The organism is Mesorhizobium bavaricum, assembly GCF_056781655.1.
In genome coordinates this window covers 2065536-2122656 of sequence record NZ_CM165566.1, presented here as the reverse complement: position 1 = coordinate 2122656, position 57121 = coordinate 2065536, and the positions used below count along the sequence as shown (strand labels likewise).

Below are 57121 nucleotides of genomic sequence, written 5' to 3'. Positions count from 1 at the left end.
TCGACGTGGTTCTGATGGATCTGCACATGCCGGTCATGGACGGGCTGGACGCGATCGCCGCCATCCGCCGCCACGAGGAGGAAACCGCCGTGCCGCCGGTGCCGATCATGGTGCTGTCGGCCGACAGCCAGGAAAAGACCCGCCATGCGGTGCTGGCTCATGGCGCCAGCGGCTTCGTCACCAAGCCACTCGACCCTGACGCGCTGGTCAATGCCGTCGAGGGACAGGTCGCGGCCTGAGCCGCTTTTCTTCCTCTGCGCCGGTCCGTTTCCTCCTGCAAGGTAGCCGGTTGACCGTATTCGCCAGCCGACGAAGTATTGCCCACGACGTCGTATCACGGTACTGTCACAATCCTGTTGCACCTACACCGTATCCCCGTGCCAAGAGGGATGGCTCGAAGGAGAATCACTCGTGCATACAGTTATGCCGGAATGTGACACTCGGCCGAACGCCAGCAGCGCCTTGCTTGCCGGGCGTAACGTCGATTCCGTCATAAAGGGCGCAGCACTCGCCCGAATCGGTAATCTCGAAGTGCGGCTCGCCCGCAACGAGGCCGAGATCGCGGCCGCACAGGAAGTCCGCTACCGGGTGTTTTACGATGAACTTGGCGCCAGGAAAGATTTGTTCCAGGCGCAGGATCGCCGCGACGCCGACCGGTTCGATCCGCTCTGCGACCATCTGCTTGTCTTCGATACCTCGCTCTCCGGTCCCGAACATCGCCGCATCGTCGGCACCTATCGCCTGCTGCGGCAAGAAATCGCGGCCGCCGCTGGCGGGTTCTACTCGGAAGGCGAATTCGAGCTGACCAAGCTCATCGCCCGTCACCCCGGCCAGCGTTTTCTGGAACTCGGCCGCTCTTGCGTTTTGCCGGAATACCGCTCGAAGCGCACCATCGAGGCGCTGTGGCAAGGTATCTGGGCCTACATCAACCACTATGAAATCGGTGTGATGACCGGCTGCGCTTCCTTCCACGGCACCGTGCCGGCAGCGCATGCCGAGGCGCTCACCTATCTCGCCCACCACTGCCGGACGAATTCCGCCTGGGACGTGCGCGCGGTGTCCGGACGCTACTGTTCGATGGATCTGATGCCGATCGAGGCGGTCAACGCCAAGGCTGCGATCGCGGCGATGCCGCCGCTGGTCAAGGGCTACCTGCGCGTCGGCGCCCGCATCGGCGATGGCTGCGTCATCGACCGCGAATTCTCGACTGTCGACGTGTTCGTCGTGATGCCGGTCAAGGAAATCGGCGCCCGCTACGTCAACTACTATGGCGGGGAAGCCCAGCGTTTCGCGGCGTGAATAGCGAATAGCGAATAGCGAATAGGAAGTAGTGGCGGGAGTTGCGCGGCAACAGCCACTATCCGCTACTCCCTATTCGCTATTCCCTTCTTTTCACGGGATGTCTTCCGGCCGCCGGCCGGGCCGGCTCTTGTAGGGGGGAAACGCCCAGCCGAAACGAAGCGCGCCGCCGCGCACGGCGAATGCCGCGGCGAAGCCGGCCCATCCTGAAACAATCTGTGGCAAGCCGGCGACATCGCCTGCTGTGAAGATGGCGGCACCCGCGAGGGCGGCCGTGACATAGATTTCCGGCTTCAGCAGCACCGAAGGCTCCCCGGCCAGAAGATCACGCAGGATACCGCCGAATGTGGCGGTCAGCATGCCGGTGATCACCGACACCGCCGGCGAGCCGGTGATGGCAAGTCCCTTGGCCGCGCCCATCACGGAAAACGCGGCAAGCCCGATGGCGTCGAGCCAGAGCAGCAGCTTGTAGCGAGATTCGACGCGGTGCGCGGTGAAGAACACCACAACGGCCACCACCGCGCAGATCAGCACATAGTCGCGGTTTCCCACCCAGAACACCGGCACGTTGAGGATCAGGTCGCGAAATGTGCCGCCACCGATGCCGGTGACGCTGGCCAGGAACAGGAAACCGATAATGTCGAGCTGCTTGCGTGAAGCGGCAAGCGCCCCGGTCGCGGCAAAGACGGCGACACCGGCATAGTCGAGAAGCGCGATCGGGTTCATGAAGCGAACGATGAAAAGAGTGAGTAGCGAGTAGGCAATAGCACGAAGCCGCTATTGCGTATTTCCTTATTGCTACTCGCTATTCGCTATTCGCTTGTCCGTTCAGGCATCCTTCTCGGCCTGCTCATTGACAGGCCCCGGCTCGACCGGCTTTTCGCCGGCGGCAAGCTTGGGACCGCCCTTGGCGACGCCGACCATGGCCGGGCGCAGCACCCGCTCACCGATCGAATAGCCCGGTTGCACGACCTGGACCACGGTGTTTGCCGGGACATCCGGATTGGGCACCTCAAACATCGCCTGGTGGAAATTGGGATCGAACTTCTCGCCTTCCGGCGTGAGCTTCTTGACCCCGTGCCGCTCAAGCGCCGACAGCATGGCGCGCTCGGTGAGGTCGACGCCTTCGATCAGCGCCTTGAAGCCGGCATCGCCCGATGCCTTGGCCTCGGCCGGGATGGCGTCAAGCGCGCGGCGCAGATTGTCCGACACCGACAGCATGTCGCGCGCGAAATTCGCCACCGCGTAAGTGCGCGCGTCGTGCACGTCGCGCGCGGTGCGGCGGCGCAGGTTTTCCATCTCGGCCGCAACGCGCAGCGCGCGGTCCTTCAGTTCTTCATTTTCCTTCAGCAGCCGCACAAGGGCTTCATAGTCGCCATCGATGCTGCCTTCCGTGCGCTCGGCATTGGCCTCGGTTGCCTCGACTTCATCGGGCGCGCGTTCGTCTTTTGCCTGGTCGCTCATCGCCGTTTCCCGTCAATCTCGAATGATGTGGATTTTGAGCCCGATATCGAGGTTTGGCGGCCAAAAATCAAGGGGTAAGCGATAGTGGAGGCTCTCGGCCGGGGCAGGACTAGGAATGGCAAGGTCCTTCGATTTTAATTCAAATTTTACCCTAACCGCCGGCTTTGCTTGCCACGTGATGCGGGAACCATTCCCTTGCTGGAGGAGTTTCGAAGCCGACACAGGATTTAAGATGATGACCCGCAACAAAGGCGAAAAGGGAGAAGGGCTGGCCGCCGAGGTCAGGAGGCAGTTCGGCGCCGAGACGGTGACGCGCTTTCTGCGCACCTTGCCGGCCTTCCGCACCGAGGCCGACATTCCCGACCGGTTCAGGGAGCTGCTCGACCGCCTCGACGGCGCGGAGGACGGTGACGCCGGCTGGCGCCGACAGTAACCCAACGACCAATCTTGTCAGCAAACCTCTATCGGCAATAGCCTGACAGAACCGAACCATCTAATGACAGATGCGGTGTGGTTCACATGGAGGACTTAATGCGCAAGGTTTCGATCACCTCATTGCTGTCGGCGCTTGTCGGCCTCGGTGCCGTCACATTGGTGGCCTTTCCGTCACAGGCGGACAGTCTGCAGCTGGAACTGGGCAAACACGGCCCGCGGCTGAAACTCCTGGAAGATTGCGATCCCAACTACAACGATTGCGAAGACATCCGCCGTGACGATCGCCGAGAGCGCCACGACCGCCGTCAGTGGCGAGGCTGCACGGAAGACCGGGCTCTCGACAAAGCGGAGCGAATGGGCATCCGTCGGGCAAGGATAGAGTCCGTCGGCCGCCGTGAGATCACGGTCCGCGGCAGACAGGACGGCGACCGCGTGCGCGTCACTTTTGGAACCGAGCGTGGCTGTCCCATCCTCGACCGCGAGTAGAGACCGGCCGCCAATTGAAAACCCGATGCTCAAGCGACAGAGAGAGCAGCGGGCCTCAGCGACGCTTCAAAGCTCACCGCTCGGGGGTGAACCAACACGCTGATCAAGCTCCGATTGGCTGGCTCGACCGCTGAGCCACGCGACAATTACGCACAGTAATTTTGCGTGAGCTTGCCTTGCGGTGGCGGGGCGCCCCGCCTATGCTTCCTGATGAACATGATTTCCCCTGAGGCGGCCGCAAACAGCAAGCGCGCCTGGCTTAAGATTCTGGCGCGCTACAAGAAGCCTGACAGGCGCCGCAGCGCCGTCGAACTCGCCATCACCCTCATTCCGTTCGCCGTGCTCTGGGGACTGTCCTCGGCTGCCTATGCCTATGGCCATTGGTGGGGCCTGGTCCTGATCCTGCCCGCCGCCGGGTTTTTGGTGCGCATTTTCATGATCCAGCACGATTGCGGCCATGGGTCCTTCTTCGCCAACCGCTATGCCGACGACTGGATTGGCCGCGCGCTCGGCATCCTGACGCTGACGCCCTACGACTGCTGGCGGCGCGCGCACGCGACGCATCATGCCAGCGCCGGCAATCTTGACGAGCGCGGCATGGGCGACATCAGGACGCTGACCGTTGCCGAATACCGGCAAATGTCATGGCGAGGCCGCCTTGCATACCGTCTCTATCGCCACCCGCTGGTGATGTTCGGGTTGGGGCCGATCTGGCTGTTCATCTTCGAGCAAAGGCTGCCCATCGGCATGATGCGGGGCGGCCTGACGCCCTGGGTATCGTCAATGACCACAAATCTGGGCATTGCGGTTGCTGCAGCTATCCTCATCTGGTTCGTCGGCCCCGGCGCATTCCTGGTTGTCCATCTGCCGATCGTCATCCTCGCCGGTTCGGCCGGTATCTGGCTGTTTTACGTCCAACACCAGTTCGAGGAGACGGAATGGGCAAACGATGCCGACTGGGAGTTCCAGCATGCCGCCCTGCACGGATCGTCCTACTACGACCTGCCGCCGGTCCTGAACTGGTTCACCGGCAACATCGGCGTTCATCATGTCCACCACCTCTCCGCCAAGGTGCCGGGCTATCGGTTGCAGGAAGTGCTGCGGGATTATCCCGAACTGCGCGGCATCGGCCGCGTGACGCTGCTCGACAGCCTGCGTTGCGTCAAACTGGCGTTGTGGGACGAAAACCGCCGCAAGCTGGTGTCGTTCCGCGAGGCCCGGGCAGCGGCATAAAGAGCCGCCGCACCATGGGCGCGGCGGCATTGGCAACTCCTGGATGTCTTTTCGACGCAATTCCGGGCGGAAAACCGTACACTTTTCCGGGAATTGGATCAGGCCGCCTGGCGCTCGTCGCGCATCAGGATCTCGCCGTGGCGGATTTCCGTGCCCAGCACCTTCAGGCATTCGCGGATGAAATTGGACAGGCCCGGCCATCCCTTGGCTGAGACGAGATTGCCATCGACATGGGCGCCGGTCGGCGCCACGTCGATATAGATGCCGCCGGCGAGCGTCACCTCCGGCTCGCAATAGTGCAGCGCCGCCACTTCCCGGCCCCGCACCACGCCGTCGACGGCGATCAGGATCTGCACGCCATGGCAGATGGTGAAGATCGGCTTGCCGGCTTCGTGGAAATGCCGCACCAGCGCCTGCACCCGCTTGTCGATGCGGATATATTCCGGCCCGCGCCCCCCCGCCGCATAGACGGCATCATACTCGTCCGGCTTCACCTCGGCGAAGGTCTTGTTGAGGATGTAGTCGTGGCCCGGCTTTTCCGTATAGGTCTGGTGGCCTTCGAAGTCGTGCAGCGACGTCTTCAGGATGTCGCCGGCCTTCTTGTCCGGGCAGACGACATGCACCGTGTGGCCAACCGCATGCATGGCCTGTTCAAAGACGAAAATCTCGTACTCCTCGCTGAACTCGCCAACGAGCATCAATATCTTCTTGCCAGCCATCCCGGTTCCTCCCTTGTGGCCATATTTATTTCGGATCGCGAAATAATAGACTTATCCTAAGGGCAGGACGGCAAAAGAGAAAGCACAAATCGCACCATTGGTAAGACCAGTTCATCCGCATTGCGACTTGAATCGTCGCCGGACGTTTCACAGCAGGCGAAAACTGCACTACTGGTTCGACCACACTTCCGATCAGATAGCCTCCCTGATCATGTCCGCCGCCTTTTCGGCGATCATGATCGTCGGCGCATTGGTGTTGCCGCCGATCAGAGTCGGCATCACCGAGGCGTCGACGACGCGCAAGGCCTGCATGCCGCGCACCTTGAGTTGTGGATCGACCACCGCCAGATCATCGATACCCATCTTGCAGGTGCCCGCCGGGTGATAGATCGTATCGGCGCGGGCTCGGATATGGGTCATCAGCTCTGCATCGCTCGAAATGCCGGCGGTGTAGATTTCCCTGGCGCGGTATTTGGCCAGCGCCGGCGCCTCCAGTATGCCGCGCATCATTCTGACACCCTTGAGCAACAGCTTGGCGTCGCGTTCGTCGGACAGAAAGCGCGGATCGATGCGCGGTGGCGCCAGCGGATCCGGCGTCGACAGCCCGACCTCGCCGCGCGAATGTGGCCGCAGCACGCAAACGTGGCAGGAAAAGCCATAACCCATATGCAGCTTGCGGCCATGATCATCGACGATGGCGATGCAGAAGTGCAGTTGCAGGTCGGGCCGGCCGATCGCCGGGTCGGATTTGAGGAAGGCGCCGCCTTCCGCGTAGGGCGTGGCGATCATACCGCCGCCATCCTTGCGCCAGCGCCGCAGATGCCGCAACAGGCCAGGCAGACCGCGCAGGCCGATGCCCATCATGTCGGCATCCCTCGATGTCCAGCCCATGATGAAATCGAGATGATCCTGCAGGTTCTTGCCGACACCTGGCAGTTCATGGACGACCGGAATTCCGTGCGCTGCAAGCTCGACAGCTGGGCCGATCCCGGACAGCAACAAGAGCTGCGGCGAGCCGAACGCACCGCCGCAGACGATGACCTCGCGCCTGGCTTTCGCGACGGCTTCACCCTTGCCCGCGCGGTAACGCACGCCGGTGGCCCGCTTGCCGTCCAGGACGATGCCCGTGGCATGCGCTCCGGTGACAACGGTAAGGTTTGGCCTGCTCATCGCCGGATGCAGATAGGCGGCGGCCGCCGAGCAGCGCTCGCCATTGCGGCGTTCGCCCCAGAATTGCGTCACCTGATACAGTCCGGCGCCTTCCTGTTCGACCCCGTTGAAATCATCGTTGCGCCTGATCTGGCTTTCGCCACAGGCCTCGATGAAGGCACGGGAGAGCGCACGCGGCTCCTGCTGCTCGGCGACCCGCAACGGTCCGTCACCGCCATGCAGGGCATCGCTGCCACGCTGATTGCCTTCCGCACGCCGGAAATAGGGCAGCACCTCGTCCCATGACCAGCCGTCGCAGCCGAGATCGGCCCATTCGTCATAGTCGCCGCGGTGTCCGCGTGTGTAGAGCATGGCATTAATGGCGCTCGAGCCACCCAGCGCCTTGCCGCGCGGTTGGTACCCCTTGCGGCCGCCAAGCCCCGGCTGCGGCACCGTCTCGAAGGCCCAGTTGTTGAGCTTCGGCCGGCCCGGCAACAGCGCGATGACGCCTGCCGGCGCGCGGATGAGCAGATTTCTGCCCTCGCCGCCGGCTTCGATCAGGCAAACCTTTTTCGATGGATCTTCGGAGAGTCGCGCGGCAAGCGTGCAGCCGGCGGAGCCGCCACCGGCAATGACATAGTCGAAAACCATGGTCTCCTCCAGCATCCGGCGGATGTTTCCGTCCGGATGGCCGAGAGAAGGCCCGATCAGGGGCGTTGTAAAGGCGCGCGGAATTACCGCTGCGTCAACCTGGCACTAACTGGCCCGCACCCGCCGCCATGAATAGCCGGGCCCCTTTGGCTCCGGCACGGCGGTTGGCTGGTAGTAGAGCCCCAACCCGCCGGTGCGGCCCTGTTCGAGGCGCTTCAACAGCACCGGATTCGAGATCTCGAACTCGTCGAAGCCGAGCCGCAGCATATGCGGCAGCTGGTCGACCAGCACCTGGCCGGTGGCGCGCACCGCACCCACGAAATGATAGCGGCTGCGCAGCAGTTCGCCCTTGGAGAAAGATCGGCCGTCGCTGAAGGCCGGAAAGGCCAGCGCCACCAGCGACAATTGCTCGAGCAGGTCAGCTATCTTCTCGAGCTGATCGCCCGGCTGCAGCACGACACCGAGCCGTTCGCTGGCGGACCGGCGAACCTCCGGATCGAGATCGAGGAACGCCTGCAGCGGCAGGATGAAGCGGCCATTGCCGGATAGTGCATCCGCGCTTTCGGCATGAGCCCACTCATCCTCGCGAAACCCCGTCGGGGTCCAGAGGCGGGTCTCCGGTGTCGTCGGTTCGGTCATCAAAATTCCTAAGTCCAAAAGAATCCCAAGATGTTGAAACTTGGCTCGGGCCAAGCCGGAGATGGTGGCTTCCGGGAACCGAAGCGGCGTGTACTTTTAGGCACGCCAGCACTGGAAGCCCAGGAAACCGCTATTTGCAGGCCGGCATCACCTGATCAACATAGCTTAAAGCGATGCGTCGGTCAGCGACTTCTCCAACCCCGACAGGTGAATGCCGCACTCGGTCTTGGCATGACCGGCCCAGCGGCCGCTGCGCGCGTCCTCCCCCGGTTGCACCGGCTGCGTGCACGGAAAGCAGCCGATCGACAGATAGCCGTAGGCGACCAGCGGATTTTCGCGCAGCGCATGCGCGCGCATGTAGTCCGCCTGGTCCGACGTCGTCCAGTGCGCCAGCGGATTGATGCGGATGCGCGGGCCGACCGCTTCGAACACCGGTAGCCCTGCCCGGGTCGAGGCCTGGAAGCGCTTGCGGCCTGTGAACCAGGCGCGGAAGGGCGCGACGCCGCGCGCCAGCGGCTCGACCTTGCGCACGTCGCAGCAGGCGTCGGTATTACTCTGGTGCAGATTGCCCGTCGGATCGATCCGTTCGAGCGCCGCTGCCTCCGGCTTGATTACCCGGATATTGGTCAGCCCGAAATCGGCGACGAGCGCATCGCGATAGCCGAGCGTCTCCTCGAAATGCTTGCCGGTGTCGAGGAAGATGACCGGCAGCGTCCGATCGATCTTGGAGATCATGTGCAGCAGCACAGCCGAATCCGCGCCGAACGACGACACGGCGGCGATCTCGTCATGGAACAGTTCGCGGGCCGAGCGTTCGATGATCTCGAGCGGGTTCAGATGACCGTAAAGCGCATCGAGCCCCGCCGCTTCGGCGGCGATGCCGTCATCGACATCGACGATACGGTCAAGCGGCCTTGGCTTCGCCAGCATAGAGCGCCTCCTTGAACGGCGCGGGACCGACACGGCGGTAGGCGTCGATGAATTTCTCTTGTGGGTTGAGCCGAAGGCCGAGATAGGTCTCGACGATCTGCTCGATGGCGTCGGTGATCTCTTCCGAGCTGAAGCCGCGGCCGATGATCTCGCCGACCGAGGTATTCTCGTCGGCCGAGCCGCCCAGCGTCACCTGATAAAGCTCGGAGCCCTTCTTCTCGACGCCGAGGATACCGATATGGCCGACATGGTGGTGGCCGCAGGCATTGATGCAGCCGGAGATCTTCAGCTTCAGTTCGCCGATCTCGCGCTGCCGCTCCAGCGATGCGAAGCGAAGCGAGATTTCCTGCGCGATCGGAATCGAGCGCGCCGTCGCCAGCGCGCAATAATCGAGGCCGGGGCAAGCGATGATGTCGGATATCAAATTGGAATTGGCCGTCGCCAGCCCGATGTCGACCAGCGCGTCATAGACCGCCTTCAGGTCGGCGCGCGCCACATGCGGCAGGATCAGGTTCTGCTCATGGCTGACACGCAGCTCGTCGAAGGCGTATTTTTCGGCGATGTCGGCGACCGCTTCCATCTGGCTGTCAGAGGCGTCGCCCGGCACCTCGCCAATGCCTTTCAGCGAAATGGTCACCGCCGCATAGTCGGGGTGGCGGTGTGTCACCACGTTCTGGTCGAGCCAATCCGAAAAGCTCTTCGAATCGAGGCGCGAAAGCTTCACCGCCGCGTCGCCTTCCGGCCGGTCGGCTAGCGCCGGCGGCGCGAAATATGCCTGGATGGCGCGGATATCGGCATCCGGCAGCTTCAGCTCGGCATCCTTCAATTCCTGCCATTCGGCCTCGACCTGGCGGGTGATTTCCTCGACGCCGGTCTCGTGGACGAGGATCTTGATGCGCGCCTTGTACTTGTTGTCGCGGCGGCCATAGAGGTTGTAAACGCGCAGGATCGCGGTGCAGTACGAGAGAAGATCGGCTTCCGGCAGGAAGTCGCGGATCTTCCGGGCGACCATCGGCGTGCGGCCCTGGCCGCCGCCGATATAGACGGCGAAGCCGAGCTCGCCGGCGGCGTTCTTCTTCAGGTGCAGGCCGATGTCATGCGTCTGGATGGCGGCGCGGTCGCGCTCGGCACCCGTCACCGCGATCTTGAACTTGCGCGGCAGGAACGAGAATTCCGGATGCACCGACGACCACTGGCGCAGGATTTCCGCATAGGGGCGCGGGTCGGCGACCTCGTCGGCGGCGGCACCGGCAAAATGGTCGGCGGTGACATTGCGGATGCAATTGCCGCTGGTCTGGATGGCGTGCATCTCGACGCTTGCCAGATCGGCCAGGATCGCTGGGATGTCCGACAGCGCCGGCCAGTTGAACTGGATGTTCTGGCGCGTGGTGAAATGGCCGTAGCCCTTGTCGTATTTGCGGGCGATGTGGCCGAGCATGCGCAACTGCTTGCCGTTCAGCGTGCCATAGGGCACCGCGATGCGCAGCATGTAGGCATGCAACTGAAGATAGACGCCGTTCATCAGCCTCAGCGGCCGGAACTGGTCCTCGGTGATCTCGCCGGCAAGACGGCGCTGGACCTGGTCGCTGAACTCGGCGACGCGGGCCTGGACAAAATCGTGGTCGAACTCATCGTAACGGTACATGCTTCGTCTTTCAGGGCGCCTCCGCCCATGCCTGGTGTCCTGTTAAGCTGCCCGGGCAGCCTGCTTGCCGAGGTCGTTGCGGATGGTCGGGCCGGCGGCGCGGATCTTCTCGCGCAACCGCACCGGCTCGACGATGCCGTTGACGACATCCGCGTCGATCAAATTAACGTCGACCACTTCATTGGCGGCATAGGCCCTGGTGCCGATCGCTTCCAGGCGATCCTCGGCAGCCTTGTCATGGGCGAGATCGGCATGGTCCACCGTCTCGGCCCAGCCGCCATCGGCATACCAGACGGCGATGCCGTCGGTCAGGCGGTTGGCGGTCAGTATCTTCATTGCTGGACTCCTTCGGCGGCAGTTGCGGACACGCCTTCATGCCTGTGTGCCGCGAGCGGCTCAGACCGTTCAAAGTTGGCGCCGGCAACCGCATCGCCGATGATGGTCATCACCGGGCCGGAAAGATCGGCGCGCGCTTCCAGCGACGGCAGGTCGGCAAGCGTGCCATGGAAGCGGCGGCGGTTGGCAAGGCTGGCATTCTCGACCACGGCCACCGCCGTGTCCGGCGACAGACCGGCCTCGATCAGCCGGCCGGCAACCTCGGCCGCCACCGAGCGGCCCATATAGACAGCGACCGTGGCGCCCGAAATGGCAAGCTTGGCCCAATCGGGCAGCGAATTGCCCTTGAGGTCGTGGCCTGTGGTGAACACCATCGACGACGACACGCCGCGCAAGGTCAGCGGCAATTCGAAATCGGCGGCGGCGGCGAAGGCCGCGGTGACGCCCGGAACCACCTCATAGGCGATGCCGGCGTCGCGCAATGCGGCCATCTCCTCGCCGGCCCGGCCGAACACCAGCGGATCGCCCGACTTCAGCCGCACGACGCGCTTGCCTTGGCGGCCGAGTTCGACCAGCAGCGCATTGATCTCGGCCTGGCTCTTGGTGTGGCAGCCCTTGCGCTTGCCGACCGGCAGGCGCTCGGCATCACGGCGGCCCATGGCAACCACCGACTCCGGCACCAACGCGTCATGGACGATGACATCGGCCTCCATCAGCAGGCGGTGCGCGCGCAAGGTCAAAAGATCCTCGGCGCCAGGACCTGCGCCGACGAGCGCGATGTGACCCGAGGCCGCCGTGTTCGAAAGCAGAAGATCGACGGCGGCGTCATGCGCCTGCGAAAGCTGGCCAGCTTCCACGGCATGGGCAGGCGCACCGCCGAAAAAGTCGCTCCAGAAGCGGCGGCGGGCATTGCCCTTCGGCAGCAGCTTCTCGGCAGCACCGCGAAACGACGCGGCAAGCGTTGCCAGCGGCCCGAGCGACGGCGACAGCATGCGGTCGATGCGGCTGCGCAGCATCTGGGCAAGCACCGGGCCTGCGCCTTCGGTGCCGATGGCGATGGCGACCGGCGCGCGGTTGACCAGCGCCGGGGTGAAGAAATCGCAGAGTTCCGGCCGGTCGACGGCATTGACCGGGATACCCATCCGGCGCGCATCCGTGGCCACGCGGCGGTCGAGTTCCTCGTCGCCGCTGGCGGCAAACACCATGACCGCGCCTTCGAGCTGAGACGCGTCGTAGGCCGTGGCAAAATGGCTCGCGCCGGCCTGAGCGATGAAGGCCAACAGGTCGGGCTCGGCGTGTTCCGCAACAATGCGCAAGACCGCGCTCGACTGTCCGATCAGCCGCGCCTTGGCCAGCGCCTCTTCGCCACCGCCAACGATGGCCACAGCTTCGCCCTCGACCCGCATGAAGACGGGAAAGGCGTTGAGCTTGGGAGCAGTGTGCGGCATGACGCGGAGCGGAATCCTGAACAGGCTTGCAGTTCTACGCGTGGGCGCGGAAAACCTGAAGGAACGCACTCGCGCATCGTTTGTCGGGATGCAATCGCTTTTCTGAAAGCTTCCCGGCCAAGAGAAAAATATTCCTCATTGGCGCATGGCGCGGATTCAAGCTGCTGCCGCAGGCCTTGATTTGCGCCTCTTTTGGCGCCCAGCGCGAAATGTCGCAAAACAGTTTTTTCTAAATTCTACCAATTTAGTAGATTAAAGTCATATGCATCGGATGACGCCGTTCCGCGTGTGATGACGAACGTCGGCTCGGCCCTTTGGCGGAACATTACCGGTTCCGGACGCGTTGCCCATACGTCCATCACGTCACATCGAAACCCGGCTGCGCAGGGCTCACGAAATGCCGCGGCAGTCGAACAAGGAACAAGTCATCCATGAACACGATCAACATGAAGCACGGCATCTGGGTCATGGTAGCCGATGGCGAGAAGGCGCTTTTCCTGAGAAATGCGGGCGACAACAAATTTCCGAACCTGGAGGTGGTGCATGAGATGAAACAGGACAACCCGCCCACACGTGAGCAAGGCACCGACAGCCCCGGTCGATACAATGATGGTCCATCAGTGCATCGCAGCGCGGTCGAGGACACGGACTGGCACAAGGTCGGCAAGGAGCGCTTCGCCGATGAGATTGCCGCCCGGCTCTACAAGCTCGCGCACAGCGGTGAGTTCAACGAGATCGTGCTTGTCGCACCGCCCATGGTGCTCGGAACCATGCGCAAGAAACTGCACAAGGAAGTTGAGGACAAAGTGACCGCCGAAATTCCCAAGACACTGACCAACCACGCCATATTCGAGATCGAGGCCCTGCTCCAGGCAGCCTGATCGTTGGCCATTTCGGAACTCCGGGCTGACTGGCGGCTTCCTCGGCCGCCGGTGGAGTATTTGCGGAATCGTCGTCGATTTCGCGCCCCTGCGGGTTGCATCGCCGACACCCCTTCCACCATATTGCAAACAGGCGGCGGCTTCGGGCGGCGCACATCCGACATCCCTGGTTTGAAAGGCGCTCCATAGACAATGCCGCATGACACGCCCCTTATCGCCACCATCGTCGCCGGTCTGGGGCTGGCTTTCGTCTTCGGGGCTCTCGCCAATCGCTTCCGAATTCCGCCGCTGGTCGGCTATCTCGTAGCCGGCGTCCTGGTCGGGCCGAACACGCCGGGCTTTGTCGCCGACGCCGGCCTCGCCAATGAACTGGCCGAAATCGGCGTCATTCTCCTGATGTTCGGCGTCGGCCTGCACTTCTCGCTGAAGGATCTTCTGTCGGTCCGCGCCATCGCCGTGCCCGGCGCCATCGTCCAGATCGGCTTTGCCACCGCACTCGGTGCCGGCCTGTCCTGGATGCTCGGCTGGTCGATGGGCGCGGGCCTGGTCTTCGGCCTGGCGCTCTCGGTCGCCTCGACCGTCGTGCTGCTGCGCGCCTTGCAGGAGCGGCGGATGATCGAGACGGAACGCGGCCGCATCGCCGTCGGCTGGCTGATCGTCGAGGATCTGGCCATGGTGCTGGCGCTGGTGCTGCTGCCGGCTCTTGCCGGCGTGCTCGGCGGCCAGGAGCAGGCGGATGCCCACGCGAGCAGCTTGCTGTCTCTGCCGGCCAGCTACGGCATCTGGGGCGTCGTCGGTATCACGCTGGCCAAGGTCGCCGCGTTCGTCGTCGTCATGCTTGTGGTCGGCCGCCGGGTCATTCCCTGGATCCTGCACTACGTCGCCCACACCGGCTCGCGCGAGCTGTTCCGGCTGGCCGTGCTGGCCATAGCGCTCGGCGTCGCCTTCGGCGCGGCGAAACTGTTCGGTGTCTCGCTGGCGCTGGGCGCCTTCTTCGCCGGCATGATCATGAGCGAGTCCGAGCTCAGCCATCGCGCCGCCGAGGAATCGCTGCCGCTGCGCGATGCCTTCTCCGTCTTGTTCTTCGTCTCGGTCGGCATGCTGTTCGACCCGTTCAGCCTGATCAGCAATGGCTGGCCGATCCTGGCGACGCTGGCCATCATCGTCATCGGCAAATCGTTGGCGGCATTCGTCATCGTCATTGCCTTCGGCTATCCCCTGGCCACTGCGCTGATGATTTCGGCAAGCCTGGCCCAGATTGGCGAATTCTCCTTCATCCTGGCCGAGCTCGGTGTTGGGCTGAAGCTGTTGCCCGAACAGGGCCGCGACCTGATCCTGGCTGGCGCCATCCTGTCGATCGTCCTCAACCCGCTGATGTTCCTGGCCATCGACTGGATGAAGCCGTGGCTGGAGCGGCGTGCCGCCAGGACGGCGCCGCCGGTCGAGGCAAAGCCGGTCGGCCCGGCGACGGAACCTGGCCAGGTGGCCTCAGTTGCGGCGACCAACAAGCAGGACGGGCCACCGCCGAGGACAACCCTCGCCAACCACGCCATCCTGATCGGCTATGGCCGTGTCGGCAGCCTCGTCGGCGCGGCGCTGAAAGAGGCCGCCCTGCCCTTCCTCGTCATCGAGGACGCCGACAAGACACTGGCCAGACTGAAGGCTGACGGCATCGAGACCGTATCCGGCAATGCGGCGAATGCCGAAGTGTTCGCCGCCGCCAATCCTGAAGGTGCCGTGCGGCTGATCCTGGCCATCCCCAACGCCTTCGAGGCCGGTCAGATCGTCCTGCGGGCGCGGGCCGCCAATCCCGGCATCAACGTCATCGCCCGCGCCCATTCCGACGCCGAGGTCGATCACCTCAAAGGGCTCGGCGCCGACACGGTGATCATGGGCGAGCGCGAGATCGCCCGCGGCATTGTCGAAGAGGTCCTCGGTCACAAGCCGCAGGCCGCGGCCTGAGCTTCCGCATGCCAAGGGATGGGTCGGTGACCGGCGACATTTTGGCCTGTCGAACTCGACAACCTACCCTCAATCGAATTGATCACGCAACGAATGCAGAGCCGCCATTCTGCGCGACGCTGCTGAGATACTGCGCAGGCGGCTTGCCCAGCGCCTTCTTGAACATGGTGATGAAGGCCGTGACGGACTCGTAGCCGAGATCTGCCGAAACCTGCTGCACGCTCGCGCCCGAGGCCAACTCCCGTATCGCGACGATCAGATGCAATTGCTGGCGCCAGCGTCCGAAACTCAGGCCTGTCTCTCTCACCACCAGGCGTGCCAGGCTGCTCTCGCTGAGAGCGACACGCTGGGCCCATTCTGCCAGATTGCTGCGGTCGGCAGGATTTTCAGCCAAGGCATCGACGATCCGCCTCAAGCGCGGCTCTGACGATATCGGCATATGCAGTTGCTGGACAGGCATGCGCGGCAGTTCGCTGAGCAGAACCCTGGCCAGCACAGCCATGCGCGAATCGTCGTCCTGGCCATGGTCGGCCAGTTCGACGATCAGTTCGCGCAGCAGAGGCGAGATCGACAGCGTGCAGCACCGGTCCGGCAGATCGGCGGATCCCGGCTCGATGTACACGAAGAAAATCCGGGCATTGGCGGTGGCGATATTGCTGTGCTCCATACCGCCGGGAACCCACACGCCGCAATGCGGCGGAACCATCCATAGACCGCTGGGGACGCGGCAGGTGACGCCACCACCGAGCGCGAACACAAGTTGGCCTTTGCGGTGCCAATGGGAGGGAACCTCAGCCCTGGTCTCGGTGACGTCGACGCGCACGGCAATCACCGGCTCGGAAAGCTCATCCACATCGAAATCGGGCCAGGGGAAGCGGAGGGGTTGTCTCATGATTGACGATTTTTAGCGATCGATTGCTTTGATATCTAAATTATTCAGGAGGGAAAGTCGATAGGTTCCGGCTCTTCGATCACCGGCCGCCTGCGAACCGGAAAGACCCGCCGCCGCGACGCGTCCACCACGCAGCAATGAGGTATGAACCATGCTCGCCCTAGTCATCTCTCCCGATAGCCCCACCGGGCTACAGCTAGCGGAGTTCGACGAGCCTCAGCCGGCATCGAACGAAGCGCTGATCTCGGTCCACGCGACCTCTTTGAACCGTGGCGAATTGCGCTTGCTCGCCATACGTCCGAATGGCTGGATACCCGGCCAGGACATTGTTGGGATTGTCGAACGCGCAGCAACCGATGGCTCTGGACCAGTTGCAGGCGCCCGGGTCGTGGCTTTGGTCGACCAGGCCGGCTGGGCCGAACGTGTGGCCGTTCCAACCGACCGTCTCGCCGTCCTCCCGGATGACGTCAGCTTCGTCTCCGCCGCCACGCTTCCGGTCGCGGGAACGACCGCGCTGCGCACCCTGCGCCTCGGCGGTGACCTTGCCGGCCAGCGGGTCCTGATCACCGGTGCAAGTGGCGCGGTCGGTCGCTTCCAGGTCCAGATCGCCCGCGAGCAGGGCGCGTCGGTGACTGCGATCGCCGCAGCCCGGCATGCCGAGGATCTCCGCGGCCTGGGCGCTGAGCGGGTTGTCGAAGCGATCGAAATGGCCGGGGGGCCGTTTGCGCTGATCACCGAGTCGGTCGGCGGCGCAAGCCTCGCACGCGCGATCGAACGGGTGGCGCCGGGCGGCACCATTGTCATGTTCGGCTCGAGCAGCGGCGAACTCACGCCCATTGGATTTCGCCAGTTCGTTCCGGGTCACGAGGGGGCGAGGCTTCACACCTTTGCCTGCTACACTTCCGGCTCAGGCATTGGCGCGGACATCGCCTCGCTGCTCGCCCTGGTCGCGGTCGGCAGGCTTGAAACACGCGTGGCCTTGACCGTGCCGTGGACAGACATCGCCCAAGCCCTGGAAGCCCTCCGGCAGCGCAGCTTCAGCGGCAAGGCCGTTCTCACCATGGTCGCACCTACTCAGATCAGGAGCGCGCGATGACGATAAGAGAGATCGTTCGGACTTCCAGCGGCCATGGCCTTCTCGTGGTCGGCATCATGTTGATCGCCGCGACGCTCCGCGCGCCCTTCACTGGCGTGGCACCCATGCTGGGAATGATCCGCGAGACCAACGGGATCAGCGCGGCCGAGGCCGGGCTCCTGACGACCCTGCCATTGCTCGCATTCGCCGCGATTTCACCGTTCGCGCCCATCCTGGCGCGCCGACACGGTATGGAACGATCGCTGTTCGGCGCTTTGCTTGTGATCACGACCGGGATCGTCGTGCGTTCGACCGGTTCGATCTGGGCGTTATTCCTCGGCACGGCCATCCTCGGAGGCGGAATTGCCGTCGCCAACGTTCTGCTTCCGAGCCTGCTCAAACGGGATTTTCCGGACCGGATCACCAGCTTGACGGGGGCTTACGCCATCACCTCCGGACTGGCCCAGGCGCTCGCATCGACAGCAGCGATCCCCCTTGCCGCGCTGCCGGGGTCGAACTGGCATCTTGCCCTCGCCGGCACGTTGATCTTTCCGGCAATGGCGCTGATGGCCTGGCTTCCTCAACTGCGGCTCAGCTCGGTTTCAACCGCGGAGAATACTTCTGCGTCCAGTGCCGGCCACATCTGGCAGTCATCGCTCGCCTGGCAGGTGACTGCCTATCTCGGCCTGACCTCGCTGGTGTTCTACGTCGTCGTTGGATGGCTGCCGGCCATTCTTATGGAGGCGGGCTATTCCGCGGCTGGTGCTGGCTCTATGCATGGGCTGCTGCAATTGGCGACCGCGGTTCCCGGTTTGATCCTCGGTCCGGCCGTCCGCCGCATGAAGAACCAGCAGGCCCTCGCCATCGGCGTATCGGTTCTCACATGCCTTTCGCTGCTCGGTCTATGGCAGCTTCCAGACCTGGCACCGCTATGGGTCGCGCTGTTCGGATTCGGCGCGGCTGCCGCCTTCGTCCTCGGCCTGGCATTTGTGAGCCTGCGAGCCTCGAACAGCCATCAAGCGGCCGCGCTTTCTGGAATGGCACAAAGTCTGGGCTATTCGCTGGCGGCAGCGGGTCCGCCGCTTGTCGGCCTTGCGCGTGATGCGACCGGGGGTTGGAGCGCGGCCCTGGCATTTTGCGCCGTCGCATCCTTGCTGATGGCGGCTTTCGGTGCTCTTGCCGGACGGGCAAGAACGATCTGACCGCCAACCGGCTCAGACGTGCTGGCCGCCATTGATGTGGATTTCGGAACCGGTCACGTAGGATGCCTGCTGCGAGCACAGGAAGAAGATGATGTCGGCGACCTCCGCCGTGGTGCCGAGGCGCCGCAGCGGTATCGTCTCGACGATCTTGTCCGTGCCCGGCGACAGGATCGCGGTGTCGATCTCGCCCGGCGCAATGGCGTTGACGCGAATGCCGTGCGGGCCGAAATCATGCGCCATCTCGCGCGTCAGCGAGCCGAGTGCCGCCTTCGAAGTCGCATAGGCGGTGCCGGCGAAGGGATGTACGCGGGTGCCGGCGATCGAGGTAACGTTGACGATCGAGCCCTTGGCCGCCGCCAATTCCTTGAACAGCCCGCGCGCCAGCATGATCGGCGCGAAGAAATTGACCTGGAACACGTCGCGCCAGACATGCATCGGCGTTTCGATCGAGTCCATCCGGCTGTTGCCGTCCTTGAGCTTCGGCGAGATGCCGGCATTGTTAACCAGCGCGTGCAGCTGGCCGCCATGCGCTTCCAGCCTGTGGCGGATTTCCGACACGGCGATGCCGACATCCTCCTGATCAGCGAGATCGACCTTGATGTGGTCTTCCGGCCCGGCAGGCCATGGGCAATCCTCGGCAAAGGCCTGGCGCGAACAGGTGATGACGCGCCAGCCTTCGCGCGAAAACCGCTTGACCGTGGCGTGGCCGATGCCGCGGCTGGCGCCGGTCAGCACGATGGTTTTTCTGGTGTCGAGTTCAGCCATGTCGGATCTCCGGGCCGGAGATGTAGCTGAACCACGTCGAGGTGGCGAGAGGCGAGTTGCCGCTCAGCCCCCACCGAGTATGTCGAGGATCGAGGTCTGCTTCTTCTTCAGCGGGCCGCCGACATTGCCGGGCGGCACCGGGTGCTTGATCGACGCGGTGGCGCCCTCGTCCTCCGGCATGGCAAGGCCATCGGCATCGACCGTCTGGGCGGGACGGACCGTGCGGACCGGTGCTGGCGCCTGGGCAACCGGGGCCGCTGCCTGCGCATCAGGCGCCTGCCGGCCAACGGACGCGGACGGAACCGGCGCCGGCTGGCTGTTGTTTGCCGAGGGTATCTCGTCGGGCACGATGGTGTCGGCCGGTGTCGATTTCCAGGTGCCGGGCAGCGGCCGCACCGGCACGCCCTCATGCGCGGCGACCATGAACTCGTGCCAGGCCTGCGCCGGCAGCGCGCCGCCGGTGACCTTCTTCATCGGGCTGCCATCATCATTGCCGAACCAGACGCCGGTGGTGAGATTGGCGGTGTAGCCGACGAACCAGGCATCGCGCGAATTCTGGCTGGTGCCGGTCTTGCCGGCGGATGGCCAGGCGAAAGCCGCTTTCCTGGCGGTGCCGATCTCGACCGTACCCGTCATCATCGAGTTCATCATGCCAACGATCTCAGGCTTGACGACACGCGGCGCATTGCCGCCACCGCTGTCGTAAAGCACCTTGCCGTCGGTGGTCGTCACGCGGCGGATGAAATGGATGTCCGGCTTGTAGCCGCCATTGGCAAACGGCACATAGGCCGATGTCAGCTCCAGCGGCGTCACCTCCGAGGTACCGAGCGCGATCGAGGTGTTGGACTGCAGGTCGGACTGGATGCCCATGCGGTGCGCCGCCTCGACAACCGCGTTCGGCCCAACCTCCATGGTCAACTGGGCGGCGACCGAATTCAGCGATTTCGCCAGCGCCGTGGCCAGCGTCACCTTGCCGAAATACTTGCCGCCGTAATTGTCGGGCGTCCAGTTGCCGATCTTGATCGGCGCATCGTTGCGCACGCTGTCGGGCGTGCGGCCGGCCTCAAGTGCCGCCATGTAGACGAACGGCTTGAACGCCGAACCCGGCTGGCGGCGTGCCTCCGAGGCACGATCGAACTGGCTGGTCGAATAGTCGTAGCCGCCGACCATGGCGCGAACCGCGCCGGAATCGTCGATCGACACCAGGGCGCCCTGGGTGACGTTGAGCTTCTTGCCGCTGTCGTCGATCAGCTTGCGGATCGACTGTTCGGCGAGTTTCTGCAGCGTCAGATCGACGGTGCTGTCGACGATGATGTCGCCGCGCACGTCGCCGATCAGGTCAGGCAGTTCTTCCATGATGGTGTCGGCGACGTAGTTCTCCGAGCCGGTCCAGTAGGACGGCGCGCGCGTTGCCGGCGCGCTCATCGCCGAAGCCAGCTCCTTGCCGCTGATTTTGCCCTCGTCGCGCATGGCGGCAAGCACCAGCTGCGAGCGTTCCTCGGCGGCCTTCGGATCGCGCGCCGGCGACAGCCGCGACGGCGCCTTCAGAAGGCCGGCGAGCAGTGCCGCTTCAGACAAGGTGACGTCGCGCGCACTCTTGCCGAAATAGCGGCGCGAAGCCGCCTCGACGCCATAGGCGCCGGAGCCGAAATAGACCCGGTTGAGGTACATTTCGAGGATCTGGTCCTTGGTGTGCTTGTGCTCCAGCCACAACGCCAGCAGCACCTCCTGCACCTTGCGTTCCAGCGTGCGGTCGGGCGTCAGGAACAGGTTCTTGGCCAATTGCTGGGTCAGCGTCGAGCCACCCTGCGAGAAATGCCCGCCAAGCAAGTTGGTCACCATCGCACGCGACAGGCCGATCGGATCGATGCCGAAATGCGAGTAGAAGCGGCGGTCCTCGATGGCGATGACGGCTTCGGGGATATAGGGCGACATTTCGTGCAGGCCAACGGCCTCGCCGCCGCTCATGCCGCGATTGGCGAGCAGTTGGTTATCGGCTGAGACGATCTTGATGTTGGGAGCGCGGTCGGGGATGGACCAGGTCGTCGCCGCCGGCATCTTGGCGCCGTAGTAGACGACGATGCCGGCCACCGCGATGCCGCCCCAGATGGCGAGCACGAAGCACCAGTAGAACAGCCGGCCGAACACCCCGAACAGGCCGCGCCGGCTTCTGCCACGTCCACCGCGTGACGATTTCGCTTTCGATGATTTGCGTTTTGCGGAGGCTTTGCGATTGCTCGGCACGACGCGATCCTCTTCGTTCGCCGAAAGACCCGCCGAGGATCTCGCCTGCGGCGGTGCCTCGAAACTGGGTTCGATGCGGCTGTCTCTGCGGTTCGCCATGCGCTGTGCTTGATATCCCCGATGCCTATGGCGTTCGGGTTGAAGAGTAGATGCGGCGATTTAAGGGCGGGTTAAGTCGGGAAAAATCAAAGCAATGTGGATTCAATTGCTGGCGGATCGGCCCGGACGGCGCATCAGCGCGCCGCCCGCATGCCCGACACGACGATCGGCGGCGCCGGTCCGATGCTATCAATTCTGCTGGATCGAGATGCCCTTGTCGTCGATCTTGAGCTCGACGCCCTTCGGCTTGGTCTGCTCCCGATAGACATAGATACCGAGCGCAATGACCACGACGACGAGCGCGCCAATGACGAGATAGAGCGTATTCTGTTTCATGGCGCGCTCTTTCGGTTATCGAGCTAAGCTCGCTTCAGGACCTTGACCAGCACCAGCAGGATGATGGCGCCGATAGTGGCATGGATGATCGAGGCGAGAACGCCGCCGCCTATGGAGAAGCCGATCCGCGGGAACAGCCAGCCGGCGATGAACGCGCCGACGATGCCGACGATGATGTTGCCGATCAGGCCGAACCCAAAACCCGAGACGATGAGGCCGGCGAGCCAGCCGGCGATGGCACCAATGATGATGAAGACGATCAGGCTTTCGACACCCATAGCGATTTCCTCCGAGCAAGAGGGCGACGGCGGAACGGAAAGCTCCGAATCGGCCTCGATATCAACGAGTTCAGGCTATTCGAAAGCCGCCAGCCTCGCCAGCGGCGCGCTCACTGATCGTCATCGTCGCTTGCGGCAGGCCGCCAGCTGGTCGGTTCGACCTTCTTTTGTGTGTGGCTATCGGTGTAGACCCACCAGCCGTCGTCCCGATATTGCGCGATGGATTCGTTGACGACTCCGTCGCTGTCCTTCCAGGTGACGGAGACCTTTGAGCCGTCCCTCGGCGCAGTCGATATCGGCTTTCTGTCCGCCACGTCATCCCCCCTTGAACCGACAAACTGAGCCGACAGAACGCGTCGGCCTGCATCTGGTTCCAACTGGCCGCCGGAGCCGATCCTCGCGCGGGCTTCAGCTGTGGGCGAAGATATCCTCTTCGCCCCAGCCCATCAGATCGAGTTTGGCACGCGTCGGCAGGAAGCGGAAGCAGGCATCGGCCTCCTTGGTCCGCCCCTCTCGCGCCAGCCGTCCGGCCAAGACATCGCGCAATCGGTGCAAATAGAGCACATCGGAAGCGGCATATTCGAGCTGTTCGGGCGACAGCGTTTCGGCCGCCCAGTCCGACGATTGCTGCGCCTTGGACAGGCCGACGCCGAGAAGCTCGAAGCAGATATCCTTCAGCCCGTGCCGGTCGGTGTAGGTGCGGGTCAGCCGCGAGGCGATCTTGGTGCAGAACACCGGCTCGGGCATCACCCCGAACGCATTGTAGAGCACGGCAAGATCGAAGCGCCCGTAGTGGAACAGCTTGGTCACGCTGCGATTTCTCAGCAGGCTGACGAGGTTCGGCGCCTTCTTCTGGCCGGGCGCAATCTGGATCACGTCGGCGGTGCCGTCGCCCGGCGAAATCTGCACCACGCACAGCCGGTCGCGATGCGGGTTCAGCCCCAGCGTCTCGGTGTCGATGGCCACCGCCCCGACATCGTAGTGCGAAAGATCGGGCAGGTCATTCTTGTGGAAACGGATGTCGGCCATTGTCTTCTCCGGTCGAACCTTGGCGTCCCTTGACCGGCAAGGGACGCCGCGGCGCTTTATCTCGTGGCCCGTCCTCGCCGCGATCCGCTGAAAAATCAACAGGAAAACTTGGGTGCCACTGCTCAGAGCGTCAACGCTTCGAGAATCCGCGCCCAGGAGCGCTGGCCCTTGTGGAAGGAGCTCAGCTCGTATTTCTCGTTGGGCGAGTGGATGCGGTCGTCGTCGAGGCCGAAGCCGACCAGCAGCGATTCCATGCCGAGATAGGTCTGGAAATCGCCGACCACCGGGATCGAGCCGCCGCTGCCCGTCGTCACCGCCGGCTTCGGCCATTCGTCGGACAGCGCGTTCTTGGCCTTGGCCAGGAACGGCGAGTCGTAGGAAAGCTGGATTGCCGGCGAGCCGCCATGCCGGTGGAATTCGACCGAACAGTCGGCCGGAATGCGCTCCTTGACGAATTTCTGGAACGCGGCGCGGATCTTGGCCGGGTCCTGCTTGTGGACGAGGCGGAAAGAGACCTTCGCCGAGGCTTCCGCCGCGATTACCGTCTTGAAACCCTTGCCGGTATAGCCGCCGATAATGCCGTTGAACTCGGCCGTCGGCCGCGCCCAGGTCAATTCCAGCACCGAGCGGCCCTTCTCACCCGACGGGATCGACAGGCCGACGGGACCCAGGAATGTCTCGGCCGTTTCGCCAAGCGTTTCCCATGATTTCAGGATCTGCGACGGCGTTTCCTCGACGCCGTCATAGAAACCGGGGATGGTGATATGGCCATCCTTGTCGTGGATATCGGCCAAAACCTTGGCCAAGATGCGGATCGGGTTGGCGGCGGCACCGCCATAGAGGCCGGAATGCAGGTCGCGATCTGCGGCCTTCACCGTGATCTCTTCACCGACCAATCCACGCAATCCGACGCAGATCGACGGCGTATCGCGGTCCCACATGCCGGTATCGCAGACCAGCGCGAAATCGGCCTTGAGTTCGTCGGCATTGGCCTCGAGGAACGGCTTCAGCGACGGTGAGCCGGATTCCTCCTCGCCCTCGAACAGGATGGTGATGCGGCACGGCAAATTGCCATGCGCCTGCTTCCAGGCGCGGCAAGCCTCGACGAATGTCATCAACTGGCCCTTGTCGTCGGCCGAACCACGCCCGGTGATCACCTTGCGACCGGGCTCGACCTCCTTGACCGCGGGCGCGAACGGGTCGCTTTCCCACAATTCGATCGGATCGACCGGCTGCACGTCGTAGTGGCCGTAGAACAGCACATGCGGCGAACCGGCTGGTCCGTCATGATGCGCAACGACCATCGGGTGTCCGGGCGTGTCGCGAACGCCGGCGTCGAAGCCGATCACCTTGAGCTCGGCCACCAGCCATTCCGCAGCCTTGCGGCAGTCGGTGGCATAGGCCGGATCGGTGGAGATCGACTTGATCCTGAGCAGGCCGAACAGGCGCTCGAGGCTCTGGTCGAGATTCGTGTCGAGACGGTCGAGGACGGGAGAAACTGCGGACATTTTTTGCAAGCCTTTCGATTCAGAACCGCGACCGTAAAGGCAGGACAGGAAAACGAAAAGCCCGCGATCATTGGACCACGGGACTGTGAACGCCTGTCGAACGACAAAAAAAGACCGCCGTGGTGGAGGGGGAACCACGGCGGCCTTCTACTCGAAACGATGCGGCAGCCCGGAGAGGGGGGATAGGCTGCCGCAGGTGTCCGGGATAGGCGGGGGACGGGCCTTACTCCGGACTCGGCGAAAACTGCCGATGACCTTTATTTGTGTCTTTGAACGTGGCGATTCAAGGGCACGAAAATTACACTTTTGTAACATGGCCGTGAGCCGGCCGGCCCGCGGCCGTTCTGTCAGGGTGTTGCCGGAACCAATATTTGAGGCTGCCTTTGGCATGGACCGCAGCATCGAGCCGCGCTATCCCTGCCGACATGAAAAAAGGCGATCATCTCTTCCTTATCGACGGCTCCGGCTACATCTTCCGTGCCTACCACGCACTGCCTCCGCTGACCCGCAAATCCGACGGTCTGCCGGTCGGGGCCGTTTCCGGCTTCTGCAACATGCTGTGGAAGCTGATGCTGGATGCCCGCAACACCGATGTAGGCATTGTGCCCACGCATTTCGCCGTCATCTTCGACTATTCGTCAAAAACCTTCCGCAACGATCTCTACCCCGAATACAAGGCCAACCGCTCGGCGCCGCCGGAAGACCTGATCCCGCAATTCGGCCTGATCCGCCAGGCGACCAGGGCGTTCAACCTGCCTTGCATCGAGATCGAAGGCTATGAGGCCGACGATCTCATCGCCACCTATGCAAGGCTCGCCTGCGAGGCGGGCGGTGACACCACCATCATCTCCTCCGACAAGGACCTGATGCAACTGGTTGGCGCCACGGTCGGCATGTACGACCCGATGAAGGACCGCCAGATCGGCATTCCGGAAGTCATCGAGAAATGGGGCGTGCCGCCGGAAAAGATGGTCGATCTGCAGGCGCTGACCGGCGACTCCGTCGACAATGTGCCTGGCGTGCCCGGCATCGGCCCGAAGACGGCGGCGCAGTTGCTGGAGCAGTTCGGCGACCTCGACGGCCTGCTTGCCCGCGCCAGCGAGATCAAGCAGGACAAAAGGCGCGAATCGATTATCGCCAATGCCGATAAGGCGCGCATTTCACGCCAGCTGGTGACGCTGAAGAACGATGTGCCGGTGTCCGAAGGACTGGACGACTTCGTCCTGCACGCGCCGGACGGGCCGAAGCTGATCGGCTTCCTCAAGACCATGGAGTTCACCTCGCTGACCCGCCGCGTGGCGGAGGCGACCGGCACCGAGGCCGGCGACGTCCAGGCCGTCGCGGTGACCGTCGAGCGTGCCGACGCCGCGCATGGCCCGGATGTCGGATCTGGTGCGCCCGCCGTTGCCCGAAGCGCGGCCGGCACCGAACTGGGGCAGGCCGGCGGAGCTGCTACCACACCGGCGACGGAAACGCCAAAGCAGGGCGACACCCCTTCCCTGCTCGCCGCGCTCCGGTTGGAGAGCGCGGCCACTCGCAAGATCGATACGTCGGCCTATCACCGCATCCGCGATGTCGCGACCTTGAAAGCCTGGGTCGCCGAGGCAACCGAGACCGGCCTTGCTGCTTTCGACGTGAGGGCGACGTCGGCCGATCCGATGCAAGCCGAGTTGATCGGCATGTCCATCGCCACAGCGCCTGGTCGCGCCGCCTACATTCCTTTTGCCCACAAGAGCGGCAACGGTGACCTGCTCGGTGGCGGCGTAGTCGAAAACCAGATCCAGCTTCGGGAGGCGCTGGCCGTGCTGAAACCGCTGCTGGAAGACAAGTCGGTTCTCAAGATCGCGCAGAACCTGAAATACGATCTTGTCGTCATGAGCCGCTATGGCATCGATGTAGCGCCCTTTGACGACACCATGCTGATCTCCTATGTGCTCGATGCCGGCACCCCTCATGGTCACGGCATGGACTCGCTTGCCGAGAAATGGCTTGGCCACACCCCTCTCCAGCTCAAGGACGTGACCGGCTCCGGCAAAAGCTCCGTTGGTTTCGATCAGGTCGACATCAACAGGGCGACCGCTCACGCCGCCGAAGACGCCGATGTGACGCTGCGGCTCTGGCTGGTGCTGAAGCCACGGCTCGCCGCCAAGGGCCTGGTGTCGGTCTACGAGCGGCTGGAGCGGCCGCTGGTGCCTGTCCTGGCGCGCATGGAACAGCGCGGCATTTCGGTCGACCGGCAGATCCTATCGCGGCTCTCGGGTGAGCTGGCGCAGGGCGCCGCCCGGCTGGAAGAGGAAATCTACCAACTCGTCGGCGAGCGCATCAACATCGGCTCGCCCAAGCAGCTCGGCGACATCCTGTTCGGGCGCATGGGCCTGCCCGGCGGTTCGAAAACCAAGACCGGGCAGTGGTCGACCTCGGCGCAGCTTCTCGAAGACCTCGCCGCCGAAGGCCATGAACTGCCGCGCAAGATCGTCGACTGGCGCCAGCTGACCAAGCTGAAATCGACCTACACCGATGCGCTGCCGGGCTTCATCCATCCGGACACCAGGCGCGTCCACACCTCCTATGCGCTGGCGGCGACGACGACGGGCCGGCTGTCATCCTCGGATCCGAACTTGCAGAACATTCCGGTGCGCACCGCCGAAGGCCGCAAGATCAGGACCGCCTTCATAGCCGACAAGGGCAACCGGCTGGTCTCGGCCGACTACAGCCAGATCGAGCTGCGGGTGCTCGCCCATGTCGCCGACATCCCGCAATTGCGGCAAGCCTTCGCCGATGGCGCCGACATCCACGCCATCACCGCGTCGGAAATGTTCAACGTGCCCGTGGAAGGCATGCCCTCGGAAATCCGCCGCCGCGCCAAGGCGATCAATTTTGGCATCATCTACGGCATTTCCGCCTTCGGCCTCGCCAACCAGCTGTCGATCCCACGCGAGGAAGCAGGCAACTACATCAAGAAATACTTCGAGCGCTTCCCCGGCATCCGCGACTACATCGAGGAGACCAAGGCCTATGCCCGCGAGCACGGCTTCGTCGAAACGATCTTCGGCCGCCGCATCCACTATCCTGATATCCGCTCGTCGAACCCTTCACTGCGAGCCTTCAACGAGCGCGCCTCGATCAATGCCCGCCTGCAAGGCACCGCCGCCGACATCATCCGCCGCGCCATGGTGCGCATGGACGAGGCGCTGGAGAATGCGAAGCTCTCCGCCCGCATGCTGCTGCAGGTGCATGACGAGCTGATCTTCGAGACGGTCGAGGCGGAGGTCGAGGCGACGATCCCGGTCGTGCGTCACGTCATGGAAAACGCGGCGATGCCGGCGGTATCGATGTCGGTGCCGCTGCATGTCGACGCCCGAGCCGCCAACAACTGGGACGAAGCGCACTGAAAATCCGATGATTGTCTTTGTCGAGGGGGATTTGCTGGCAGCAAAAGAAAATTATATCGCTCAGGGCGTCGCGGAGGGCAATCAGGAGGGGCTTGGCACCGGCCTCGCACTGAAGATTTCGAGAAAATGGCCCAATGTACAGGCCGCTTTCAAGAAACACGCGCGGGCAGATAAATTTACGGGAGGGCAAGTCTGGGTCCTGAAGCCGGATGGCGAGCAGCCAGGCTTTGTCTATCTGGCGACCCAGCCCGACATGTATCACGCCACACTTCCCTATCTACGCAAAGCGGTTCGTGGGCTTGCCAAGTGGGCTGACAGGAACCTGATAGAATCCGTTGCTTTGCCAAAAATCGGGTCTGGGTTGGGCAAGCTGTCGTGGCAGGACGAGGTTAAGCCCCTGCTTTTGGAGCAACTCACCCCCGGAGCCACGCGATATGTTATTTATGAGACATTCTTGAACGAGTTCGAGACGTAGCTTAGGCGGCCTCAGCCAGGCACTTGGCACACGTCCCGCGAAATTCGATCACCGCCTTCTTGGCGGCAAAGCCTGTCGAGCGCACCCATTCGTCCAGCCGATGGTCGACATCGTGGTCGGACATTTCGGTCACCTGCCCGCATGTGTCGCAGATGGCGAAAGCGGTCATCGAATGGCTGTGGTCATGCGGCTCGGCACAAGCGACGAAGGAGTTGATGCTTTCCAGGCGATGCACGAAGCCGGACTTCACCAGCGTGTCGAGCGCCCGGTAAACCTGCAGCGGCGCGCGAAAACCACGCTCGCGCAGCTGGTCGAGCAAGGTATAGGCGCTGAGCGGCCCGCTGGCGGCCTCGAGTTTCTCGAGCACGCACAGCTGGTTCTTCGTCAGCACATCCCTTGCCGCCATGATCCTGTTCCAACCTGTCTTCCGTCGCTTGCGCATCATTTCCGCGCGCAAACGATCCCTGTCCCAACCAGATAGCGACGAACAGGCATTTTTGCTACTGTTTCCAACATCTCCGCCCGGAAGGCTGTCGACAACCAACCGTCGTCGACCGGAGCGGAGGTAACAGGCGGGTTGCTCTCCGACGCAACATTCAAAATACTGACAAAATCCTCGGCAACAGTTGCCGCGCTTGGAAATTCGATCGGGCTTGGGGAAGCAATCATGATCAAATTGACGCGGCGGACGCTGCTGGTCGGCACGTCCGCGCTCACGATGGCCGGCATGGTGTCGTTCAGGACCATGGCCGCATCGCGCACCTATCATGCGCTGCTGATCGCTTGCACCGAATATCCGAACCTGCCGCAGAGGAACTGGCTGATCGGGCCGAAGAACGATGCCGGCCTCGTCCACGAATATCTGTTGAAGAACGTGCCCGATCCGGTGCGGTTCGCACCGGAGAACGTAACGCTGCTGGCCAAGGATGTCCCGGGCGCCAGCGGCTTGCCGACCCATGCGGCGATCAAGGCTGCATTGGCCGACCTCGCCGCCAAGGTGCAGCACGACGATTTCGTCTATCTGCATTTGTCCGGCCACGGCGCCCAGCAGCCGGAGATGGTCAAGGGCGACGAGACCGACGGGCTCGACGAGATTTTCCTGCCCGTCGACATTGACAAGTGGATCAACCGCGATGCCGGCGTGCCGAATGCGCTGGTCGACAACGAAATTGGTGCTGCGCTCGACGCCATCCGCAACAAAGGCGCCTTCGTCTGGGTGGTGTTCGACTGCTGCCATTCCGGCACCGCGACACGCGCCGTCGAGGTCGACGACGAAATGGAGCGCAAGGTCGAGTTCGCCGAACTGGTCGGCGGCAACGAGGCCGAGCGGGCCGCCGCGATCCAGGCCTACGACGAGGTCACATCGGCCGCCGGCTCGCGCGGCGTCGACGAGAACGGCAAGCGCAAGCCCGCCTTCAACCTGACCCCGACCGGCGGCGAACCGATCACCAAGGGCAAGCTGGTCGCCTTCTATGCCGCGCAGACGGTGGAGACGACGCCGGAGATGCCGCTGCCCAAAGGCGCGACGGATGCACCACGGTTCGGTCTGTTCACCTTCACCATCCTGTCGAAGCTGGCCGAGAACCCCAACATCACCTATCGCCAGCTCGGCCAGGCCGTGCTGCAGCAATATTCGGCCGACAGCCGCACGCGACCGACACCGCTGTTCGAGGGCGAACTCGACGCACGCGTGTTCGGCACCGACAAGACGGACGCGGTCATGCAGTGGCCTGTTGTCATCAAGGACGGTGACGCGACGATCGGCGCCGGCCTGTTGCATCGCCTCACCCCCGGCAGCAAGCTCGCCATCCTGCCTTCGGCGCTGTCGCCGCTTTCCGACGCGGTCGGCTATCTCGAAGTGCAGTCTGCCAAGAACCTGGAAAGCCGCGTCAAGCCGGTCGAGTTCAACAACAAGCCGGTGCTCAAGCTCGCCGACATTCCCGCCGATGCCTATGCGAGGGTGGCCGAGATCGCCGTCGACTACAAGCTCGTCGTCGCGCGGCCGGCCGCGACCAAGGGACTTGAGAAGGAAACTGCTCTCGTCAATTCGGTTCTCGACGAACTGGCCACGGCCAAGGAGACCGGCTTCAACATCGAACTGGTCGACCCCGGCAACAGCGCCGAGCTTCGCTTCGCGGTGATGCGCGAGAATGCCATTGCAGGTGCGGCCAAGGACGCGACCGACAAGCCCGCACTGTGGTTCCTGCCGGCGTCGGGCGACGTGACCCTGAAGGACGGCAGCAAGCCACCGCTGATCATCATCCACATGGATGACCGGCAGAAGCTGGTCGAGGCGACGACCCGAAATCTGCGCACCATCTTCCGCGCCACCGGGCTGTCGCGGCTGGCGGCCGCCTCCGATTACAAGCCCGAGGACGTCGACGTCCAGTTCCAGGTCAAGCGTCGCGACAAGGATGGCCTCGAACCGTTGCAGGCTTCGGTGGTGCCTCGCGTCTCGCCGGGCGACGAAGTGCATGTGCTGGCCAGGAACGGCTCTGATCTTCTGGTCGACATCAACGTGCTCTATGTCGGCAGCGACTATTCGATCACCCACATCGTCGCCGAACGCCTCGCGCCGCAAGCCACGCTCGAGGAGGGACTGCTGGCCTTCACGGACACCAGCTTCGGCATGGAAAGGATGATCGCGGTTTTGACCGAGGCGCCGCCGGAGAGCGAGAAGGAGGATTTGAGCTTCCTGGCGCAGGATGGCGTCGCATCGATGACGCGCGGCTTGGGGCCTGCCAGCTTCTCGGACATGTTGACCGATCTCGGCATGGCGCCGGCAACCCGCTCGGTGATGCGGCTTGCCGACAAGAGCGGCCCGAAGGGCGCGGTGATGATCTTCCCGATGGAGACGGTGCCACGCGCCTGAAGACTCTTGCGCGATCGGCGCGATATGAGAACATTCCGGCCGCGGCCATGGCGCAGGCGGCCGAATGAAGCGGATAGGATCGATTGTGAAGAACTCTGTGTTTTCCTGGCGTGGAACGATTGCCGGCCTTGCCGGCAGCCTGATGCTGATCGCCAATGCTTCGGCCGACGAGGCCTGTGGCCTGTGTGCCAAGCAGATCGTCACCAACTCGGAACTGGCCACCTGTTTTCTCGATCAGTACGACCAGATCGCCAAAAGCAGCAGCGGCGCCGTTGTCGTCGATCTCAGCAACTGCGCCTCGCGCGGCGTGGTCGAGGCGTTGCCGTCACCGAACAAGGGGCCGGCGGAGCCCGATGTTCAGTTCATGATTTCGCGCCTGCAGCTGGAATGCCTGAAAAAGAAGCTGGAGGCGCCCGGTATCGTGCTGGACCCCTCCGCCGTCATCGAACTGGACAGCTGCGGATGAAGAAGCCGACGGGCAACGCCAGAACAGTAGCTGCCGCGCCTGCAAAGGCGCCAGCCACGAAACCGGCGCTGCCGGAAACCACCGAAGGTTTTCCGTGGCCGAGCAGCCACGAGATCAAGAAGGAAGCGAACCCCTTCACCGACCGCGACTGGCGCATGCTGGTCTATGCCTGGTCGGGCCTTCTGGTGCGTCTGGCCATCATCTTCACCTTGATGTTCTCGGTTTACCAGTTCCTGGCCAACCAGGAGCAGAAGCGCGTCGAGCAGACCATGTCGCTGGTTGAGCTCTGGGAAACCAAGGACTACCAGCAGGCGCAGCGCGCCCTGAAAGATCGTCTTGCAGCCCTCAACGCCAAATACGACAATCTGCTCAGCGCCAACCCGTCGCCGACCGAAGAACAGGTGTTCCGGCAGCGGATCGGCATCGAGGCGATGACCGCCACTGGTGGCGACATGCCACTTGCCGATTTCAGCGAAAATTTCGACCGCATTGTCTATTTCCTCAACCGCCTGTCCTTCTGCGTCGACGGCGATCTGTGTTCGCGCAAAGTGACCGATGCTTATTTCCGCGACTATGCCGTCTCGTTCTGGAGTTATTTTGCCGGCTATGTCGACAAGCAGCGCAGGGCGGGTTCGCCCACTTTCGCCTCGGCGATCGAGGCCTATGTGCGCAATGGGCCGCCTGCTGCCGAAGCCAAGTAGCGATGGGAAAATTCGCCATGAGCGTCCGCCTCATGCGCGCCTGCCGCTGGCTGGCAATGGCCGGTGCGCTTGTTGTCTCATCGGCTGCTCGCGCCGAAGAGGCGCCTGACTTCCACCTCGATCTCGACACCGGCGGCCACAGTGCGCAGGTCACCGACCTCGCCTTCACGCCCGACGGCGAGGACATCGTCTCGGCATCGAACGACAAGACCATCCGCATCTGGGACTGGCAGAGCGGGGTGACGCTGCGCACCATTCGCGGCTATCTCGGCAACGGCAGCGACGGCAAGATCTTCGCGGTCGCGGTCTCGCCGGATGGCAAGACGATCGCCGCCGGCGGCTATTTCGGCGCCAGCCTCGGGGACAAGCCGCCTTATGGCGACATCAGGCTTTTCGACTTCGCCACCGGCAAGATGAAGGCGGTGCTCACGGCCGCCGACTACGCGACCTACGACCTCAGCTTCTCTCCCGATGGCAAAACCCTGGCCGCCGGTGGCGCCGATGGCGTGGTCTATCTCTGGCGGCTGGACGACAAGTCCGCGACCGGCTGGGCGCTGGACAAGAAGCTCGATGCCGATTCCTGGCACATCGACAAGCTCGCCTTCGCAGCGGCGGGAACCCGGCTGGTGGCGACCACCACCGACAACGGCATCCGGCTCTGGGACGTCGCGAAGGGCGAGGAGATCGTCTTGCCGGCCGACGCCGAGCCGCTGCGGGACATCAGTGTCATGGCGCTGGCTGTGTCGCAGGACGGCAGCCTGTTTGCCACCGGCAGCAAGGGCGGGCAGGTGCAGCTCTGGCACGCCGCCGACGGCACGCTGATGCGCGCAATGCCGAAGCAGGATTTCCTTATCGGCTCGCTGACCTTTGCCAAGGGGGCGCGGCTGGTCGCCTCCTGCGGCTATCGCTGCGCCGACAAGCACCGCTCCTTCGTCTGGAACACCGACACCGGCGAGAAGGTGCTCGACTACACCGGTCATGACGGCACCGTCTATGCCAGCACTACCAATACCGACGGCTCGCTGGTGGCGACCGCCGGCGGCACCCGCAACGCCATCCAGGTCTGGGACCCCGCGACCGGCGAGCGCAAGGCGCTGCTGCAGGGAGTGGGCGAACCGGTGACCGCCGTCGGCATCGACGTGGCAAACGAAGTCATCGCCTGGAGCAACGCCAACCCATGCCCCGAGCGCGTTTCCTGTCCGGAAGAACAGGGCGCGCTGGACAACAGGCTGGTGCTACCAACCACCGAGCGTTTCTTCGAGGACCCGCAGCCGCTGACGGAGCCGGGCTCATTTGCCCGCGCCGCTCTGGCCGACGGCCAGTGGTCGCTGCGCACAGCGCCAGGCGGCAAGGACGCGCTGGAAAACGCCATGCTGGAGATCGCCAATGGCGGCAAGATGGTGCACAGCATCGAGAACGATGCCACCAACGGCTTTGTCCATTCGGCCTATACGCTGATCGACAATGGCCTTGGGGTGATCACCGGCGGCAGTGATGGCACGCTGATCGAATACCGGACCGCGACCGCGAAAGTGTCTGGCGAGTTCACCGGCCATACCGGCGAGATCAACGCCATGGTTGCTTCCGATAAAGCTGGTCTTCTGATTACCGGCAGTGCCGACCAGACGCTCCGGCTGTGGAACCTGAAGACGCATGAGCTGATCGTCTCGATGTTCTTTGCCGGCTCGCAATGGATCGCCTGGATGCCGCAGGGCTTCTACTATTCCTCCGACGAGGGCGACAAGCTGATCGGCTGGCAGGTCAACCAGGGCCGCGACCATGAGGGCCGCTTCATCCGCGCCGGCCAGTTGAAGAAATATCTCTGGAGCCCGGAAATGGTACGCCGGGCCATCATCCTGCGCAGCGCCAAACAGGCGGTCAGAGAGATGCGTCCGGGCGTCGACAACGAGCTGCAAAAGCTGCTGCAGCGCAAGCCGCCGGAATTCTACATCCGCCTCGCTGACGACCAGAGCAAGGTGCGTGACGGCTATGTCGCCGTCGAGATCACGGGTGCCAGGGAGGGCGGGACCGATGTCGCTGGCTTCTCGATCCTGTCGAACAGCCGCAATGTCGGCGACGTCACCGCCCGCTCGGTGGTGGATGGCAACAGCACCACCGTCGAGATACCGGTCGAGAATGGCGAAAACACCATCCGCATCACCGGCACCAACGAATTCGGTTATCTGACCGAACGCAGCGTAATAGCGCTGGCAAGAAAGACCGAGAAGGCCGAGGCCAGGGGCAAGCTCTATGTCGCGGTCATTGGCGTCGACAAATATCCGTTCCTGACCGACGCCTGTTCGGGCCACGCCTGCGACCTGCGCTATCCCGTCGATGATGCCACCGAGTTTCTCAAGGTGATTTCGCAGAAATCGGCACCGCTGTTCTCATCCATGGAGACGCTGGTTCTGGTCAACCGTGAAGCGCTCGACGAGGCCCCCGACAAGGCCAGGCAGACCTATACAATCGCCAGCGCCGACACCGTCATGGAGCCCGACTCCGACACGATCGACGATCAGCTCGCCGATTTCCTCGACAGACCGGGCGAGCACGACACCACCATCATTTTCGTCGCCGGCCACGGCATCAACATCGACGAGGATTACTATTTCATCCCGACCGACGGCCGCAAACAGGATGCCGAGCGCTGGAAGCGCTCGTCGCTTGTCGACTGGTCGGACATCCAGAAATCGGTTGAGCGGGCCAAGGGCATGCGCTTCATGCTGCTCGACACCTGCCATGCCGCCAACGCCTTCAATCCGCGCCTGGAGAAGGACGCGCAGGACGCACGCATCGTCGTGTTTTCGGCCACCGCCGCCAACAACACCGCCGCCGAACTGCCGGAACTCGGCCACGGCGTCTTCACCTATTCGATCCTCGAAGGGCTGCGCGGCAAGGCGAGGACGTCCGATGGCGGCGTCACGCTGTTCGGCCTTGCCGACTACATTTCGCGCGAAGTGGTGCGGCTGACATCGTCCAAGCAAAAGCCGTTCTATTATGTCGGCGGCGTGGAGAACATCGTCCTGGCCGAACCATGATGGTCCGCCTGCTGACGATCATCGTCTTTTTCTTTATCGCCAGCGGCGCGACACGGGCCGCCCCTGTCGTCTGCCAGCCAGGCACCAAAAACTTCCCGCCCTTCTATGACGACGCCACGCTGTTCAAGGATGCCATCGCCAGCGTCGCCAATGTCGAGCCTTCCAACCAGCGGCTCACCGGCATCACCGTTCCGCATCATCTCTTGGCCGCAGACCTCGTGGCGCTCGGGTTCCGGGCGGCCTCCGGCTTCCGTTACAAGCGCATCATCATCCTGTCGCCGGACCATTTCCACAAGACGCACAAACTGTACGCCACCACGCTGCGCGGCTTCGATACCGTGCTTGGCCCGGTCCCCGCCGACGTACAGGCGGTGCGCCGCCTTGAGACGAACAGCGACATGGTCGAGGAGTCCTGCATGTTCGACAAGGAGCATGGCGTGCGCGCCATGCTGCCTTTCCTGCATCATTATTTTCCCGAGGCGGAAATCGTCCCCGTGGCGATGTCGGTGAAGGCGCGCCGTGGCGACTGGGACAGGCTGGCCGAGGCCCTGAAGCCCATCGTCGACCAGGACACGCTGATTGTCGAATCCACCGACTTCTCGCACTATCTGCCCCAGCACGACGCACGACGCTTCGACCAGCAGACGCTCAACATGCTGGCCGCCGGATCGCTGGACGGCATAGCGGCGCTTCGCCAGCCGGATCACGCCGATTCCGTCGGTGCGCTCTACATCCAGACCAGGCTGCAGCGCGAACTGTTCGGCGCCCAGCCACTGGTTGTCGCCAACGAGAACTCGCAGGAACACACCTCGGACTATGTCGAGCGGACCACCAGCTATGTGGTGGCGCTGTTCGGCGCCTTCGGTCCCGGCTTCAACAACCCGGCACGGCCAAAGGACAGGATCTACTATCTGGCCGGCGACGTGAATTTCGGCCGCGCTATGAAGAAGATTCTGGTTCGCGACGGCGTCGCCGACCGGATCGTCGACAGCGTTCTGGCCCTCACCGGTTCACGGCCGCTGATCGTCAACCTCGAAGGCGTCATCCTGCCCAACGTGCCGGAAGCGATCGACGACATGACCCTGGCGATGCCGCAAGGTCTGGCTTCCGACATGCTGAAAAGGCTGCATGTCGCCGGCGTCGGGCTCGCCAACAATCACGCCTATGATCTCGGCCCGTCAGGCTATGCCGAGACACTGCGCGCCCTGGACGAGGCCGGCATCCCGCATTTCGGGCAGGGTGAGACGCTGGCGCTTGCCGATCTCGACCTTGTCGGCCTGACCGACATCGACACCAACGGCTCGAAGAACACCGACCTGCTGACGCCTGCCCTGCTCGACCGGCTGCTGCACCAGAATGCCGGGCGGCCGGTGGTCGCCTTCGTCCACTGGGGCCGCGAATACAGGACCGAAGCGTCGGTGCGCGAGGACATGCTTGCAGACCAGATGCGGCTGCGTGGCGTCTCGGCCATCGTCGGCGGCCATCCGCATGTCTCGAGCGAGGCGATCGTTCCGCTAGCCGGCGGCGACGTGGCCGAGGTCTATTCGCTCGGCAATTTCCTCTTCGACCAGAGCGCCGAGCGGTCATCGGGATCGATGCTGGAATTGCACGTCTTCGCCCAGGGCACGATCTATACCCGGCTTTTGCCGCTGCCCAACTATTTTGAGATGGGCCGCAAATAGCTAACCGCAACCGACCATGTCGCGTGGCAGATAGCAGGCCGCCGGCTCGGTTTTGGTCTCGAACAGCGATTGCTTCGGCCGGAAATAGAAGAAGGTCACCGGCTTGCTCTCGCGCACGCTGCCATCGGCGAAGTGCGCGGCGATGCTGAAGCTATGGATCGACGACATCGACGACCACATCTTCAGCCGCGCCGTGTAGGCGCTGATCTTTTTGTTGCCACGCACCGGCATGGCGATGGTGTAGTCATGCTTGCCGATCGGGAACTCGATGTTCTGGTAGCGCATCGCTTCCGGTGTGCCACCGCCGCCATCGCCGCATTCGGCCATCGATTCCGGGGTCTCGAAAACCGCCATGGTGATGGAGGTGCGGAACGGCTCGCTCTGCTGGTAGACATGACCTTCATCATCCGCCCAGGAATAATCGAACTTGCCGATCGCATTCAGCGTCATCGCCTGTTGCATGTTGCCGAGATAGTCGGCGACCTCGCCGAACTTGATCTTGTTGGTCAGCTGGCTGCGGCAGACATTGAGACTGTCCACCGAAGGACAGGGAAACCGGCCCGTCTCCAGGCTCGCCGTGTCGACACCGGCTTCCGTGAGCACGCTCTTGATCGACACATCGACGCCCTCGCCGAAACTGCCGACCTCCTTGCTGAACATGCGGCTGGGGTCACCGGTCGGGTTGCCTTCGTCATCGACCGTGGTGAACTGGATCGACATCTTCATGTCCTTGGCGTCACCCCAGCCATTGTTGACGATCGAGAAATCCGGCCGGAAGCCGACGCATCCGAAATGCTCAGAGATCGACAGCATCGGCTTGCGATAGGCGTCGCTGGCGGCGACCTTCATTTCCAGACTGTCGAGCTTGACCCTGGACTGGTCTGACGTCTTCAGGTCGACCTCGGCAAAGGCCGGCGCATCCTCCCACTCCATGCCTTCATAGACATTGCTGGTGGTGACCGGGCCGGTGCCGTTCCAGCTGTCATTGTACTGGTCCGCCTGCGGATAGATCGCGATATCTTCGTCGCGCACCAGATGCTGGTACTGCATGTCGGATTGCTGGGTCATGCGCTGGTCGACCGCCACGCCGATCTCGACCTTGTCGGCATCGCCGCCGCCGGTCTGCGCCTTGAGCAATCCGCCGACCCTGGCATCGGCCAGCACGTCGGGTCGCGAGCCGCCGACCTCCTTGCCCATCGCCCATTGCGACTCGTAGACGGTGCCTCCGGCCAGCCGGGTACGGCCCTTGCCGTTCCTCAACCCGTCGACAAATGAGCCGGCAAACATCTCGCCGGTCTTCGACAGCAATCGGCCTTGACCATTCGGCACGCCGGCGACGAACTGCCCCTCGTAGCGGTTACCGTCGGCATCGACATGGATGCCCTTTCCGTTGAGTTCCCCGGCAAGCCAATGCCCGTCGAAAACCTCGCCCGAGCGCAGCTCGAGCCGGCCTTGCCCGTCGGGCCGGCCATTCCGGACGTCACCGAAATAGCTGGAATAAATGGTCTTGGGATCATAGCTCGCCGAGCCGCGCACCCGCCACACCAGCCTGCCCTTGCCGTTGATGGTACCGTCTTCGGCGATCGTCCGGTCGGGCGACTGACCGGCCGCCGGCTCCCAGACGAAGTCGAGATTTTGTTCCGGATGGAAGTCCCACACACGGACCATCCTGCGCAGCACCGAGCGCGTGTCTGCCTGGTACAGGATCTGCACCCGTTCCGCCCAGGCACCGCTGGCAGCCGCGGCGGCCGGATCGGCGAAAGCCGGTGAGACCATCAATGCGGCCAGCAGCGATGCGGCCGCGATCCCCAACACTGCCCTTGCCCGCGCCATCCCTTGAACCCCCTCGGATGCCAACCCCTTGGCCGGATCGAGCGTAGTCGGCGAGCCGGTCGCGTGCAAGAGAAGCCGCATTTGAACCGCGGCACGAAAAAGGCGGCGGGGTTGCCCCGCCGCCTTTTGTTTCAACGCGAATTCCGCAGCGTTATTTATACAGGCTGTTGATCCACTGGACGTTGGCGGCGTTAAGGCGCACGGCGGTGTTCGCGTCGGGGCTTTCCGCCACGTTGACGCCGGTGATGATGCGCTGCTTGGAGTTGTTGTCGTAGGCATAGACCGAACTGCCGCTCGACCCCGGGAACGTGTCGCAGTCATACTGGAAATATTCCGGGGCGATGTTCTCGGCATGCACTTCGCAGCTTGCCTTCCACATCGTGCCCATCGGCTTGTCGCCGGGATAGCCGACGAGGTTGGCGGTGAAGTCGCCCAGATCGTCATAATTGGCGTAGCCCAGCCAGCCGAGGTTGGTGCCGACATCCTGCTTCAGGGTTACGATGCCGAGATCCCACAGAAGGACCGAACCATAATAGCCCTGGTAGTTGTCGATGAAGCCTTGCAGCACATAGGCGCTTTCAAAGGTGAAGGCGCCGAACGGTGCGTCGTCGGCAGTGCTGCCGTTGAGACCTGGCACGAACAGATAATCGGAGAGCCAGTCCTTGTCTTCATGGCTGTAGAGGCAGTGCGCCGCGGTGAGCACCGTGCGCGGGCCGATCAGCGTCGCCGAGCAGCTGCCAAAGCTGCCCGTCTTCGGCGATTTCGCTTCCAGATAACCAATTGCCGAGAACGGATAGGTCTTGGTGTTCTTGACCTGCTCGCGATCGTCGGGCCCGAAAACCTGACGGCCAGCCTCGCCTTCGCCCAGATCGGGATCTTCGGTCTTCCGCGGACCCGCGTCCTTTCCATTGGCCGGCGCATTCAGTTCCTTGATGATAAGGTCCCGCAGCGCTTCGCTTGGCTCGATCTTGATCTCCTTGCCATCGGCGGAACGTCCGACGATGCCATAGGATTTGACAGCCGTTGCCTCGTCAGCAAGCGGCGCGGCGCGGCTGTCTTCGTCAGTCAGCGTCGGCGGCGCAATTGGTTTGGCCCGCCCGGGCTTGTAGTCGCCTGAAGTCACGTCCCGCATGCTTTCGCCATTGCCGGTACTGGCGGAGCCAGGATCGGCGGCGAAACCCGGGGCCGTCCACATCGCAGTGGAAAGCAATGCGGACGCAATGATAGCGTTTGTCAGTTTTGTCATGGTGAGACTCTCCCAAAAGTCAGCAAGGACTTGATCAAAATACAGAAATATTGTCGAGATCGTGGTGAAGCCGAAAAATGAGTTTGGTTACCGGCGCCTGAACCTGATCATCACCCCATGCGGTCTGTCTAAGGCCCCCGCCAAAGATACCCGCGCAGATATACTGCCTAAATTAATACAACATTGGAATGACAATTCGCTTCCACGTAGCCCGTGGGGGGCTATAGGGTTTTGAACGGGTTCCGCACGGGAACGCACTCCGCGAAGCAACGCCTGACTTGCCGGGACTGTTTCGTTGATCATGCGCCGGGGGCTGGCTCGTTCGGGAACGTGTCTCAGGAGGATTCAGGTGCACATCATCCATCGGTTCAGGCCGATCGCCGCCGCGTCGCTGCTCGGCATCGCTGCCGCCCTTGCGGCCGCCAATTCCACCCAGGCGGACGAAGGTGCCGCCCGACCGGAGGCGGCGGTCTCGCCGATCAACCGTGTCGCCGATGCCAGGGCGAAAGCCGCGGCGGAAAATCCCGACGGCGCCGATCGCGTCTATGGCGGCAACCAGGCCGAAAAGGGCGCCTATCCTTTCCAGGTCGCGCTGCTTACCACCGACAGGCTGGACGAGAACCCGGCCTCGCAGGCCAATGCGCAATTCTGCGGCGGCAGCCTGATCGCGCCGCAATGGGTGCTGACGGCGGCGCACTGCCTCAACGACAAGGGCCGGCCGATCTCGCCGGATGCCGTCACCGTGCTGACCGGCGCCACCGATCTCAGCGAGGGCAAGCGCCACAAGGTGGTGGAGGTCATCGTCAACGAAGGCTACAGCGAGCAGACGCTCGACAGCGACCTCGGCCTGCTCCGGCTTGCCGAGCCGGCCGATGCGCCGACCATCAAGCTTACCCATGACGCGACCCCCGACACCGGCAAGACGACCGTCACCGGCTGGGGCAAGATGCAGGATGGCACCTTTCCAACCACGCTGATGGTTGCCGATCTCGACCTGCAGCCGAACCAGGCCTGCAACAGCGGCATCAAAGCCATCTACGCGCATGATCTGAAGGCAGCGTTGGGCGATCTGTCCCACCGCATGCGCTATTCGGAAAAGGGCATCGATGCGGCCGCCAATGCGATCGCCGCCGACATGACCGACCCGCTGACCAGCAACATGATCTGCGCCGGTACCACCAGCGGCGTGCGCGATGCCTGCAATGGCGACAGTGGCGGCCCACTGTTCATGACCGGCGCCGACGGCCCGGTCCAGGTCGGCGTCGTCAGCTGGGGCGAAGGCCCGGCGGACGGGAGTGCGGCCTGTGGCCACAAGGACGCCTACGGCATCTACACACGGCTGGCCAACTACACGAGCTGGATCGATGCGAAGATGAAGACCTCGGCACCGGCACCGGAAAAGCCCAAGGCTGGGCTAGGCACTGCACAGAAGCCGAAGACGCCCTGAGGCCCGGCCATCAGCTTTTGCATGAAAAACGGCGGGAGAGGTTCCCGCCGTTTTGTTTTGCCGGCTTGTCAGGAGCAGTTCCAGGAAAGTCTGTGACGGTTTTCCGTCCGGAATTGCGCAAAACAAATAACAAGAGCGTGGCTTATTTCCTCGGCGGGCCTTTGCGTTCGGCCGAAGCCGCCCACAGATTGATGTCGGACTCGCGCGCGTAGGTATCGATCTCGGCGAGTTCGGCATCGCTGAAGTCGGGCACCTTGAGCGCGCCAACGCAGTCCTCGACCTGCTCCGACCGGCTGGCTCCGATCAGCGCCGAGGTCACCTTGCCCTTGCGCAGCACCCAGGCCAGCGCCATCTGCGCCAGCGTCTGCCCGCGCTTGCCGGCAATGGCGTCAAGCGCCTTGATGTTGGCGATGGTCTTGTCGTTGATGAAGGCTGTTCTCAGCGACTTGCCTTGCGAGGCACGACTGCCGTCGGGAATGCCGCCGAGATATTTGTCGGTCAGCATGCCTTGCGCCAGTGGCGAGAACACGATGGAGCCGACGCCGAGCCCTTCGAGCGTGTCGAGCAGGCCGTCTTCCTCCACCCAGCGGTTGAGCATCGAATAGCTCGGCTGGTGAATGACACAGGGCGTGCCGAGCTGCTTCAAGATGTCGGCGGCCTCACGCGTGCGCTGCGAATTGTAGGACGAGATGCCGGCGTAGAGCGCCTTGCCCGAGCGCACGGCATGGTCGAGCGCGCCCATCGTTTCTTCAAGCGGCGTATCGGGGTCGAAGCGGTGCGAATAGAAGATATCGACATAGTCGAGCCCCATCCGCTTCAGGCTCTGGTCGAGGCTGGCCAGCATGTATTTGCGCCCGCCCCATTCACCGTAAGGTCCGGCCCACATCTCGTAGCCGGCCTTGGTCGAGATGATCAGCTCGTCGCGGTAGCCGGCGAAATCGGTGCGCAGGATTTCGCCGAAAGCGGTTTCTGCCGAGCCGGGCGGCGGACCGTAGTTGTTGGCGAGGTCGAAATGCGTGATGCCGAGATCGAACGCCTTGCGCGCGATCGCCTGCTTGGTTTTGTGCGGCGTGTCATTGCCGAAATTGTGCCACAGCCCCAGCGAGATCGCTGGCAGCTTCAGGCCAGAGCGGCCACAGCGGTTGTAGACCATTTTTTCGTAGCGGTTTTCGGCGGGGATGTAGGGCATCGGAAAATCCTCAAATGGAAGCGAGCCAGTCGGCTGCCATCGCGACAACGCGGCGAGTCGGGCTCTGCCCCCCACCCTTATCCTCTCCCCGTCGGAACGGGGAGAGGGTTGAGGCACGTGGCCTACTTCTTCTTCGCCAGCAGCTCCTTGGCTTCCTTGACGCCAAGTGCGGCCGGCCGTTCGCAACTGGTTTGCATGGCGACGAACTTGCCGGTTTCACCGGAGCGCAGCAGGCCGGTCATGACGTCGACGGCATGCAGCGCCAGTTCCATCGAGCAGCGGTGCGGCCGGCCTTCCGCGATCGCCACCGCCATGTCGGCGAGACCGGCGGTGCGGTAGTTGGCCATCATGCCTTGCGAATGCATCTCGTTGGGAACGCCGAACGGGTGCTGCCATTTCGGCAGCTTCTTGACCGGCTTGCTGTCTTCGGTGAAGCGCACGTCGCCACCGAAGAAATTCGGATCAGGCACGAACACCGTACCCGTCTCGCCATAGAGTTCCATCGGCGCGTGACCATGGGCCCAGACGTCCCAGCTGGTGTTAAGCGTGATCACGGCGCCGTTCTTGAACTCCAGCAGGCCATGGATCGTCGTCGGCGTGTTGACCGGGATCTTTTCGCCCGCGCGCGGCTTTGAACTGATGGTGCGTTCCTTGGCCGGCGTCGACGCGAAGGCGGCGACCTGTTTCACCGGTCCAATCAGCTGGATCAGATTGGTGATATAGTACGGGCCGATGTCGAGCACCGGTCCCGCGCCCGGCTGGAAGAAGAAGTCGGGATTGGGGTGCCAGTGCTCCATGCCGTGGCCCATGACGTGGCACGTGCCGCTGGTGATCTTGCCGAGCTTTCCGGTGTCGATGAGCTCTCGCACCAGTTGATGGGCACCGCCGAGGAAGGTATCGGGCGCCGAGCCGATGCGCAGCCCTTTCGCCCCGGCGCGTTTCTTCAGGTCGAGCCCTTCCTTGACCGACAGCACGAACGGCTTTTCCGAATAGACATGCTTGCCGGCGTCGAGCACCTGCTTCGACACCTCAAAATGCACCGCCGGGATGGTCAGGTTGACGATGATGTCGATGTCGTCGGCCTTCAACAGATCGTCGACGGTTTCAGCGCGCAGCTTGAACTCCTTCGCGCGTGCCTTCGCCGCATCCATGTTGATGTCGGCACAGGCGCGCATCTCGATGCCGCGAAACAGCGGCGCCAGCGAAAAATACGCCTTCGAGATGTTGCCGCAGCCGATGACGCCGATGCCAAGTTTCTTTGCCATGCTGATTGCTCCTAGTAGGTCTTGACGGCTGCGATCGAGCGGCGCGCGAAGCGCTCGATGTCGTTCGGGTTGTCCTGTTCCATGACGTAGTATTGGGCCGCACTCTTGGCGCGCAACACCTTGATCAGGCCGGCCCAGTCGATGGTGCCATGGCCGACATCCGACCAGCCATCCTCGTCCAGCCCTTCACCGGGCTTGGCCATGTCCTTGACATGGACGGCGCTGATTCGCTGGCCGTGTTTGTCGATCCACTTCAGCGGATCGTCGCCGCCCCGCACCACCCAGGCGACGTCCATCTCCCAGCCGATGTCGGGCGCCGCCGTGAGGATGAGATCCTGCGGCACCGAGCCATCGGCGAGCTTCTTGAACTCGAAATCATGGTTGTGCCAGGCAAAGCCGTAGCCTGCCTTTTTCGCGGCGCCGCCGACCTTGGCCAGGCGCTCGCCGAATCCGCGCCAGCCGGCCGCATCGGACGGCCGCTGGTCGGGCATCAGATAAGGACAGATGAGCAGCGTGATGCCGAGTGCGTCGGCGGTTTTGCGCACGCCGTCGAAATCGTTCTCGAGCGCGTCGATCGAGAAATGCCCGGTCGGCATGGCGAGCCCGTTCTTGTCGAGTTCGGCGCGGAAGGCCTTGGGATCGTCATAGACGCCACCGAAGCCTTCGACCTGGGTGTAGCCGAGCTTGCCGAGCGTCGCGAGGACGCCTTCCCAGGGCTGGAAATTGCGGGCGCTGTAAAGTTGGAATGACCAATTCATCGTCTCTGTCCGTTCTGCTTGGGGATGGGGTAGTAGGGCTTGGGAGCTACATGCGGTTGCCGGATTGGCTGTCGAACAGCGAGGCGCGGGCAGGATCAAAGCCGATCCGGATCGGCTCGCCATTGCGCAGCGTCTTTTCCGCCTCGACGCGGAAAGAGAAATTCTGGCCGCCGAGCTTCGTCCACACCAGCGTGTCGGAGCCCATCGGCTCGACGATCTCGACGGCGGCATCGATGGCAAAGGGCATGGCATTCGCCGCCTCGCCGAACGCGACGTGCTCAGGCCGGATACCGAACACGCAAGGTCCGCTGCTGTTGCCCGCCGCATCGAAAGCGTAGCGGTCGAGCGGTATGGATACATTTCCGGCCTTGAAGGCCGCAGACGCGCCGGCCTCCGTTTGCCCATCGATGAAATTCATCGCGGGTGAGCCGAGGAAGCCGGCGACGAAGCGGTTGACCGGACGGTTGTAGATGGTCTGCGGCGCATCGAGCTGCTGGATGACGCCACCTTTCATCACTGCGATACGATCGGCCAGCGTCATCGCTTCGATCTGGTCGTGCGTGACATAGATCATGGTGTTCTGCAGCCTGCGATGCAGAAGCTTGATCTCGACGCGCAGCTCGGCGCGCAGCTTGGCATCGAGATTGGAGAGCGGCTCGTCGAACAGGAACACGTCGACATCGCGCACCAGCGCCCGCCCGATCGCCACGCGCTGGCGCTGGCCGCCAGAGAGCGCCGCAGGTTTACGCTGCAGCAGCGGCTCGATCTGCAGGATTTCGGCTGCCCGTGCGATCCGCTTGGCAATCTCGTCCTTCGGCGTGCCGGCGACACGCAGGCCGAAGGACAGGTTCTTCTCCACCGTCATTTGCGGGTACAGCGCATAGGACTGGAAGACCATGCCGATGCCGCGGTCCTTGGGCTCTTCCCAGGTGACGTTCTTGCCCTTGATGAAGATGCTGCCTTCGGAGACGTCGAGCAGGCCGGCAATGCAGTTGAGCAAGGTCGACTTGCCGCAGCCGGAGGGACCGAGCAGCACGATGAACTCGCCCTCGGCGACATCGAGATTGAGCGTCTGCAGGACTGTCACCACGCCGAAACTCAGCGACAGGTCCTGGATCGAAACGCTGGTACCGTTCTGCGCCATATCCACTAGCCTTTCACCGCGCCAGCGGCGATGCCGCGCACGAACCATCTTCCGGAGATGAAGTAGATGAGCAGAGGCACCGCAGCCGTCAGAATGGTCGCCGCCATGTTGACATTGTACTCCCTCACGCCGGTGGTGGTGTTGACGATGTTGTTGAGCTGCACCGTCATCGGCCAGTTGGCCCGCCCGGCAAACACGACGCCGAACAGGAAGTCGTTCCAGATGCCGGTAACCTGCAGGATGACGGCGACGACAGTGATCGGTACCGACATCGGCAGCATGATGTAGAAAAAGATGCGCCAGAAACCCGCACCGTCGACGCGCGCCGCCTTGAACAGCTCGACCGGTATTGCCGCGTAGAAATTGCGGAACAGCAGCGTCAGGATGGGCATTCCGAAGATCGTATGCACGATGATGATGCCAGGAAGGGACGCGAACAACCCGACCGAGCTCAGTCCGATGATCAATGGATAGATCACGACCTGATAGGGCACGAAGGCACCAAACACGAGCAACCCGAACAGCAAGTTGGCACCCTTGTATGGCCAGAAGGTCAGCGCGTAGCCGTTGATCGACGCGCAGATGATCGAGATGACCACGCTCGGCAGGGTGATCTTCACCGAATTGTAAAAGCCTGGACTGAGGCCGTTGCAGTCGCGGCCGGTGCAAGCATGGAGCCAGGCGTCGGCCCAGGGCTGAAATGTCGGCTCGCCCGGAAGGTTGAAAAGATGTCCAAGCCTGATCTCGGGCATCCCCTTCAGCGAGGTGACGATCATGATGTAGACCGGGATGAGGAAGAAGAGCGCCGCAACGACCAGGAAAGCATAAATGCCGATGCGGCCGGCCGACAACCGTCGCGGTTTCGGCCCGAAGGGCGCCACGCCAGCCTGGTCCGGCGCTTGCTGGACAGGCTGAATTGCTGTGATCTGGCCGGCGGTCATGCGCCCGCTTCCCGCTGACGATTTCGCCGCCATAGTAGAATTCCGCTGAGAGCCAGCACGATCAGGACCGGCAGCAGCATCATCGTTGCCGCAGCCATGCCTTGGCCGACGTTCTGGCGAACCGTAATGAGCTGGATGACGTAGACTGCCGGCATGGACGTGGCGATGCCGGGACCACCGCCGGTCATGGCAATAACCAGATCGTAGACGCGCACCACGCTTACGCACTGGAGAACGAAGGCGGTGGCGAAGGCTCCCTTCATCATTGGCGCCACGATGGACAAGTGCGTGCGCCAAGTTGGGATGCCGTCGACCCTCGCCGCTTTCCAGATATCCTCGTCAACGCCGCGCAGGCCGGCAAGCAGGATCGCCATCGTCACGCCCGAGCCCTGCCAGATGCCCGCCACGACCAGCGCGTAGAGCGCGGTCTCGGCATCGACCAGCGGGGCGAAGCTGAAGCTCGACCAGCCCCAGTTGCGGAGCGCCTCCTGCAGGCCGAGGTTGGGGTCGAGCGCCCATTGCCACACCAGACCGGTGACGATCAGCGACATGGCGAAAGGATACAGGAAGATCGAGCGGAACAGGTCCTCCTGGCGGATGCGCTGGTCCATGAAAACGGCGAGCAGGTAGCCGAACACCATGTTGCAGGTGATGGACATCAGGCCGAAGAACCAGATGTTGTTGACCGAGACGAGCCAGCGGTTATCGGCCCAAAGGCGCCGATACTGCGCCAGACCGACGAAATCGTAGGTCGGGAAGAGCTTCGAACTGGTGAAAGACCACAACACCGAGAAGCCGATGCCGATCACGAACACGCCGACGGCAACGAGAATCATCGGTATCGTTCCGATGACGGCGGGCAGGTGAAATCTGTGCCTCCAGCTTTTCTGCATCGTCCGTCTTTCTCGCTTCCACCGGCACCTTGGGGTAGTGGCCGGCGTGAAAGTCAGCGTTGTCCGAACCACAGGGCCCCGGGCCGCCGCAGCTTCCCGTCCCGCGATTGTCAGCCCGTCGCCGAGAAAAGGGAGCTTCCTGTCGGGTCGGGACGCGACCGGGGCGCCGCCTCAAGGGCGACGCCTCGGGGTAATGATCGGCTCCTAATCGGAATTGCCGATGATCGTAGCAAACTTCGCAGTGGCGTCGTCAGCAGTCACGGAGTCGTCTGCGAAGAATTGCGCGACGAGCTCATTGATCTGCTGATTGGTGTTCTCGGTGATGAACCGGTTCGTCGCGGTGACGATGTTGGACGGGTCTTCCACCGCTTTCAGCGACTTCTGCATGCACGGATCGGCCGTCGACATGTCGACGTCGCCACGCACGGGCATGGAACCCTTGGCGTTGTTGAAGGCGACCTGAACCTCCGGGCTGATGAGCAGCGCCGCAAGCCGCTTCTGCGCTGCCTCGACATCCGCATTGCCCTGCTTGAAGAACACGATGATGTCGCCGTCGGTGCTGACCACCGGCTTGGCCTCGTTCAGACCGATCATGCAGCCGAAATCCTTGACACCGGTCATGCCGGCCGCCGCGAACTCGCCACGCGCCCAGTCGCCCATCACCTGAAGCCCCGCCTTGCCGGTGATCACCAGGTTGGTGGTGTCGTTCCAGTTGCGGTTGGCGTAGCCGTTGTCGGTGAATTGCTTCAGGGCCCGCAATTCCGTGAAGACGCCTTTCATCTCCGGGCCGCCGGCAATTTCGGCGCTCTTCTTGGTATACATCTCATCGCGTTTGGCGACACCGAGAGCTTCGGTCACCATATCCTGGAAGAGCAACTGGATCTGCCAGCCGTTTCCGTCGCCGCCGATGGCGAAGGGAATGAGGCCTGCCTCCTTGATCTTCGGCGCGGCTGCAATGAAATCGGCCAGGCTCTTCGGCTCCGGCACGCCCGCTTTCTCGAACACTGGCTTGGAGTACCAGGCCCAGTAGTTGGAATGAATGTTGACCGGAACACACCACCAGTGGCCGTCGACGAGGCAGGCGCTGCCGATCGCCTTCGGTCGAATGACCTCATCCCACTTGCCGGCGGTGGCGACGTCCGTGAGGTCGAGCAGCTTCCCGCCTGAAATCAGTTCCTCGTATTGCCGGCCGGGGTTGAACTGAGCGGCACCGGGCGGATCGCCGCCGAGCACGCGCTGCATGACGGTCGAGCGGGCGGTTTCGCCGAGAGCGATGGCGCTGTCCACCCAGCGGTCACCGTGGCCGTCATTGTCGAAGGCCTTTGCGAACTGTGAGACCGCCGCCGACTCGCCCTTCGACGTCCACCAGTGAATCACTTCCAGATCGGTCGCCGCGGCCGGACCGGCAAATTGCAGCGCAGCCGTCGCTGCCAGCGCAGCGGTCAAAAGTTTGTATCGCATTTCGGTTCCTCCCAGAATCTGAAACGTTACAGATTTTGGATACGGGAATTGCGCGGACTGCGCAACCCCATGAACGAAGCGAGTTCGACATTTTTTCGAGCCGCGAACAAATTCGCACGCGCAACCGCCCTCATGTGCGCTGCAACATGGCCGCTGCAGTGCAAAACACCGGAATTACGCGTGAAAACCGGCAAAAGGTGGTGGCGAGGGCGATTTCTTCTGGAATCCCAATGGGTTTCGCAACGAGCGCTGCATCTCGCCAAGAGCGGTCGCGCATCTCGACATTGGCAATCTGTAACGTTTCAGTATATTGAAGCCTCGACGGGGCTGGAGCGCATATCGTATCGCTATGGCGGCGATTGCCGACCCGGCCTGCGGCTGCTATGCGCCTGACGGGCGGGACGAATGGACAGACGGCGTACGGAAAAGAACGAGGAGGCGTTGGCGCAGGGCCGGCCGACGTTGAAGACGCTTGCCTTCATGACCGGGCTCGGCGTCACCACCGTATCGCGCGCCTTGAAGGACGCCCCGGAAATCGGCGCCGAAACCAGGCGCCGTGTTCAGCTCGTCGCCAAGCAGATCGGCTACCGGCCGAACCGTGCCGGCGTGCGCCTGCGCACCGGCAGGACCAATGTCATCAGCCTCGTGCTTAACACCGATCGCGAGATCATGAGCTTCGTCTCGGACATCATCTACGGCGTTTCGGAAGTGCTCGCCGAAACGCCCTATCACCTGATCGTCACGCCCTATTCCCGCTCGCAGGATCCACTCGACCCCATACGCTATCTGGTCGAGACCGGCTCCGCCGACGGCGTCATAATCTCGCGCACCCAACCGAACGACCCGCGCGCCCGCTACATGCTGGAGCATGGCATGCCTTTTGCCACGCATGGCCGCACCGACATGGGCCTCGTCCATCCCTACCATGACTTCGACAACCATGCTTTCGCGGTGGCAGCCGTGCGCCGCTTGGCGAGCAGGGGTCGGCACAAGCTGGCGCTTCTGTCGCCGCCGCCCGGGCTGACCTACTATGGCCACACGCTGAACGGCTTTGCCGATGCGCTGAGCGAGGTTGGCGCCAGCGAAATTCCGTTCAACACTGTTTCCATCGACCATACGATCGAGCAGATCAGGAGCCGGACCGCACAGGTGATGCGCCGCGAAAACCGGCCGGACGGCTTCGTCAGCAGCGCTGCAGCCGCGACACTCGCTATCGTCGCCGGCATCGAGGATGCCGGCCTCAAGCTAGGCCGCGACGTCGATGTGGTTTCCAAGCAGTCGTCGGACCTGCTGCACCTGTTCCGGCCGGAATTGCTGGTTGTCAACGAGAACTTCCGGCTGGCAGGCTCCGAGCTTGCCCGTTCCGTGCTGGGCTGGATCGGCGGCGCCGCGCCCGGCTCGTTGCAGAGCCTGAGCGCAGCCAGTGACGTTCTTTCGCTCAGCCAGGCAATATCCTAGCCAGCCGCACCACTTCCCCACGGCCCGTGGAACGCACCCGGTCCGTCGATGCGCTCGAAACCGTGCGCGCCGAAGAAGTCGCGTTGCGCCTGGATCAGGTTGGAAGTGCCACGGCCCTGGCGGTAGCTGTCGAAATAGGCAAGTGCCGAAGACAGCGCAGGCACCGGCGAGCCGGCCTCCGATGCCCTTGCCACGACGCGCCGCAACGACGGGTGCGCCTCCTGCATCAACGAAATAAAGGCCGGCGCCATCAGAAGGTTGGTCGAGGCACCGCCCTTGCTGAAGGCTTCCGCCATGGTGTCGAGCATCTGCGAGCGGATGATGCAGCCGGCCCGCCAGATCCTGGCGATGGTCGGCATCGGCAGGTTCCAGTTGAACTCCTTCGAGGCACCGCTCATCACCGCGAAACCTTGCGCATAGGCGGCGATCTTGCCGGCGAACAGCGCCAGCTCGAGGTCTTTGAGCAATGCGTCCGTGTCACCGGAAATCTTCGTCACGCCGATGTTGCCATAGGCTTTTTCCGCCGCCTGCCGCTCGTCCTTGATCGACGACAGGACGCGCGCCGCCACCGCCGCCTCGATCGCGGTCGCCGGAATGCCGAGTTGCTGCGCCTCGATGACCGACCATTTGCCGGTGCCTTTCTGGCCGGCGCGGTCGAGGATGATGTCGACCACCGGCTTGCCGGTCTTCGGGTCGTCTGATGCCAGCACCTTGGCGGTGATCTCGATCAGGTAGGAATTGAGCCTGCCCTCGTTCCAGTTGGAAAACACCGTGCCGATGTCCTTGGGCCCCATGCCGAGGCCGTCGCGCAGGATGCCGTAGATTTCGGCGATCATCTGCATGTCGGCATATTCGATGCCGTTGTGGATGGTCTTGACGAAATGGCCGGCGCCGTCGGTTCCGAGCCATGCAGCGCAGGGCTCGTCGTTGAATTTGGCGGAGATCGCGGTCAGCACATTTTCGACACGCTTCCACGAGTCCTCGGTGCCGCCGACCATGATCGACGGCCCGTGGCGCGCGCCCTCCTCGCCGCCGGACACGCCCATGCCGATGAAAGTCAGGCCCGAGCCCGACAGTTCGGAGAAGCGCCGCATCGTGTCGCGGAAATTGGCGTTGCCGGCATCGATGACGATATCGTTGGCCGACAGCACGCCGCGCAAGGCTTCGATCTGTTCGTCGACCGGCTTGCCGGCCAGCACCATGATGATGATCGGGCGTGGCGGCCGGATCGCCGCGGCGAGTTCCTCCAGGCTGTAGCACGGTACCACCATGTCCTTCAGCGCGCCGGCATTTTCGACGAAAGCGTCGGTGCGTGCCCTGGTGCGGTTGAAGACAGCGATCCGGTGCCCATGCTCGGCGATGTTGAGCGCCAGGTTGGAGCCCATCGTGCCAAGGCCGATCAGGCCGATTTCGGCTTTTTCCATCGTTTCTTCCCTGCTTTCGGATCTTGTTGGTTCGAGCTCGCGGTTTACCGGGATGCCCATTCTTCGGCGAGATGATTGACGGGCCTTTCGGGCCGCGTCAACCGCCTCGCCGAATTGTGTTGCATCGATTCTCGGTCGAGTTCGTACGAGGCGCTTGGCGGTCCTGCATTACGGCCTGATGTCTACGGGTGCTTCGATCTTCACCATCTCGAAGTCCGAGACCAGGATGTCGATGCGCACCGTCCAGCGGCCAGGCACCGGAATGACGAGATTGTCGACGCGCCAGCTGCCATCGCCGGGCTTGGTCGCGGCACGCTTGAGCGGCTCGATACCGGAATCGGGCTTCGACAGCACCAGAGTCACCTCCCTGGCGTCGAGCGGTCCAAAGTCGCCGGTCATGATGATCATCGAGGCGACGACCGGCCCGGCATGACCGGGCGTGATGCTCAGATCCGCCATTGCTTGCAGCGCGTGGATGTGGACCGAGACCGGTTGCGCCGCCGCGATCGCCAGTGCCCGTGGCGGCGGCGTGAAGCGCCAGCCCGCGGCAACGCCGAAGATGGCGAGCACGATCAGCATTTCAACGCCGATCGAGCGGGCGAGCCTGCGCTGCACTTCCGTCGCTCCGGCCTCGGCCGATGCGGTGAGTTTCCAGCGATTGACGGCGGCGAGCGTGAAGAGAAAGACCAGCAGCCCGAGCTTGATCAACAACAGTCTGCCATAGGCAGTGTTGACCAGTGCCGCCGGCGTCTGCACCTGGATGATCGCCAGCACAATGCCGGCCACGGCAAGCACGGCCACTACAGGCAGGATCATGCGTGAAAACCGCCGCAGGAATGGCGCGGCCTCCGCCGACTGACCTTTCAGCGCCAGGCCGAGCGGCATCAATGCACCGGCCCAGAAGGCGATGCCGACGCCGTGCAGGAACACCATCGGCCGCGTCAGCCATTGCGGTTCGGCGGCACTGGCGTGGCCGCTGGCGGCCAGCGCGACCCCCACCCCGGCCAACCCGGCCAGCGCAAATGGCTTGGCAGCCGGGCGCGGTCCGGCCAGCGACAGCAGGCCGAGTCCCAGCGCGATCAGGGCGACCAGCACCGTCCAGCCGAAGCTGGTGCCGAGCCCGGTCCGCCAGATGACCGGCTGCGCCACATGGGAGAGCGGCGCCCCGAGCGCATCCAGTCCCTGCAAGCCGAGCGACAGCGGTGCCGCTATCAGGCCGCCCAGGATTGCAGTCGTAACGAAGCGCTGTCCGGCGCGGCCACCCTGGGTCAGCCAGGCGAGGGCGAAGGCTCCGCCAACACCGATGAAAAGACCGATGTAGAGAAAGACCTTGCCGATCCAGATCGCCGACCGTTGCGGCCAGTCGACAGCCTCGGACACGACCGGCGGCTCGCTTGGCGCGCCGATGGAAAACAGCAGCGAGCCGCCGACCGGATGACCGTCGGCGGAAATGACGCGCCAGCTCAGCACATGCGTGCCGGACTTGAGTATCTGGGGATTGTCGATTTCGACCGTCTGGTCGGTGAGGCGGAAGGCGGTCAGCGGAACCGGCGTGCCGTCGGGCTTCACCAGTGTCAGCACCAGCGGCGAGACCGGCTCGCTGAAGGTCAATGAGAATTGTGCCGGCGCTTGCGCCAGCACCGCGCCGTCGGCCGGGTCGGTCTTGATCAGCGCGGCATGGGCAAAGGCCGGACTTGTCGAGGCCAGGACGACGAGCAGCATGACCACGGCCAACAGGCCGCCGGCAACCCGGCTCACGAACTTGCCGGCCATATGAATCATCCGCCGTGAGGACATCGCGTTCTTGCCATTGCCATGAAATGGCGGCGCATTCCGCGAACGGAGCGCGCCGCCGAAAGACATTACTATTTCTTCGGCAACAGCTTGATGCCGGGCGCCGGGTTCTCCAGTGCGTCTTCATCCTGCCCCGCTGCCGGGATCTCGATCCAGCGATCCGCGGCACCGTCGCATTCCTGCACCACCGGGAAGTAGAGCTTCTGGCCAACGGGGAGATCCGCCGTCAACGTCGCGCGGAAGACGAACTCGTCGTAGAATTCATCCGGCAGGCTGCCGCCGCTCCAGTCGACTTCCTTGACCCCATCGGTCACCGCCTGACCGTAGAGCTGGTAGGATTTGTCGTATTTTCCCTTCTTGGTCTGCAGCGTCCAGCCGGGCTTCGGCATCGGCTTCACCGCGATCACCCCCTCCGGAATCTGCACGCGCACGGCGGTCGTCGCCTTGCCATCGCAACCGTGCGGCACGCGCAGAACAGCCTTGTAGGTCGAGCCGACGGCGGCCTCCTGGGTTTCGAGCGTGATGTGCGCGAAGGCGGCACTTGTCCCAAGGACGAGAAGCGCGCCGGCCGACAGAAGATACTTGTTCATGATGGTCCCTCTGATTTCAGGAATTGCTGGCCGGATCAATTGGCATGGTCGTCCATGCCGCCACCCATGCCTTCGACAGCGAAGTCGACGCGGACGGCGCCGGCCTTTTCGAAGGTCAGCGTGGCGGAGAATTTTTCGCCCTGCTTGGGTTGCCGCTTGAGGCCGATGAACATCAAATGATAGCCGCCAGGCGCCAGTGCCACCTTCCCGCCAGCAGGGATTTCCAGGCCGCCGGCAACCGGCCGCATGGTCATGACACCGTCCTTGACGCCCATCTCGTGCAGCTCGGCTTTTTCCGAGACATCGGAGGAAATCGACAGCAGCCGGTCCGGTGCGCTGCCCTTGTTGGTGATGGTGAAATAGCCGCCGGCGACTTTGGCCCCGGCCGGTGTGGCGCGCGACCAGGGGTGGCCGATCTCGAGATCGCCGACTTTGAACTCATGCGCGAAGCCAGTCTGGGCGCCGGCCAACAGCAGCGCAAACGCCAACACGGCAATGCCGAGTCGCATCTCGAAGCTGCGGAAAATGCCGCCGAGCGTAGGACGCGCGGCGATGCGGAAAAGTTGGGACATGGTTGCTCCATGAAGTGATGGTCGCGCCGTTGCCGGTCGCGAGCCGTTCTGTTCCTTGGATGGGGACGCCCGGGAAAGGTTCCGTCGGGCAAACAGGCTCAGGCCGTTCGCGGCGGCGCGCGCGGGTTCGACGGCGAGCGCTCGCGCGCGAAGTCGAGATGGATGGCCGCCGGAAAGACGAAGGCGAGTGTTTCAAAGGAAAGGCTGCCAAGTGCGAGCCCCGCCTCGGGCGGCGGCGCAAAGGCTGCCGAAAACATGCCACACCCAAGCACGCAGCATGCCGGCAGATGTGACGGCTGCGGGTTGCCGCTAGGAAGCTGGGTCGCACCCTCACGGGTACAGATGACGTTGCCGAAGGCATCGAGTTGCGATGCATCCGGTCCGGTGCCGAAGGCGAACGCACCGAGCGTCGACTGGAGCAACAGCAGATAGGCCGCGACAAGCGCGACCGGCATGCTCCACCGACTCCCCTTCTTGTTCAAATGCCTCGCCTGTTCAAACGATCTGCCTCGTCAAGCAATCAACGACAGATACCTACCACGGCAGCCGGAGGGCGAAAATCGCCAAATCGACGCTGCGGCAACGCGGCATATCAAGGTTTTTGTGACGCCCGGCTTTCAGGGATCGAGGTCAGCAACGTCTGGCGCGCCGACTTCAGGTGCTTGCGGCAGGCGGCATCCACCTTGCCGAGATCGCGCGATTTGAGTGCCTCGATGTAGGCGAGATGCTCACCGATGGCGACCTCGTTGCGCTCCCGTTCCTGTGCCTTGTTCCACTGGTAGTGGTAGTGGAAGATCATGGCGATGACGTCGTAGAAATCGACGATGAAGCGGTTGCGCGACGCCCGGTGGATGAGCCGGTGGAAGCGCTCGTCCAGCTCGGAGAATTCGTTGAAGCGGGCGGCGATCTCGCTTGCCAGCAGGCGATGCTCGCCTTCGAGACGGTCGAGATCGGCCCAGACCGCGCTGTCCAGCGGCAGGGCGGCAAAGGCAGCCGCCGAGCGCAGTTCGAACATTTCGCGGATTTCAGTCAGTTCGAGCGCGAAGGCGCGCGTAAAACCCTTCAGCACCCAATGGCTGTTGCGGCGCTTCTCGATCAGGCCGAAGCGGGAGAAGCGGATCAGGAACTCGCGCACGCTGGTGGTGCCGACGCCGATCTCGCGCGCCAGTTCGAGCTCGTTGATCTGCATACCGGCCTCGGCACCGCCGGCGAGCAGCCGGCGCATGAACGACCGCTCGATGATCTCGGCCAATGTGTCGGTCTCTTCCTCGGGGAAGAAATCCTCGGGACGCGGTTCGCGCAGCACAGTCTTGGCGCGCTTGTTCCAGGCGATCAGCCCGGTCTCTTCCATGCGCGCCAGGATGGTGCGTACTGTGGTGCGGCTGACGCCTAGCAATGTACCCAATTCCGGCTCCGAAGGCAGGCTGCGTGTTTCATCGAGCAGCCTGAGGCACCTGTTGTAGGCATCCTTGTAGACGTTGTTGCTCTTCGACATTCCTGACCCGTTGCACGCCGTCGCTTGCGGCTGCTGGCTTGAAGCGCAATATGACGTTCCCATGACCTCTGAAAAGCGAAATCGCTTTTCGGAACACCTACGGACATGCGGAACTCCCCGGCGAAAAAACAATTGACGCAAAACTGTTTTTTCACGATAAAAGACATTATCTTTTAACAGGCGCGTGTCAATCCGCCCGCGCCTCCCAGGATCACCCAGGAAACCGCCCGTGAACGCCTCCAACAGCATTCTTCTGTCCCCCGCGGACAATGTCGCCGTC

52 protein-coding genes (2 of these 52 only partly in view) are annotated in these 57121 nt (G+C 63.3%); 19 read left to right on the top strand and 33 right to left on the bottom strand.

Going from position 1 to position 57121, the window contains the following annotated elements; all coding sequences use genetic code 11:
- Window positions 1-239, top strand: the 3' portion of a protein-coding gene (locus AC1RZR_RS10320) for a PAS domain-containing hybrid sensor histidine kinase/response regulator (protein WP_481828436.1). 2050 nt of this gene lie to the left of the window's left edge; the window shows 239 of its 2289 coding nt (coding positions 2051-2289); its start codon lies beyond the left edge, outside the window; its stop codon occupies window positions 237-239.
- Between the two features lie 184 nt (window positions 240-423).
- On the top strand, window positions 424-1299 hold the full coding sequence (olsB, locus tag AC1RZR_RS10315; RefSeq protein ID WP_379103255.1) for a l-ornithine N(alpha)-acyltransferase: 876 nt from the start codon (window positions 424-426) through the stop codon (window positions 1297-1299).
- A gap of 93 nt (window positions 1300-1392) precedes the next feature.
- Here the strand turns inward: olsB and AC1RZR_RS10310 are convergent, their stop codons facing one another.
- A complete protein-coding gene (locus tag AC1RZR_RS10310; RefSeq protein ID WP_481828435.1) occupies window positions 1393-2025 on the bottom strand; it encodes a trimeric intracellular cation channel family protein in 633 nt (210 codons plus the stop codon).
- Between the two features lie 102 nt (window positions 2026-2127).
- On the bottom strand, window positions 2128-2763 hold the full coding sequence (gene grpE, locus AC1RZR_RS10305; RefSeq protein WP_481828434.1) for a nucleotide exchange factor GrpE: 636 nt from the start codon (window positions 2761-2763) through the stop codon (window positions 2128-2130).
- Between the two features lie 232 nt (window positions 2764-2995).
- Between grpE and AC1RZR_RS10300 the strand changes: the two genes are divergently transcribed.
- From AC1RZR_RS10300 to AC1RZR_RS10290, 3 genes are all read left to right on the top strand, one after another.
- Window positions 2996-3196 (top strand): hypothetical protein, encoded by a 201-nt coding sequence (locus AC1RZR_RS10300; RefSeq protein ID WP_481828433.1) that lies wholly within the window; start codon window positions 2996-2998, stop codon window positions 3194-3196.
- Between the two features lie 98 nt (window positions 3197-3294).
- Entirely contained in the window at window positions 3295-3684 is a 390-nt protein-coding gene (locus AC1RZR_RS10295; RefSeq protein ID WP_477277958.1) for a hypothetical protein, read from the top strand.
- Between the two features lie 210 nt (window positions 3685-3894).
- Window positions 3895-4917 (top strand): fatty acid desaturase, encoded by a 1023-nt coding sequence (locus AC1RZR_RS10290; protein ID WP_477277960.1) that lies wholly within the window; start codon window positions 3895-3897, stop codon window positions 4915-4917.
- A 98-nt stretch (window positions 4918-5015) separates the two neighbouring features.
- Here AC1RZR_RS10290 and AC1RZR_RS10285 read toward each other — a convergent pair whose 3' ends face one another.
- From AC1RZR_RS10285 to cysG, 7 genes are all read right to left on the bottom strand, one after another.
- Complete coding sequence (locus tag AC1RZR_RS10285; protein WP_481828432.1) at window positions 5016-5636, bottom strand: DJ-1/PfpI family protein; 621 nt, start codon at window positions 5634-5636, stop codon at window positions 5016-5018.
- A gap of 192 nt (window positions 5637-5828) precedes the next feature.
- Window positions 5829-7436, bottom strand: a complete 1608-nt coding sequence (locus AC1RZR_RS10280) for a GMC family oxidoreductase (protein ID WP_481828431.1) — start codon at window positions 7434-7436, stop codon at window positions 5829-5831.
- Between the two features lie 105 nt (window positions 7437-7541).
- A complete protein-coding gene (locus tag AC1RZR_RS10275; RefSeq protein ID WP_481828430.1) occupies window positions 7542-8075 on the bottom strand; it encodes a DUF934 domain-containing protein in 534 nt (177 codons plus the stop codon).
- Window positions 8076-8240: 165 nt separating this feature from the next.
- A complete protein-coding gene (locus AC1RZR_RS10270; protein ID WP_477277968.1) occupies window positions 8241-9005 on the bottom strand; it encodes a phosphoadenylyl-sulfate reductase in 765 nt (254 codons plus the stop codon).
- Complete coding sequence (locus tag AC1RZR_RS10265) at window positions 8980-10650, bottom strand: nitrite/sulfite reductase (protein ID WP_481828429.1); 1671 nt, start codon at window positions 10648-10650, stop codon at window positions 8980-8982. The genes AC1RZR_RS10270 and AC1RZR_RS10265 overlap by 26 nt, the downstream gene beginning before the upstream one ends.
- A gap of 42 nt (window positions 10651-10692) precedes the next feature.
- Window positions 10693-10986 carry a DUF2849 domain-containing protein gene (locus tag AC1RZR_RS10260; RefSeq protein WP_477277972.1) on the bottom strand — a complete coding sequence of 98 codons (294 nt, stop codon included), beginning with the start codon at window positions 10984-10986 and terminating at the stop codon, window positions 10693-10695.
- Window positions 10983-12434, bottom strand: coding sequence for a siroheme synthase CysG (gene cysG / locus AC1RZR_RS10255; protein WP_481828428.1), 1452 nt, complete (start codon window positions 12432-12434; stop codon window positions 10983-10985). The genes AC1RZR_RS10260 and cysG overlap by 4 nt, the downstream gene beginning before the upstream one ends.
- A gap of 431 nt (window positions 12435-12865) precedes the next feature.
- Here cysG and AC1RZR_RS10250 point away from each other — a divergent pair, with 431 nt between their 5' ends.
- Both AC1RZR_RS10250 and ybaL read left to right on the top strand, forming a co-directional pair.
- Entirely contained in the window at window positions 12866-13315 is a 450-nt protein-coding gene (locus AC1RZR_RS10250; RefSeq protein ID WP_477277976.1) for a baeRF12 domain-containing protein, read from the top strand.
- A 192-nt stretch (window positions 13316-13507) separates the two neighbouring features.
- The gene (ybaL, locus tag AC1RZR_RS10245; protein WP_477277978.1) at window positions 13508-15277 is read left to right on the top strand and encodes a YbaL family putative K(+) efflux transporter; all 1770 of its coding nucleotides are present in this window, start codon (window positions 13508-13510) and stop codon (window positions 15275-15277) included.
- An 82-nt stretch (window positions 15278-15359) separates the two neighbouring features.
- On the opposite strand, the gene AC1RZR_RS10240 is transcribed toward ybaL, so the two are convergent.
- The gene (locus AC1RZR_RS10240) at window positions 15360-16169 is read right to left on the bottom strand and encodes an AraC family transcriptional regulator (protein ID WP_481828427.1); all 810 of its coding nucleotides are present in this window, start codon (window positions 16167-16169) and stop codon (window positions 15360-15362) included.
- A gap of 151 nt (window positions 16170-16320) precedes the next feature.
- On the opposite strand from AC1RZR_RS10240, the gene AC1RZR_RS10235 reads away from it, so the two are divergent.
- Complete coding sequence (locus AC1RZR_RS10235; RefSeq protein ID WP_481828426.1) at window positions 16321-17265, top strand: zinc-binding dehydrogenase; 945 nt, start codon at window positions 16321-16323, stop codon at window positions 17263-17265.
- Between the two features lie 56 nt (window positions 17266-17321).
- Window positions 17322-18446 (top strand): MFS transporter, encoded by a 1125-nt coding sequence (locus AC1RZR_RS10230; RefSeq protein ID WP_481828425.1) that lies wholly within the window; start codon window positions 17322-17324, stop codon window positions 18444-18446.
- Window positions 18447-18458: 12 nt separating this feature from the next.
- Here AC1RZR_RS10230 and AC1RZR_RS10225 read toward each other — a convergent pair whose 3' ends face one another.
- The 7 genes from AC1RZR_RS10225 to AC1RZR_RS10195 form a co-directional block, all read right to left on the bottom strand.
- Window positions 18459-19211, bottom strand: a complete 753-nt coding sequence (locus AC1RZR_RS10225) for an SDR family NAD(P)-dependent oxidoreductase (RefSeq protein WP_477277986.1) — start codon at window positions 19209-19211, stop codon at window positions 18459-18461.
- 63 nt (window positions 19212-19274) lie between these two features.
- Complete coding sequence (locus AC1RZR_RS10220) at window positions 19275-21554, bottom strand: transglycosylase domain-containing protein (RefSeq protein WP_481828424.1); 2280 nt, start codon at window positions 21552-21554, stop codon at window positions 19275-19277.
- 189 nt (window positions 21555-21743) lie between these two features.
- A complete protein-coding gene (locus AC1RZR_RS10215) occupies window positions 21744-21890 on the bottom strand; it encodes a hypothetical protein (RefSeq protein WP_013529552.1) in 147 nt (48 codons plus the stop codon).
- Window positions 21891-21913: 23 nt separating this feature from the next.
- Window positions 21914-22168, bottom strand: a complete 255-nt coding sequence (locus tag AC1RZR_RS10210; RefSeq protein WP_379103042.1) for a GlsB/YeaQ/YmgE family stress response membrane protein — start codon at window positions 22166-22168, stop codon at window positions 21914-21916.
- Between the two features lie 110 nt (window positions 22169-22278).
- Complete coding sequence (locus tag AC1RZR_RS10205; protein WP_477277991.1) at window positions 22279-22482, bottom strand: hypothetical protein; 204 nt, start codon at window positions 22480-22482, stop codon at window positions 22279-22281.
- Window positions 22483-22576: 94 nt separating this feature from the next.
- Window positions 22577-23197 (bottom strand): ribonuclease D, encoded by a 621-nt coding sequence (locus AC1RZR_RS10200; protein WP_481828423.1) that lies wholly within the window; start codon window positions 23195-23197, stop codon window positions 22577-22579.
- 122 nt (window positions 23198-23319) lie between these two features.
- Window positions 23320-24705, bottom strand: a complete 1386-nt coding sequence (locus AC1RZR_RS10195) for a M20/M25/M40 family metallo-hydrolase (RefSeq protein ID WP_481828422.1) — start codon at window positions 24703-24705, stop codon at window positions 23320-23322.
- A gap of 425 nt (window positions 24706-25130) precedes the next feature.
- Here AC1RZR_RS10195 and polA point away from each other — a divergent pair, with 425 nt between their 5' ends.
- Window positions 25131-28097: a DNA polymerase I gene (gene polA / locus AC1RZR_RS10190; protein WP_481829051.1), complete on the top strand. Its 2967-nt coding sequence runs from the start codon at window positions 25131-25133 to the stop codon at window positions 28095-28097.
- Window positions 28054-28572, top strand: a complete 519-nt coding sequence (locus AC1RZR_RS10185; protein WP_481828421.1) for a macro domain-containing protein — start codon at window positions 28054-28056, stop codon at window positions 28570-28572. The genes polA and AC1RZR_RS10185 overlap by 44 nt, the downstream gene beginning before the upstream one ends.
- 1 nt (window position 28573) lies before the next feature.
- Here AC1RZR_RS10185 and AC1RZR_RS10180 read toward each other — a convergent pair whose 3' ends face one another.
- Window positions 28574-28978, bottom strand: coding sequence for a Fur family transcriptional regulator (locus AC1RZR_RS10180; protein ID WP_095084745.1), 405 nt, complete (start codon window positions 28976-28978; stop codon window positions 28574-28576).
- Between the two features lie 261 nt (window positions 28979-29239).
- On the opposite strand from AC1RZR_RS10180, the gene AC1RZR_RS10175 reads away from it, so the two are divergent.
- The 5 genes from AC1RZR_RS10175 to amrB all read left to right on the top strand — a co-directional run bounded on the left by AC1RZR_RS10175 (window position 29240) and on the right by amrB (window position 37331).
- Window positions 29240-31444 (top strand): caspase family protein, encoded by a 2205-nt coding sequence (locus tag AC1RZR_RS10175; RefSeq protein ID WP_481828420.1) that lies wholly within the window; start codon window positions 29240-29242, stop codon window positions 31442-31444.
- 142 nt (window positions 31445-31586) lie between these two features.
- Window positions 31587-31910 (top strand): hypothetical protein, encoded by a 324-nt coding sequence (locus tag AC1RZR_RS10170; RefSeq protein ID WP_477278003.1) that lies wholly within the window; start codon window positions 31587-31589, stop codon window positions 31908-31910.
- Window positions 31907-32611 (top strand): DUF4760 domain-containing protein, encoded by a 705-nt coding sequence (locus tag AC1RZR_RS10165; RefSeq protein WP_481828419.1) that lies wholly within the window; start codon window positions 31907-31909, stop codon window positions 32609-32611. The genes AC1RZR_RS10170 and AC1RZR_RS10165 overlap by 4 nt, the downstream gene beginning before the upstream one ends.
- A gap of 17 nt (window positions 32612-32628) precedes the next feature.
- Window positions 32629-35649 carry a caspase family protein gene (locus AC1RZR_RS10160; protein WP_481828418.1) on the top strand — a complete coding sequence of 1007 codons (3021 nt, stop codon included), beginning with the start codon at window positions 32629-32631 and terminating at the stop codon, window positions 35647-35649.
- Window positions 35646-37331 carry an AmmeMemoRadiSam system protein B gene (gene amrB, locus AC1RZR_RS10155; RefSeq protein ID WP_481828417.1) on the top strand — a complete coding sequence of 562 codons (1686 nt, stop codon included), beginning with the start codon at window positions 35646-35648 and terminating at the stop codon, window positions 37329-37331. Before AC1RZR_RS10160 ends, amrB begins: the two co-directional genes overlap by 4 nt.
- On the opposite strand, the gene AC1RZR_RS10150 is transcribed toward amrB, so the two are convergent.
- Window positions 37332-39245, bottom strand: a complete 1914-nt coding sequence (locus tag AC1RZR_RS10150; RefSeq protein WP_481828416.1) for an MORN repeat-containing protein — start codon at window positions 39243-39245, stop codon at window positions 37332-37334.
- Between the two features lie 70 nt (window positions 39246-39315).
- Window positions 39316-40410 carry a trypsin-like serine peptidase gene (locus AC1RZR_RS10145; protein WP_477278013.1) on the bottom strand — a complete coding sequence of 365 codons (1095 nt, stop codon included), beginning with the start codon at window positions 40408-40410 and terminating at the stop codon, window positions 39316-39318.
- Window positions 40411-40759: 349 nt separating this feature from the next.
- Here AC1RZR_RS10145 and AC1RZR_RS10140 point away from each other — a divergent pair, with 349 nt between their 5' ends.
- Window positions 40760-41857, top strand: a complete 1098-nt coding sequence (locus AC1RZR_RS10140; protein WP_481828415.1) for a S1 family serine peptidase — start codon at window positions 40760-40762, stop codon at window positions 41855-41857.
- 142 nt (window positions 41858-41999) lie between these two features.
- On the opposite strand, the gene mgrA is transcribed toward AC1RZR_RS10140, so the two are convergent.
- The 7 genes from mgrA to AC1RZR_RS10105 all read right to left on the bottom strand — a co-directional run bounded on the left by mgrA (window position 42000) and on the right by AC1RZR_RS10105 (window position 49508).
- Window positions 42000-43046, bottom strand: a complete 1047-nt coding sequence (gene mgrA, locus AC1RZR_RS10135; RefSeq protein WP_481828414.1) for an L-glyceraldehyde 3-phosphate reductase — start codon at window positions 43044-43046, stop codon at window positions 42000-42002.
- A 122-nt stretch (window positions 43047-43168) separates the two neighbouring features.
- Entirely contained in the window at window positions 43169-44311 is a 1143-nt protein-coding gene (locus tag AC1RZR_RS10130; RefSeq protein ID WP_481828413.1) for a Gfo/Idh/MocA family protein, read from the bottom strand.
- Between the two features lie 11 nt (window positions 44312-44322).
- Window positions 44323-45069 carry a sugar phosphate isomerase/epimerase family protein gene (locus tag AC1RZR_RS10125; RefSeq protein ID WP_481828412.1) on the bottom strand — a complete coding sequence of 249 codons (747 nt, stop codon included), beginning with the start codon at window positions 45067-45069 and terminating at the stop codon, window positions 44323-44325.
- Between the two features lie 46 nt (window positions 45070-45115).
- On the bottom strand, window positions 45116-46213 hold the full coding sequence (locus tag AC1RZR_RS10120) for an ABC transporter ATP-binding protein (RefSeq protein WP_481828411.1): 1098 nt from the start codon (window positions 46211-46213) through the stop codon (window positions 45116-45118).
- A 5-nt stretch (window positions 46214-46218) separates the two neighbouring features.
- Window positions 46219-47154, bottom strand: a complete 936-nt coding sequence (locus tag AC1RZR_RS10115) for a carbohydrate ABC transporter permease (RefSeq protein ID WP_477278023.1) — start codon at window positions 47152-47154, stop codon at window positions 46219-46221.
- Entirely contained in the window at window positions 47151-48047 is an 897-nt protein-coding gene (locus AC1RZR_RS10110) for a carbohydrate ABC transporter permease (RefSeq protein WP_477278025.1), read from the bottom strand. Before AC1RZR_RS10110 ends, AC1RZR_RS10115 begins: the two co-directional genes overlap by 4 nt.
- Window positions 48048-48251: 204 nt before the next feature.
- Entirely contained in the window at window positions 48252-49508 is a 1257-nt protein-coding gene (locus tag AC1RZR_RS10105; RefSeq protein ID WP_481828410.1) for an ABC transporter substrate-binding protein, read from the bottom strand.
- A 405-nt stretch (window positions 49509-49913) separates the two neighbouring features.
- Between AC1RZR_RS10105 and AC1RZR_RS10100 the strand changes: the two genes are divergently transcribed.
- Complete coding sequence (locus AC1RZR_RS10100; RefSeq protein WP_477278030.1) at window positions 49914-50966, top strand: LacI family transcriptional regulator; 1053 nt, start codon at window positions 49914-49916, stop codon at window positions 50964-50966.
- Here the strand turns inward: AC1RZR_RS10100 and gndA are convergent.
- The 6 genes from gndA to AC1RZR_RS10070 all read right to left on the bottom strand — a co-directional run bounded on the left by gndA (window position 50963) and on the right by AC1RZR_RS10070 (window position 56841).
- Window positions 50963-52390: an NADP-dependent phosphogluconate dehydrogenase gene (gene gndA, locus AC1RZR_RS10095; RefSeq protein ID WP_481828409.1), complete on the bottom strand. Its 1428-nt coding sequence runs from the start codon at window positions 52388-52390 to the stop codon at window positions 50963-50965. The genes AC1RZR_RS10100 and gndA overlap by 4 nt on opposite strands.
- Window positions 52391-52558: 168 nt before the next feature.
- Window positions 52559-54163: a copper resistance CopC/CopD family protein gene (locus AC1RZR_RS10090; RefSeq protein ID WP_481828408.1), complete on the bottom strand. Its 1605-nt coding sequence runs from the start codon at window positions 54161-54163 to the stop codon at window positions 52559-52561.
- A 92-nt stretch (window positions 54164-54255) separates the two neighbouring features.
- A complete protein-coding gene (locus AC1RZR_RS10085) occupies window positions 54256-54774 on the bottom strand; it encodes a YcnI family copper-binding membrane protein (protein WP_481828407.1) in 519 nt (172 codons plus the stop codon).
- Window positions 54775-54809: 35 nt separating this feature from the next.
- A complete protein-coding gene (locus AC1RZR_RS10080; protein ID WP_481828406.1) occupies window positions 54810-55346 on the bottom strand; it encodes a copper chaperone PCu(A)C in 537 nt (178 codons plus the stop codon).
- Window positions 55347-55444: 98 nt separating this feature from the next.
- Complete coding sequence (locus tag AC1RZR_RS10075) at window positions 55445-55801, bottom strand: DUF2946 family protein (protein ID WP_481828405.1); 357 nt, start codon at window positions 55799-55801, stop codon at window positions 55445-55447.
- Window positions 55802-55938: 137 nt separating this feature from the next.
- Window positions 55939-56841: a GntR family transcriptional regulator gene (locus tag AC1RZR_RS10070; protein WP_477278042.1), complete on the bottom strand. Its 903-nt coding sequence runs from the start codon at window positions 56839-56841 to the stop codon at window positions 55939-55941.
- Between the two features lie 229 nt (window positions 56842-57070).
- Between AC1RZR_RS10070 and AC1RZR_RS10065 the strand changes: the two genes are divergently transcribed.
- Window positions 57071-57121, top strand: partial view of a UxaA family hydrolase gene (locus tag AC1RZR_RS10065; protein ID WP_481828404.1) — the 5' end (the start) only. It continues 1455 nt past the right edge of the window; 51 of the gene's 1506 nt are visible here — the first part of the coding sequence; its start codon is at window positions 57071-57073; the stop codon falls past the right edge of the window.

Coding starts and splice junctions, on each gene's coding strand:
- AC1RZR_RS10250 (WP_477277976.1), top strand. CDS start 12,866: ATGAACACGATCAACATGAAGCACGGCATCTGGGTCATGGTAGCCGAT.
- AC1RZR_RS10195 (WP_481828422.1), bottom strand. CDS start 24,705: ATGTCCGCAGTTTCTCCCGTCCTCGACCGTCTCGACACGAATCTCGAC.
- AC1RZR_RS10300 (WP_481828433.1), top strand. CDS start 2,996: ATGATGACCCGCAACAAAGGCGAAAAGGGAGAAGGGCTGGCCGCCGAG.
- AC1RZR_RS10180 (WP_095084745.1), bottom strand. CDS start 28,978: ATGGCGGCAAGGGATGTGCTGACGAAGAACCAGCTGTGCGTGCTCGAG.
- AC1RZR_RS10310 (WP_481828435.1), bottom strand. CDS start 2,025: ATGAACCCGATCGCGCTTCTCGACTATGCCGGTGTCGCCGTCTTTGCC.
- AC1RZR_RS10130 (WP_481828413.1), bottom strand. CDS start 44,311: ATGGCAAAGAAACTTGGCATCGGCGTCATCGGCTGCGGCAACATCTCG.
- AC1RZR_RS10090 (WP_481828408.1), bottom strand. CDS start 54,163: ATGGCCGGCAAGTTCGTGAGCCGGGTTGCCGGCGGCCTGTTGGCCGTG.
- AC1RZR_RS10290 (WP_477277960.1), top strand. CDS start 3,895: ATGAACATGATTTCCCCTGAGGCGGCCGCAAACAGCAAGCGCGCCTGG.
- AC1RZR_RS10220 (WP_481828424.1), bottom strand. CDS start 21,554: ATGGCGAACCGCAGAGACAGCCGCATCGAACCCAGTTTCGAGGCACCG.
- AC1RZR_RS10210 (WP_379103042.1), bottom strand. CDS start 22,168: ATGGGTGTCGAAAGCCTGATCGTCTTCATCATCATTGGTGCCATCGCC.
- AC1RZR_RS10275 (WP_481828430.1), bottom strand. CDS start 8,075: ATGACCGAACCGACGACACCGGAGACCCGCCTCTGGACCCCGACGGGG.
- AC1RZR_RS10230 (WP_481828425.1), top strand. CDS start 17,322: ATGTTGATCGCCGCGACGCTCCGCGCGCCCTTCACTGGCGTGGCACCC.
- AC1RZR_RS10160 (WP_481828418.1), top strand. CDS start 32,629: ATGAGCGTCCGCCTCATGCGCGCCTGCCGCTGGCTGGCAATGGCCGGT.
- AC1RZR_RS10280 (WP_481828431.1), bottom strand. CDS start 7,436: ATGGTTTTCGACTATGTCATTGCCGGTGGCGGCTCCGCCGGCTGCACG.
- AC1RZR_RS10265 (WP_481828429.1), bottom strand. CDS start 10,650: ATGTACCGTTACGATGAGTTCGACCACGATTTTGTCCAGGCCCGCGTC.
- grpE (WP_481828434.1), bottom strand. CDS start 2,763: ATGAGCGACCAGGCAAAAGACGAACGCGCGCCCGATGAAGTCGAGGCA.
- mgrA (WP_481828414.1), bottom strand. CDS start 43,046: ATGCCCTACATCCCCGCCGAAAACCGCTACGAAAAAATGGTCTACAAC.
- AC1RZR_RS10125 (WP_481828412.1), bottom strand. CDS start 45,069: ATGAATTGGTCATTCCAACTTTACAGCGCCCGCAATTTCCAGCCCTGG.
- polA (WP_481829051.1), top strand. CDS start 25,131: ATGAAAAAAGGCGATCATCTCTTCCTTATCGACGGCTCCGGCTACATC.
- AC1RZR_RS10270 (WP_477277968.1), bottom strand. CDS start 9,005: ATGCTGGCGAAGCCAAGGCCGCTTGACCGTATCGTCGATGTCGATGAC.
- AC1RZR_RS10240 (WP_481828427.1), bottom strand. CDS start 16,169: ATGAGACAACCCCTCCGCTTCCCCTGGCCCGATTTCGATGTGGATGAG.
- AC1RZR_RS10200 (WP_481828423.1), bottom strand. CDS start 23,197: ATGGCCGACATCCGTTTCCACAAGAATGACCTGCCCGATCTTTCGCAC.
- AC1RZR_RS10225 (WP_477277986.1), bottom strand. CDS start 19,211: ATGGCTGAACTCGACACCAGAAAAACCATCGTGCTGACCGGCGCCAGC.
- AC1RZR_RS10145 (WP_477278013.1), bottom strand. CDS start 40,410: ATGACAAAACTGACAAACGCTATCATTGCGTCCGCATTGCTTTCCACT.
- gndA (WP_481828409.1), bottom strand. CDS start 52,390: ATGGAAAAAGCCGAAATCGGCCTGATCGGCCTTGGCACGATGGGCTCC.
- AC1RZR_RS10285 (WP_481828432.1), bottom strand. CDS start 5,636: ATGGCTGGCAAGAAGATATTGATGCTCGTTGGCGAGTTCAGCGAGGAG.
- cysG (WP_481828428.1), bottom strand. CDS start 12,434: ATGCCGCACACTGCTCCCAAGCTCAACGCCTTTCCCGTCTTCATGCGG.
- AC1RZR_RS10260 (WP_477277972.1), bottom strand. CDS start 10,986: ATGAAGATACTGACCGCCAACCGCCTGACCGACGGCATCGCCGTCTGG.
- AC1RZR_RS10070 (WP_477278042.1), bottom strand. CDS start 56,841: ATGTCGAAGAGCAACAACGTCTACAAGGATGCCTACAACAGGTGCCTC.
- AC1RZR_RS10175 (WP_481828420.1), top strand. CDS start 29,240: ATGATCAAATTGACGCGGCGGACGCTGCTGGTCGGCACGTCCGCGCTC.
- olsB (WP_379103255.1), top strand. CDS start 424: ATGCCGGAATGTGACACTCGGCCGAACGCCAGCAGCGCCTTGCTTGCC.
- AC1RZR_RS10165 (WP_481828419.1), top strand. CDS start 31,907: ATGAAGAAGCCGACGGGCAACGCCAGAACAGTAGCTGCCGCGCCTGCA.
- AC1RZR_RS10100 (WP_477278030.1), top strand. CDS start 49,914: ATGGACAGACGGCGTACGGAAAAGAACGAGGAGGCGTTGGCGCAGGGC.
- AC1RZR_RS10115 (WP_477278023.1), bottom strand. CDS start 47,154: ATGACCGCCGGCCAGATCACAGCAATTCAGCCTGTCCAGCAAGCGCCG.
- AC1RZR_RS10295 (WP_477277958.1), top strand. CDS start 3,295: ATGCGCAAGGTTTCGATCACCTCATTGCTGTCGGCGCTTGTCGGCCTC.
- AC1RZR_RS10080 (WP_481828406.1), bottom strand. CDS start 55,346: ATGTCCCAACTTTTCCGCATCGCCGCGCGTCCTACGCTCGGCGGCATT.
- AC1RZR_RS10110 (WP_477278025.1), bottom strand. CDS start 48,047: ATGCAGAAAAGCTGGAGGCACAGATTTCACCTGCCCGCCGTCATCGGA.
- AC1RZR_RS10215 (WP_013529552.1), bottom strand. CDS start 21,890: ATGAAACAGAATACGCTCTATCTCGTCATTGGCGCGCTCGTCGTCGTG.
- AC1RZR_RS10085 (WP_481828407.1), bottom strand. CDS start 54,774: ATGAACAAGTATCTTCTGTCGGCCGGCGCGCTTCTCGTCCTTGGGACA.
- AC1RZR_RS10170 (WP_477278003.1), top strand. CDS start 31,587: ATGCTGATCGCCAATGCTTCGGCCGACGAGGCCTGTGGCCTGTGTGCC.
- ybaL (WP_477277978.1), top strand. CDS start 13,508: ATGCCGCATGACACGCCCCTTATCGCCACCATCGTCGCCGGTCTGGGG.
- AC1RZR_RS10105 (WP_481828410.1), bottom strand. CDS start 49,508: ATGCGATACAAACTTTTGACCGCTGCGCTGGCAGCGACGGCTGCGCTG.
- AC1RZR_RS10185 (WP_481828421.1), top strand. CDS start 28,054: ATGTCGACGCCCGAGCCGCCAACAACTGGGACGAAGCGCACTGAAAAT.
- AC1RZR_RS10150 (WP_481828416.1), bottom strand. CDS start 39,245: ATGCGGCTTCTCTTGCACGCGACCGGCTCGCCGACTACGCTCGATCCG.
- amrB (WP_481828417.1), top strand. CDS start 35,646: ATGATGGTCCGCCTGCTGACGATCATCGTCTTTTTCTTTATCGCCAGC.
- AC1RZR_RS10235 (WP_481828426.1), top strand. CDS start 16,321: ATGCTCGCCCTAGTCATCTCTCCCGATAGCCCCACCGGGCTACAGCTA.
- AC1RZR_RS10075 (WP_481828405.1), bottom strand. CDS start 55,801: ATGCCGGTCGCGCTTGTCGCGGCCTATCTGCTGTTGCTCCAGTCGACG.
- AC1RZR_RS10120 (WP_481828411.1), bottom strand. CDS start 46,213: ATGGCGCAGAACGGTACCAGCGTTTCGATCCAGGACCTGTCGCTGAGT.